The sequence below is a fragment of the Micromonospora sp. B11E3 genome, from assembly GCF_039871625.1.
GTDB lineage: Bacteria > Actinomycetota > Actinomycetes > Mycobacteriales > Micromonosporaceae > Micromonospora.
Window position 1 is genome coordinate 1 of sequence record NZ_JBDPMC010000017.1, and the last position, 56,614, is coordinate 56,614.

The window sequence follows — 56,614 nt, forward strand, 5'->3', positions numbered from 1 at the left end:
CATCTAGATGCGGAACGATCGCTTCGAACTTCGCCGCCAGCACCGCTTGCCGTTCGTCCACTGTGCTCATACCACAAAACCGAGGGCCATTCACGAAGACTACGGGTTAATTATCTGCGAGCCCTTAGGACACGACTACTGTCGGAACGCGCGCGGCGCATCCGCGCAGGTCAGCGGGGTGGATGGGCGCCTCCGAAGATCTCGTCGGCAACATCGAGCAGGAACTGGGGAATTGATGGGGACCGCCAGCGACTACGTACTCAACGAACTTCGGCTGCTCCGGGCGTCGCTCGGGTCGAGTCAGGAGGAGTTCGGCCGGACCATCGGGTACTCCGGCTCCCACGTCAGCTCCGTGGAGACGGGCGGACGCCCGCCGACGAAGGAGTACATGGAGGCCGTCGACCGCGCGCACGACCCCGCGTATCAGCCGGGCGGGGAGAGCCGGTTCATGCGGATGCTGCGCGACCTGGGCAAGCTGGACGTGACACCGACCTGGCTGCGCGAGTGGATCCAGTTCGAACGCGACGCGACCACCCTGCGGTGGTTCGAGCTGGCCTACGTCCCCGGCCTGCTCCAGACCGAACGGTACGCCCGCGCCACCCTCGCCGGAGGACGGTTCGACGCCGACGAGGTCGAGCGGATCGTGGCGTCCCGGCTGGAGCGCCAGGCGATCCTGGCCCGGGAGAGGCCCCCGCAGCTCATCGCCGTGCTGGACGAGGGCATCCTGCGCCGGCCGGTGCTCGACCAGCCGGGGCTCATGGCGGAGCAGTGCGAGCACCTGCTCGCGCTGGCCGCCAGGGAACACATCCAGGTGCACGTCGTGCCGGTCGACGCGGGAATGTACCTCGGGCTGGGCGGCCAGTTCATCATCGCCGACCTCCCCGACGGCGCACGGGTGACCTATTCCGACAACCAGCTCGATGCACAGATCGTCGATGCCCCGGTGGATGTCGCTAAGCTGGCGAGGACGTGGGAGATCGTGCGGAACGAGGCCCTCCCCCGCCGGCAGTCAATCGATCTGATCAAGGAAGTGACGAAGTCATGGACATGCTGATCCCGCGGTGGCGGAAGTCGACGAAGTCCGGCGGCAACGGCGGGGCCTGCGTCGAGGTGGCCGACAACGTGCCCGGCGTGGTGCTGGTGCGCGACACCAAGGACCGCGACGGCGGCACCCTCCACTTCGGTCCGCGCTCGTGGCGGGCGTTCGTCGATCTGGCCAAGGAGATCGGCCCGGTAGGCTGACCTGCCCGGAATGCGGGAAGCCCCCAGCGTGAAGCTGAGAGGCTTTCCTCGTGTCGACAAGATTCTCGGCCAACCATCTTCCCCGGTCTATGTCCACGGGTTAGTGTCCCGTCACCGCGCAGCGACGGCGGAAGCGGCCACAGGGTGCGCGGCGGCGTGCCCCGGACGGGTCGTGCCACTGGTTCCGTGACCTGATCGGAGACTGGCCGTGAGCACTACTGGCGCCGCCCCGGTCGACCCCGTCCCGGACATGGCGCCCGGCGCCGCGCCGGTCGGCCCGGCCGCCCTGGCGGATCCGGTACGGCCGGTGCGGGCGGGCTGGGTCGCTCTGCTCGCCGCGGCCAACCTGGGCGTCTGGATGGCGTTCTTCGCGCCCGTCCAGATCCTCCTGCCCCGGCAGGTCGAGTTGATCGACGCCGCGTACAAGGAGGCCCTGCTCGGCTGGGTGACCGGGCTGGGCGCGCTCGTCGCGATCGTGGCGAACCCGCTCGCCGGCGCGCTGTCCGACCGGACCGTGGCCCGACGCGGGCGGCTGCGGGTCCTCACCGGCCGCCGGCACGTGTGGACGTTGGGCGGCGCCGTACTCGCGGCGTTCTCGCTGGTCCTGCTCGGCCGGCAGCAGGGCATCCTGGGTGTGGCGATCGGCTGGGTGTGTGTCCAGGTCTGCCTCAACGCCATGCTGGCGTCGCTGACCGCAGCCGTGCCCGACCGGGTCCCCGTGGCGCAGCGGGGCGCGGTCTCCGGCTGGATCGGGCTGCCGCAGGCGGTCGCCGGCGTGGCCGGTGCCTCGCTGGTCATCGGGCTGGCGCAGGACGACAACGCCGGCGGCTACCTCGTGCTGGCGGTGGCCCTGGTGCTGCTCGCGCTGCCGTTCACCACACTGACCGAGGACCACCCACTACCGGTGGAACACCGGCCGCCGAGCGCCCGGCTGCTGCGCGGGGTGTGGCGGACCTTCCGCGACCACCCGGACTTCACGTGGGCCTTCATCACCCGTTTCCTGGTCCAGTTGGGCACCGCCCTGGCCACCCTCTACCTGCTGTACTTCCTTGAGGACCAGGTGCACCGGCCCCACCCGGAGCGGGACATCGTGGTCCTGCTCCTGCTGAACATGCTCAGTGTCGGGCTGTCGGCGGTGCTCGTCGGCCGGTTGTCCGACCGCACCGGCCGCCGCAAGATCTTCGTCATCGGGGCCGGGGTGCTGCTCGGCACGGCCGCGCTGCTGCTGGCCGCCCTGCCGACCTGGCCCGTGGTGGTGACCGCGGCGGTCGTGCTGGGCATCGGTTACGGCGCCTACATGGCCGTCGACGCGGCGTTGATCACCCAGGTGCTGCCGCGCGCCACCGACCGCGCCAAGGATCTCGGCGTGATCAACATCGCCAACGCCGCGCCCCAGGTCCTCGGCCCGGCGCTCGCCGCACCGATCGTGGTCTCCCCCGGCGGATACCCGCTGCTCTTCTCGGTGACCGGCGCGGTGACCCTGCTCAGCGGCCTGCTGGTGACCCGGATCCGACAGGTGCCCTGACGACTCGCACCGGCCGGTCGCCCGGCCGACTCCGATCCACGCGGGGCGAAGCTCGGGCAGCGAGCTGCCGCAGAGGTCGCGGGTGAAGTCGTCGTCCCGCACGATGTTGCTCGGTCAGCGGGAGGAGTCGCGGGCGGTGTCCGGTGGTGCGGCGGTTCCGTCATGCAGGGCCAGCACCTCCGCCTCGCCGTAGCTGCCGCCCTCCCAGACCGGGCCGACGGTGTGGATGATGTGCCGTACCGGCGGGTGGAGGTCGAAGGCCGGAGTCGCCTTGGCGTCGCCAGGATCGCACGGTGCGATCGCCGACCCGGCTTGCGCCAGTCGGGGCCCGGCCGCCCGGTGGATCGCGCCGTCGACCCCGCCGCCGCCGAGCAGTGATTCGTTCGCGGCGGTCACGATGGCGTCGACGTGCTCACGGGTGATGTCGCCGAGTACGACTTCGATGGGGGCCATGGCTGATCGTCGCATCGGCACCCGGAGCGACAACAGCCAGGGCTGGTCAGTTCCCTCTCACGCAGAACTCGTTGCCGTCGGGATCGGCCAGCACGACGGTGCCGTCCGCATCGACCTCGAGCCGAGTGGCCCCGAGGGAGATCAGCCGGTCGACCTCCGCCTGCTGGTCGCCGCCGGTCGGGGCGAGGTCGAAGCGCTGCCGGTTCCGCCCCTGTTTCGGGGCCACGGGCGGGCCTCCCCACGCGACCTTCGTGCCGCCGTGCGGTGACTGGACCGCGGTCTCCTGGTCCTGGTCCCACACCAGCGGCCAGCCCAGCGCCTCGCTCCAGAAGAGGCCGACCTCCCGGGTGCCGTCGCAGGCGATCTCTCCGAGGAAGCCGCACCCGGCGAGGAAGCCGTTGCCCGCCTCGATCACGCAGAACTCGTTGCCCTCCGGGTCGGCCAGGACGACGTGCCCCTCCTCGGGGCGCTGCCCGACGTCGAGGTGGTTGGCGCCGAGCCCGAGCGCCTTCGCCACCGTCTGCTGCTGGTCGCCGGGGCGGGCGCTGGTCAGGTGCAGGTGCATGCGGTTCAGCCCCACCTTCTCCGCGCGGCTCGGGACGAACCGGAGGCCGAGCTGGGTGTCGTCGCCGGGCACGAGAGCACCATCGGCGTCCTCGACGACCTCCCGGCCGAGCACGCCGGCCCAGAACCGCGCCAGGCGCGCCGCGTCGTGCGCATCGAAGGTCACCGTCAGTCGTCGCGAGAGCATCACCACACCGTAGGCACGGGCCAGCACGACAACAACGCAATTAGCCGGGCCGGACGCGTCGCGGGCGGCGCGGGAGGCGTGCCGACAGCTGACCCCTGGCCTGCGCCTGCCGATGCACCCGGCCGAGCTATAACATCATGATGGGAAGGATGCCGGCCCTTGTCGTCGTCGCCGGACCATCAGGGGCTGGCAAGACGACGCTCGCCCACCTGCTGGCCCGACGGATCGGCTGCCCGGCGATCTGCCGGGACGAGATCAAGGAGGGCATGGTCCACGCGGCCGGCGACTTCACCGCCGCACCGAGCGACGAGCTGACCCTTCGGACCCTGCCCACGTTCTTCACAGTGCTGCAGTTGCTCCTGACCGCAGGCGTCACCACGGTCGCCGAGGCGGCTTTCCAGGACCGCCTCTGGCGCCCCTGCCTACAGCCATTCATCCGGATCGCCGACATTCGGGTTGTGCACTGCCGGGTCGCCGCACAGACGGCCTTCGACCGCATCCAGCGGCGGCAGGGCGAGACCGCGACCCGGCGCGCCCACGCCGACGCGTACCTCGGCGACCGCAAGACCCATGCCGTCGGCCACCACGGCTTCCAGCCCGTCCGGCTCGACGTCCCCGAGATCGAGGTGGACACCAGCGACGGCTACCGACCCGGACTCGACGAGATCGTCACGTTCGTGAAGGCCGGACGATGAACCGCTCCCACATCGTCTCAGGGCGGCCGTACGTGGAGTCGTGGATGGTCAGGCGGTTGCGTGGAACGCCGGGGTTCGCGGAAACAGGCTGGTCCCGGTGCTCGGCGCGGAACCGGGACAACGCGGGCGCGGTGACAGCGGTGTCGACCAGGTCGAGACGATCGAGGTCGTACCGCGCGAGTACGGGCACGATCGCATCGCTGACCGGTGTACCGCGCAGGCTCAGTGAGCTGAGCTGGGCCACCTCGTCGCGCATCCCCGCGACCTGCTGATCAGTGCCGTCGGCGAGATGGATGCTCAGGCGGTCGAGGTGGGCCGGCATCCTCGCCGGGCCGGTGACGGTCGGGGCGACGAGGCTCACGTCGCGCACGGACGGACCGAAGGCACCGTCCAACCACAGCGTTTCGCGGGCACGCGCCGGCGGACGCGCTCGCGCTGTGCGGCGTGGACGTCGACACCGATCTCGCCGCGCTGCTCGCCGGTTATCCGATCAGGTACCAGTACTCCCGTTACACGGGCAAGTGGGTCGGCAGGTTGTACGAGCAGTTGCAGAACTGCGCGCCGTGGCGGCTGGCGACCGCGTACCAGGTTTGGCAGGACGAGCGGCGCGCGGCGCGACGGCCGGCGGACGAACCGATCGCGCTGTTCGGCCTGACGGGGTTGAACCAGCAGGCCAGGCCCATGGTGGCGATCGAGTCCCGCGAGGGTACGCCTCGCCTGAGGATGATCTGGAGCGCGAGCAACGCCCGCCTCACCCGGGCGCTCTGGGAATGCCCGGCCGACCTGAACGCCGCCCTGCTGGCCACCGGGGCGAGCTGACCCAGGCCGGCACCGATCGCGGTGTGAGCGGGCGCCTACCCGCGTGGGAGCATGCGTCCATGAGCGACGACGCGGCCGTCGACGTGAGCGCCCTGGCGATCAACGTCACCATCCCGGAAGGGCTCCGCTGGACCGACACCCGGCGCGGTGAGGAGTTCACGCTGACCACGCTCAACGTCCGGCTCCTCCCGGACGGGCGCCTCGCGGCGAAGGCCTACGGCCGGCCGACCGGCGGGGGCCGTGGCGCGTACGTCTCGTTCCCCGTGCCGGACAGGCCCGAGCTGGTGGCCCTGGTCGACACGGCCGCCAGCCGCGCCGGCGCGCTGTGGGCCGCCCACCGCGGTCTCGGCTGAAGGCCCGACGTGGTACGGCACGATGGTCCGGTGGACCGCAACAGACCCCGGCGAATCGTTCTGATAGACGACCTACGCTCCTTCGTCGACGGTCGTGGTGCCGAGGTGGCCCGGAGCAGCGCCGCCGGGGTGGCCCTCCTCGAACGCCACCGCGACGAGCGGCTGGACGAGCTGTGGCTCGACCACGACCTCGGTGGGGCCGACACGATCTGGCCGGTCGTGGAGGTGTTGGAGCGAGCGGCCTTCGAAGGGCGCCCGCTCGACATCGGCGTCGTTCTCGTCCACTCCGCGAACCCGGCCGGCGCGGGCAAGATGGCTCAGGCTCTGCAACGCTGGGGATACCGCGTCCGGATCGTGTCCGGATCGGCGGCCGTCGGCTACCTGACCGAGCCACAGAATTGACCCGACCACCGCCCATGGGCGGTGCCGGCTGGGCGCGGAAGGATCCGGATGATCGACTGGCTTGCGGATGTCTGGTCACGGACGCACGTCGTGCAGGTCGTCGAAGGCGGCGAGGACAACGCCGACTATCGCTGGCCGGCACAAGTCCGTCATCCACTACGGCGCGAAGGGCGACGGCCGCGGGGCTACAACGTGATCCAGTAGCGGCGAGCAGGGCCGAGCTTGGTATCCCGGATGCCCTCGAGGACGCCGCCGTGGTGCTCGATCGTCTTGGCCGAGGCGATGTTGTCGGCCGCGCACATGATCAGCACCTGTTCCAGGCCGAGCCCCCGCGCCTCGTCGAGCATCCGGCCCAGCGCCCACGTGGCCAACCTGCGCCGACGCGCGGACGGTCGGATGCCGTACCCGAGGTGGCCCATCGGCGGCGCGGCACCGTCGAACCCGTACCGGAGCGCGATGCCGCCGAGCACGCCATCGCCCTCGACGATCCATCGATACACGTGGCCGGCATCGTTCGGCTTCGTGGGATCCGCCTGATCGGCCAGCCGGGCCACCCAGGCCGCGAACCCGGCTGGCGAGTTCACCTCGTCGGACGGCCGCAGCCCGAAACCGTCCTCGTGAAGCCCGGGCCCCCACTCCTGATGCGCCTCGACCCATGCGTCGTACAGGCGGACGGTCGGTGCGATCAACTCAGGCATGCCACGACCATAGCCAGACCCGCACATCTGCGCCGGAGTGGACATCGCCCTGGCCTCCGCGCTGTTCTCGCACGTTCAGTCGCCGGCGGCACCTGCCCTGCATGGCCGCGTACCGTACCCCGCCGTGGGCACCGCAAAGGGATCCGCGGGAAGGAAACAACCGTAGTCCCGCAGCGGCTGCGGGTCGTCGAGTACCACCTGTTGCAGCCAACCGGCCGGTGACAGGCCGTCCGGCCGGTCGCTGACCCACACGCCGGGCAGAGATCCACCGACATTCGCCTCGCCGTCCACGGCGTCGGCGGCGAGCGTTCCGTCCCGGTCGAGCAGTGCGTGTACGGCGTCGTGGACGTCGACCACCGCCTCGGCCGCCTCGGCGTCGGTCAGACCTGGGTTGCGGTCGCGCAGCGCCTGCCGTGCCGCAGCCAGGAACCGGTCCGGGTCCACCACGACGACGTCGCGTCGGGTCCGAATGCTGATCGTCATGCCCGCCTTCGGTGCCTCGGCACCCGCCATATCAGGAGCGTAGACCCGAGGCTCCGCGCCGGCGGCCGTCGCCGCCGCGGTTCGGGCGAACGGCCGGGAGGAGCGATCGCGGGCGCGCTGCACGCGCGGTTCGGGATCTCCCGGCCGGCCGCTCCGCAGCGCCTGCGGGGCCGCGCCCCATCAGTGGCGGATGAGCGCGCCGGTCACCCGGTTGTGCAGAGTCCCGTATGGTCTGTTTGGCACCAGCGGCCGGAGGTAGGGCGGGGAGGTTCGAATGGCCGAGGGCAGGGTTGTGTCGTTCGATCCCGAGGAGGGGTACGGATACATCGCCCCCGATCACGGCGGTCCAGACCTGTTCGTGCATCACTCCAGCATCGAGACGAACGGCCGTCGGACCCTGGAGGAGGGGCAGCGGGTGTCGTTCGCGGTCGAGTCGGGTGCGGATGGTCCATGCGCGGTCAGAGTGACTCCGGTCGGCGGGGACCCGCAGGAGCCTTCGGTGGATGACAGCCGGCGGGTCCGCCGCGCCCGGTTGACGGTCGTGGCCGTCGCGTTCGCGCTGGTGTTGCTCGTACTTGTTGTGGCGTACACGTTCCTTGCCGCATCGGCCGGCTGGTGGCTGCCTGGCTGGTGGCCATGGGCGGTCGGCGGGCTGATAGGGGCCGCCTACGGCGCGGGGAAACTCAACAGGTGAGCGATCGGCGCGACTCCTGCCATCGGTGTCCGGTACCGGCTGGCGGCGGGGCCGGCCGCAACCCGAAACCGTCCTCGTGAGGCCCTGGGCCCCACTCCTGATGCGCCTCGACCCATGCGTCGTACAGGCGGACGATCGGTGCGATCAGCTCGGGCGATGCGGGGTTGAGGGCCCAACCGTCGGGGGTGTGGGTGAGGCCGAGGGTGGCGAGGCGGGCGAGGTTTACCGCGGCGGCGAGGCGGGCTTCATGCCGGCCGATGGTGATGCTGCGGCCGGTTTTGGAGTCGGTGCACTGCCCGCGTAGGGGGCAGGTGACGCAGGCGGTGCCGAAGTCGGCTTTGCCGGCGTGGCGGGCGTGGCCTTTGACCGGCCGGATCGGGATGGTGGTGCCGGCCGGGCAGGTCACCGTGGCGTCGCGGAGGTTGATGTCGAAGCGGTGCTTGGTGAACTTCCCGGTGGGCGCATCCGGTGGCTGGACCTTGGTCTTGGCGTCGATCCCGGCGCTGTCGAGCCGCTGGAGGACCTCGCCGTCGCCGTAGGCCGCGTCGCCGTAGACGGCGGCGGTGGCGGCGGTGGTGGCGGTCGGGTCGGTGAGGTCGGCGATCAGCCCGGCGGCCGGTTCGGCTAGAGCTCTACTATCACAGCACACTGTCGAATGCCCTACGGAAGGGGCGTCCATGTCTCCTCGGCGAAGAGTGCAGGTCGCATGGCTCATTTCGGTCGTCGCAGCGCTGTCGCTGGCCGCGGTCGGTGTCGCGGTAATCCCGGACGCGGTCGCCGTGCCGGCTCCGTGCCACCCCGACGTCGACGGGTGGCCGGCCTGCGCGGCCTCGGAGAAGCAGCTCTCCGCAGCGGCAGGCACCGAGCGCGACCTTGCGTTGAGCAAGCTGGACATCCGCCTGATGCCGCTCGGCGACTCGATCACCTACGGCGTGGAGAGTTCCGACCGCAACGGCTACCGCGACGAGTTGTACGACTACCTCAAGGGCAACGCGCGGAACGTCGACTTCGTCGGATCGGCGAAGACCGGGTCGATGAGCGACAACGACCACGAGGGCCACCCCGGCGACCGGATCGACGAGATCACGGCAATCGCCGACTGCAGCGTGCCGCGCTATCAGCCGAACGTCATCACGCTGCACGCCGGCACCAACGACATCGGCCAGAACTTCGCGCTGTCGTCCGCGCCCACCCGGCTCAAGGAGCTGATCAACCAGACGCTGGCCGATTCACCACGGGCCACGGTGCTGGTCGCCCAGCTCATCCCGGTCGGCAAGACCGGGTTGCAGTCGCGCATCGACGCGTACAACGCGGCGCTGCCCGCCGTGGTGCGGGACCTGCAGGACAAGGGCAAGCGCGTGCTCCTGGTGGACATGAGCAGGGTGCTGATCACCGATGGTCTGCAGAACGACGTCCACCCGAACGACGAGGGCTACGCCAAGATGGCCGCCGCCTGGTACGAAAGCGTGCTCGATGCGAACCATCGGGGCTGGATCCAGGCGCCGCTGCCGGAGAACGCCCCCACCGCCTGCTCCCCGGGAGACTCCGACGACACGGCACTCGGTACGGGGTGGCGCAAGCTGGGCGAGATCGCCTCCGGATACGGCGGCACCCCCGGCCGTACGATCATCGCCGAGCTGAACGGCGACAAGCGGGCCGACTACCTGCAGGTCTATTCGGACGGCCGCTTCCGGGCCTCGGTGAACACGGTCGGCACGCCCGGGCAGCCCCACTGGGTCAACGTGGGCAGGTACGCCCCCGCAGGGCAGACGGCGGTCCACGGCGACGAGGTGCGGTTCGCCGACCTCAACGGGGACGGGCGCGACGACTACCTCGTGGTCAGTTCCACCAGCGAGGTGCGGGCGTACCTCAACGTCAAGCGTTCGGGTGACACGCTCGCGTTCGTCCCCTGGGGGATCGTCTTCCGCGTCGATTCATTCAACCGGAACAACCTGCGCTTCGCGGACGTCACCGGAGACGGGCGTGACGACCTGCTGCGGGTCGGCGCGAAGGGCGCGGTGCACGTGTACCGGAACATGTGGGACCCCGCCACCGAACGCCAGGCTGGCAAGCCACAGCCGCCGGCCTGGCGGCTGTGGCTCAACTGGGCCGGCGGCACCCGGGGCTCGTCGCTGGAAGCGGTCCGGTTCGCCGACGCCGACGGTGACGGGCGGGCCGACTACCTCCAGGTCAGCGTCGAGGGCGCGGTGCACGCCTTTCTCAACCGTGGCGGCGGGGGCAACGGCGGCTTCCAGGCCCGCTACGACTGGGCCAACGAATCCGGCTACCCCCGCCCGTACATCCAGTTCGCCGACATCAGCGGCGACGGCAAGGCCGACTACCTGGTGGTCTACCAGGGCGGCGCGGTCCGCGCCTGGCTGAACCGCGGCGGCAACTAGCTGGTGTTGAACGATGGCCGCCGCCGGCGCGGCGGCCATCGTTCTATATCTATTTCAGGTAGTTCGTTGGTGTGGCGTTGAGTGTTGCTTCACAGCAGTTGGACCTGCTGGATCCGGTGAGCCGGTTCTGCGGCGAGACGTTACCGGCGAACTCGATCTTCACTCTCAACGGCCCGCACCGCCGCCTCAGCAACGGCTTCAGCACCTGAAACCCTCGAACCAGCACACCGAACCGACACCACACGAGATAACGGCGGCCGACCGGGGACCCGGTCAACCGCCGTTCAACACCAGCTACCTAGTCATGGTCCGACTGGCCTGCGGTGCTGTCGTCCGAAGCGGTACGGCTGGCGCATGACGGGCAGCCGCGTCACGAGATTTCCCGCGGAAGATGGTGCACAGTCTGTCGAGAACGGCCTGGCGGCTCCGTCTCAGGAGTGGCCACGGCCACCGTGGCCGTACAGGTCTGAGGAGACCCTGCATGACGATCCAGCGGATGGACAACGTCCTCATCGTTGTCGACGATCTCGACGCTGTTGTTGCGTTCTTCGTCGAACTTGGCATGGAGCTGGAGGGCAAGGGGCCAATCGAGGGACGTTGGGTCGAGCGTGTCATCGGAATCGACGACGTCCGACAGGACGTCGCGATGCTGCGGACCCCGGACGGCCACGGCCGGATCGAGCTGGCGATGTTCCACACGCCGAAGGCGATCAGCGCCGAGCCGAAGGATGCACCAGCCAACACGCTGGGCATTCGTCGCATCATGTTCGCCGTCGACGACATCGACGACGTCGTTGCCCGCCTGCGTACCCACGGCGCCGAACTCGTCGGCGAGCTGGCGCAGTACGAGGACAGCTATCGACTCTGCTACGTCCGCGGCCCGGAGGGCATCGTCGTCGGACTGGCCGAACAGCTCAGCTGAAGTCTGCCGAAGGGACCGTGCAGCCGACCGCCCGACCGCCGGTCGGCCAAGGCCACCACCTGAGGAACCCTCGACGGCGAAGCACCTTTGGCGATGAGACCGCGCAGGCACTGCGGGCCGTGGGCCGGGCCGCTCGCGGCGCCGATCCGGCTGCCCGGTCAGGCAACGACGATCCGGGGAAAACGGGCTCTTGTGATGTTCTCGTGGGTGGGTTGACGCCCTGATCGACAGGGCACGCCGTGTCCCGTCTAGGTTTCTGGCTTGTCGAAGGTCAGAAACTGAAGATCGGGAAACGGCGTGCGTTTGACCAGGGTATTGCATCGACAGGCAGGGCTGGAACGGGCCGTCGTCGAGGGTGTGCGCCTCGATGACGACACCGACGGTGAGGTCTTGGTGATCTCTGCGCGGCCGCGCAAGGGCGCGGCGCGCCGCTGCGGGCGCTGCCGGGCTCGCGCGCCGTGGTACGACCGCGGCTGGGGCAGGCGGCGGTGGCGGCACCTGGACTTCGGCACGCTGCGGGTGGTCATCGAGGCCGCCGTGCCTCGGGTCGCCGTGGCCGGAATCCGTGGGACCGGTCGGAGAACGCCGGTTCGTAGTACGCCTCCAACAGCAGGCAGACCACCTCGCCGACGAGTTTGTCCGACCAGGTTGGCAGTCCCAACGGGCGGGTCTTCCTGTTCTTCTTCGGGATGTGCACCCGCCGGACGGGGGCGAACCGGTAGCGCTCGTGACGCATAGCCGCGATGATGCGACCGATCTTCGCCTGGGACATGCCGTCCACGGTCTCCTGCGTGACCCCGGGCGTCATCGCGCCGTGGTTGGCGTAGATGCGCCCGTACGCCAGCAGATACAGTTCTGGGTTGAACAGTTGTCGATACAGTTCGTCCAGCGGCAGGCTACGCCTGCCGCGCTCACGCAGGACACCCAGCACCGTTGCGGCGCTCTGCATTACGCATACCTCCCGATCTGGTGGTGTCCCATCACCTGGCCTCCTTCGCCCGTTGTAGACGGCTTTCCCGTCCTCCCTGGCCGGGCGTTACTCCGGCGACTACTACGAGGCCTCCGTCGCCATAGGACTCGCGTCCGGTAGGCGATCCCGCGTTCGTCCCTGTCGTACGTAGCAGCGTGACGTAGGCGCCCCACTCATCTCCCTCAACACCCTCGCTGGGCGTCGCCCCGCGCTCTGGAGGTTGCGTCAGCCGACACTTCGATTCCGACGCAGAGCACGGCACCGGTTTCAGAGGTCTTTCCGGTGGATGGGAACTTGCATCGACTGGAGATTAGGATTCAGGCAATCCAGCTTTCGCCATATCACGCGGGTCCCCCGGCGCACCGTCCCTGACCACTGGACCCGGTCGCCGGGTTAGCTGGCATGCTCTTGTCCCCTCAGCAACCTTTCAGCATCAGGTAAGCCATTCGACCCAGGAACCTCCCTCCAAGTCCCTCCCGGCTGAACCGGGGATACAACAGGGCGCCTCGCGGCGCACAGCGTCCTCTCTACCACCCACCTGCGTGGGAGGACCTGGAAGCCCTTGACGTCGTCGGTGCGCTTGACGATCTCCAGCAGGATGCCGAGCTTGTCTTTCGCCCAGCTCACCAAGCCGGCTCACGACCGGCCGCGATCCGCACCTGCCGGCGAAGCTCGTCGTGGATCGCGTCCCACGTTCCGTTCTTCCGCCACGTCGTGAACCAGCGATGCGCCGCGTCCGGTGGCGCCAGATCCCGCGGCATCATCCGCCACGGACAGCCCGACCGCAGCACATAGAAGATCGAATCCAGGATCAACCGATCTCCCCACTTGCGCGGCCGGCCGCCTTTACGCAGGTCACGCACCGGCATCAAGGGCGCGAGGACCGCCCACATCGCATCGGTCAAGCTCGACGGATAGCATGAACGGGCGTCATCCCCGCAACAGTTGCAGTTGGTCACACAACGCGATCATGGCGGGGATGATCTATTTGTCGAGCACCCGGCATCGACGCGTCTCGCCGTAGCAGAAAGCTCCGAGCTGGTTACCCGACGGTCTCTCACCCGATCGGGAGAGGTCCACGCCTGATACGCGCGCGGCCGTGCCTCGGCGGTCACTGGCAGCCGGTGGATGCGCAGCAACTGGTGGGCCAGCAGTTCGGCACGCCGGTCGGCCCCCTCATCGCCCAGGCGCACGGCCCCGGGCAACAGGGACATCAGCAAGGACGGATGGTCGCAGTACTGCGCTGTCGCGTCCACGGCCACCAGCCTGGCCGCAGGCACATCCGTGCCGCCGAGCAGGCGCAGAACGGCTGCCTCGCGAGTCAGCAGGCCCTGCGCGTGCCGAACGTAGAAGGGCTTGACGAAAGACCGCAGGACCAGCGACCGTCGACCGGCCCGCCCGCAGATGTTTAGCCGGCGCATTTCTGACGTCCAGCCGCCACGCAACCGCGCGACGTCCTCGATGCGTTCTGCCTCGGACAGCCCCTTCTCCACCCAGGCACGCGTCGCACCCCAACCTTGGTCCTCAAGATTGGTACCGATGTGATCGGCCCCCTCCTCCGCAACCATGGCGGCAGGCTATCGATCTCATCGACGGAGGCACTTGGCCCCACCCAACCGGATGACCCCCTGCGTCCTCACTGTCGGTCGTGCGGGGTGACGGTGACGGTGTCACCGGGCGAGAGCAGCAACGACCTGCCCCAGACGGCGACCGGCACGGCCTGGTCGGCGCCCCCGGCGGCGGAGATGCGTACCCGTTCGCGGTCGACGTCGAGGGTGATCACCAGGTTGCGGTACCGGAGGACGCAGCCGAGGCGGTCGAGCGCCTCCGGCAGCAGCGGGCAGAGCCGCAGCACGTTGTCGCGGACCTCCAGGCCGGTGTAGCAGCGTTGCAGGATGTCCAGCGTCCCGGCGCTGGCGCCGAGGTGGATGCCCTCCCGCGTCGAGCTGTGCTCGGGGCGGGCGAGGTCGGTGCCGAGCGCGGTCTGCAGCATCTCCAGGGACCGCCGCCGGTCGGTGCGGGCCAGCACCCAGGCGTGGGCGATGCGGCTGAGGGTGGAGCCGTGGGTCGTGCGGGACAGGTAGTGGTCGACGGTGGCGGGGATCCGGGCGGGGTCGAAGTCGTAGCCGAGGCGGCGCACGAGGCCGGTGAGTTCGTCCGCGCTGAACAGGTACAGCAGCATCAGCACGTCGGCCTGCTTCGAGATCTTGTACCGGTTCGGGTCGTCGCCCTCGGCCTGCAGCAGCGACCCCAGCAGCCGCAGGTCGCCGTACCGGCGCCGGTACCGCTGCCAGTCCAGCTCCGCCAGGTCGCCGTACCGCTCGAACTGGGCGAGGATGCCGTCGTCGAGGAAGGTCAGCCGCAGCCGTCGGCTGATGTGCGCCCACCGGCCGCGCTCGTCGTCGGCGACGGTCACCTCCCGCCAGGCGGCCGCGCCGGGATGCCGGCACCGGATCGCGTACGCCTCCTCGGCGCGGGCCAGCACCCAGGAGACCATGACGTTGACGTACGCGCAGTTGTCCAGCCCCTGTCCGGGACTGCCCGGGTAGCCGTCGTGGTACTCGTCGGGCCCCAGCACTCCCCTGACGTCGTAGCGGTCGTCGGCCGGGTCGTACGTGGCCAGGCCGGCCCAGAACCGCGCCGTCTCCACCAGTAGATCTACGCCGGTGGTGGCGAGGAAGGCCAGGTCCGCCGTCGTCTCCCAGTACCGCCACACGCAGTAGGCCACCGCCAGGCTGACGTGCTGCTGGCGCCCCGTCCGGTCGTCCACCCACTCCCCGGTGACCGGGGAGCGGCTTCGGCTGGGGCTCTCGTCCCGGCCGCTGCTGCCGCTCTGCCAGGGGAACAGGGCGCCGGCCATCCCGGCGGCGCTCGCCTGCCGGCGGGCCGCCGTCAGCCTCCGGTGCCGGTATTCAAGCAGCGCCCGGGTCAGCTCCGGCAGCCGCAGGTTCAGGTACGGGTAGACGAACAGTTCGTCCCAGAAGATGTGCCCGTGGTAGCCCTCGCCGTGCAGCCCGCGCGCCGGCACGCCCCCGTCCAGGTCGATCGTGTACGGCGACAGCGTCTGCAGCAGGTGGAAAGTGTGCACCCGCACGGGCAGCTGCCACGGGTGCTCCTCGCCGATGTCGAGCCGGAACCGCTCCCACAGCCGGGCCCACGCGGCGGCGTGCTCGGCGAGCAGCCCCTCGAACTCCGGGGCGGACCCCAGTTCCTCCCGCGCCGCGGCCAGCGGTTCGTAGACCGCCCGGTCGCGGTCGGCGTAGACCGCGACGGTCTTCGCCGCCGACACCCGGTCCCCGGGCGCCACGTCGATCCCGAACACCTGCGCCACGTCGTCCGGCCCGGTCTCCGTTCTCTGCGCGGCAGGCGGCCGCGGCGCGCCGGCCAGGCCGATCGTGGTACGGGCGACCAGGGCGACCCGCTGCCGCGAGCCGGTCGTCGCCGCGGTCAACCAGAGGGTGTACGGGTCGTCCGCCCCGCCGGCGACGTCGGTGAGGTGTCGACCGCAGGTCCCGGCCTCCGGCGGCGCGTTCGCGTTGAGCACTCCGCCGTCGATGGCCGACCTGATCTCCAGCCGGCCCGACCAGTTCTCGGGGACGATGATCGTCTCCAGGGCGGCCAGGTGGGGGTTCGCCATCGACACCAGGCGTCGCTGCCGGATCCTGGTCCTGCGCCGCTGGCGGTCGACCACCAGCAGTTCCCGCAGGTACACCCCGCGGCGCAGGTCCAACACGCGGTGCTCGTGTTCCCGCCGCGCCCGGTCCGGCGCCAACCAGTCTCCGCCGGCCGGGCGGAACGTCAACGGCAGCCAGTTCGGCAGGTTGACGATGCTGTCCTCGCCGTCCGGGCGGTGCGGGTCGGTGAGCCGGTTGTGGAAGCCGGCCAGGTAGGTGCCCGGGTAGTGGACCCCGTCGGACCATGCCTCCGGGGGCGCTCCCCGGGTCGCCAGGTACCCGTTGCCGAGGGTCAGTGTCGTCTCGCGCGTCGCCTCACCCGCCGGGTCGCCGTCGGCGTACGTCAACGCCCAGCCGCCCGGCAGCTTCCCGGCGCACAGCTCGCAGCCCGGGTCCACGCCCACCGGCACTCCACGCTCCCCTCCGCCGTCCCGGGAGAGGCGTTTTGCCCGTTCTGGGCACGCCAAACCCGGGGCCGGAGCTGGAGGCTTCGGCCCCGGGAACGGTGACGGGCCTACGCCGGGTACTGCGCGACGTACACCGGCGCCCCGATCCTGGTCGTGTCGGCCGGCTCGCCCACACCGTTGACGACGTGGTCGATGGTGCCGGCGCTGAGGTTGACCGTCATGACGTGGTGCAGCCTGACGCCGGGGGCCTCGGGGACCTCGAAGCCGTTCTCGGTGTGGATGGTCGGGTTGTTCTGGTTGAAGACGTACACGCCGCCGCCGTGCAGGGTGTGCCTGCGCACGTGGTCGCCGACCTTGTAACCGGCGTAGCCCTCGACGTCGCCGTTCATCCAGTCCGCCTGGGTCGGCGGGTCGTAGGGCAGTTCGTTCTGGTAAAGGATCGTCGTGCCGTCGTCGCCGTTCCAGACGGTGTTGTACCGCTGGAAGTGCTCGACGAACAGGCCGGTCGCCGTCACGTGGTCGCCGTTGATCACGACGCCGTAGCGGCCGGTGTTGGTGTTCCAGCGTTCGGTGTCGGTGAAGCCCTCGACGCCGTGGTCGCCGCGCCAGACCCAGGTGTGGTCGATGAGCACGTTGTCGCTGTTGACCTCGAGCGCGGTGTCGGTCCGGCCGACGTGCGGCCCGCCGACGCGGAAGTACACGTCGGACAGGGTGGTCGGGTTGTCCGCGGAGCTGTGCCGCTCGCCGTGCCGCTTGCCCACCCGCAGCAGCACCGGCGACTCGTCGAGGCCCGCGTCGATCGTGACGCCGGCGACGACGACGCCCGGGACGTCCGCGACGTCGAGCGGGACCGACCCGTCGACGGCGGTGAGCGTGGCGTGCCCGAGGCCGAGGACGACCGTGTCGGGGCGCTTGACCTCGATGCTGCGGGCGATGTCGTACACGCCGGGGGTGAGCAGCAGGTGTCGGCCGCGCGCGAGCTGCGCGTTGATGGCCCGTACGGAGTCCGACGGCTTCGCGACGAAGAAGTCGCTGATCGGCAGGGTACGGCCGGGCGTCATGCCGTCGGCCCACGAGACGCCGCGGGTGTCCGTCCGCGCGGCGGGCACGCGCACCTGGTACCTGCCCCGCTCGTCGACGTACAGGTACGGCTTCTCCCGGCTGACGGGAGTGGTGTCGATCGTGGTGTAGGGCGGGCTCGGGAAGCCGGCGCCGTCCGGGGCGCCGACGACCCCGGAGAAGACCTGGTTCCACACCCCGTTGGACCAGCCGGCGATCTGACTGTCGCGGGTCAGCCACTGCTGCTGCGATCCGTTGACGACGAACGGCAGCCGCGAGTCGGCGATGAAGCCGCCGCTGGCGTACTGCGGGCCGGCGGTGCAGTAGTCCATCAGCGACAGGTTGCCGCCACTGACGTCGAGGCGGCGCATGGAGACCGCCTGGGAGACAGCCCAGAAGTTCGCCGAGGCGCGACAGCCGTCCTGGCCGGCCGCGTCGATGTTGATGGACAGGTTGGACAGGGTGCGCCAGAAGTTGACGAGCGCGAGGCAGTTGCTCGTGCCGCCGCCGGTCAGGCAGCGGTTGTAGACCTCGACCTTGCCGTTGACGACGACGTCGGTGGGCGCGGCGCCCAGGCCCGCGATCTCGGTGTAGTAACCGACCCTGAGCTGGAGCGGCTGTTCGGCCGAGCCGTACGTCCCGGGCTTGAAGAGGTAGGCGTGGCGTCGCGTACCCATCTCGTTGTCGACCTGCGCGGCGTGTGCCGCGTCGAGGGTCGCCTGGATCTCGCCGATGGGCATCGCGGGATCGAAGACGGTGACGTTCGGCCCGAGGTCCACGATCCCGCCGTCGGGCGGGGACGCGGCCGCGGACGGTCCTGGTGCCGCGAGGGCGGTCGTCAGCGCGAGACCGAGCGCGAACGCCCGCCCGAGTCGCCGGTGAGCGGGGCGCCCGGACTCGGGCCGCCCGCTGTCAGGGGTCGGGGTCGTCATGCGGATCGTCCTTTCCGCCAGGTGAGGGGTGGGCGGGCCGGACGCCGCGAACCGGGCCGCGGAGAGTGCCAGAGAGCGCTCTCACGCCGCCCGACACGCATCCGGCCGGTGGGAAAGTGGCTTGGGACGTTTCTACCGTGCGAACCGGTCCTGCGCCATGCGCACCGTCCTGAATTTCCGACCCGAGCGTCAGGCCGCGATGCCGACGCCCCTCCGCCTGCGGCGATGACAGCATGCGTATCGCTGCCGCGCAGGCCCGGTGCCTGGTACTTCGCCGCCAGCAGGCGCCGGGCCAGCGAGTCCTCGGCGGGGTCGACCACGAACCGGGCCGCCACGCCGACCGCCCCCGGCAGGTCGGCGCGCAGTTCGCGGGGCCCGCCGAGGCGCAACCGGGCGCTCGGCTCCCGGCGCAGGTTTCGCACCCAGTCCGCGGCGTCACCGTGCCCGGAGAGCCAGATACCGGACGCCCTGGTGTTCCGCGTACCAGATCTCGATGGTGTGCGGGCGACCGCTGCGCCGGCCGGTGGTGGTCAGGTAGGCGAAGTCGTCGGGAGGCACGGGGCGAGCCTATCGGCCGGCGGTCGCATGCCGTCCGCCTCGGCTGCCAGTGTCGGCGCGCGTCAGGCCGTCGCGGCGGCGGCCGACCGGTCGCCGTCGGGCGCGGGTGCCACGGTGGCGAGTGCGGTGCGTACCGCGTCGCGCAGCGGGCCCTCGGGGTGGTCGGTCCAGTGCTGGAGGGCGACGCGGAACGTGGTCAGGAAGGCCGCCGCCAGGACCCGCGACCGCAGGGCCGCGTCGGGGCCGGTGAGCCGGTGCGCGATCTCGGCGGCCAGTTCGCGCTCGATGGTGGCGTACGCGGCGATCTGGTGGGCGACGAGGCTGGGATGGGCGCGCAGCCTGCGGCGTCGGGCGAACCAGGACGGGTCGGGGTCGGCGTAGGTCTCGGCGACGAGGTCCTCGGCGGCGCGGGTGAGCACGGCCCACGGCGGTTGGTCGGCGCGCTGGTCGCGGATGAGTTCGAGGAGTCGGCGCAGTCGGACCGCGTCGCCGTAGACGATGGCCTCCTCCTTGCCCGAGAAGTAGTTCGAGAAGGTACGGCGGGAGACGTTGGCGGCGTCGGCGATCGCCTCGACGGTCACCCGGTCGGGCCCGTGCTCCGCGGCGAGGCGCAGTGCCGCCTCGTGCAGCGCCAGCCGGGTGGCCGCCTTCTTGCGCTCGCGCAGCCCCATCGTCTCGTCCACGGAACCGAGGCTACCCAACCGTGATCTACTTCTCAACGGGAAAACTTGCCCAACGCGCAAGATTCTTGGATTCTTGCTTGAGGCAACCATTCGGTGGACAGGGAGGCACGCGTGGAACCCGCTCACGAACTCGGCGCCCGGCTGCACGAACTGACCACGACCGTGCGACTGATCAAGCAGCGGTACGCCGACGCCCGGTCCGGCATGCCGCTGAGCATGGTGAGCCTGCTCCGGCGCATCGACGGCCTGGGCGACGGATGCCACGCCCGCGAACTGGCCCTGCGCGCCGGGCTCGACCCGTCGACGGTCAGCCGGGTCGTGGCCGGCCTCGTGGCACACGGCCTGGTCGAACGCCGGACCGACCCGACCGACAAGCGCGCCAGCGTCCTGGCGGTCACCCCGGCCGGCCGGGCCGTCCTGGCCGACACCGACGACTGGTACGGCCAGGTCCTCGATCGCGCGCTGGCCCGCTGGACCCCGGCGGAGGTGACGGCGCTGGCGGCCGCGCTCGGCCGGTTCACCCACGACATCAAAGACGCACTCGGACACCACGACACCTTGGAGGCGGCGCGATGAGCGCACCCACCACCACGACCGGCGCGGAGCCGATGACCCATCGGCAGACCCTGGAGGCGCTCAGCGGTCTGCTGCTGGTGCTCTTCGTCGCGATGCTGAGCAGCACGGTCGTCTCGATCGCCCTGCCGAAGATCATCGGAGCGCTCAACGGTTCGCAGACCCAGTACACCTGGGTGGTCACCGCGACCCTGCTCACCGCCACCGCGACCACCCCGATCTGGGGCAAGCTCGCCGACCTGTTCAACAAGAAGATCCTGATCCAGGCCGCCATCGTGGTGTTCCTGGTCGGCTCGATCGTCTCCGGCTTCGCCCAGAGCGCCGGGCAGCTCATCGCCGCGCGCGCGTTCCAGGGCATCGGCGTCGGCGGCCTGCAGGCCCTGGTCCAGGTCGCCATCGCGGCGATGATCCCGCCGCGCGAGCGCGGCCGGTACAACGGCTACCTCGGCGGGGTCATGGCCCTCGCCACCGTCGGCGGCCCACTGCTCGGCGGCCTCATCGTCGACACCTCGTGGCTCGGCTGGCGCTGGTGCTTCTTCGTCGGCGTGCCCGTCGCCGTGGTCGCGCTGATCCTGCTCCAGGTCACCCTGCACCTGCCCACCGCGCGTCGCGAGAACGTGAGGATCGACTACTGGGGGGCGAGCCTGATCGCCGCCGGCGTCAGCCTGCTGCTGATCTGGATCTCCTTCGTCGACGACTCCTTCGCGTGGCTGTCCTGGCAGAGCGCGGCGATGGTGGGCGGCTCCCTCGCGCTGCTGGCGCTGGCCGTCACGGTCGAGGCGCGGCACGCCGAGCCGATCGTTCCGCTCGGCATCATCCGCGAGCGCACCACCGCCCTGGCCATCCTGGCCAGCCTCGCCGTCGGCATGGCCATGTTCGGCGGTTCCGTCTTCCTCGGCGAGTACTTCCAGGTCGGGCGCGGCTACACCCCCACCGAGGCCGGGCTGCTCACCATCCCGATGATGGCCGGCGTCCTCGTCTCCTCCATCGTCTCCGGCCGGCTCATCACCAGGACCGGCAGGATCAAGCCCTACATCGTCGCGGGCACGGTCGTCCTGGTCGCCGGCTTCGCCGTCCTCGGCACCATCGACCACGAGACCCCGCTGTGGTTCCTCGGCGTGGCCATGTTCCTCGTCGGCGCCGGCGTCGGCATGTCCATGCAGAACCTCGTCCTCGCCGTGCAGAACACCGTCGCGCTCAAGGACATCGGCGCCGCCAGCTCCAGCGTCGCGTTCTTCCGCTCGCTGGGCGGCACCATCGGCGTCTCGGTGCTCGGCGCCGTCCTCGCCCGGCGGGTCACCGACCAGATCACCCACGACCTGACCGCCGCCGGCATCCCCGCCGCCGGGGGCGGGGGCAACAGCACCCTGAACCTGGCCGCGCTGCCCGAGCCGATCCGGGAGATCGTCCGCGCCGCCTACGGCGACGCCACCGGCCACATCTTCCTCATCTCGGCCGCCATCGGCGTGGTCGGCGTGCTCGCCGCCCTCCTGCTGCGCCCGGTGACGCTGCGGTCCAGCCTCGACCTGGCCGACACCGCCCGCTCGGTGGCGGTCGCCGCCGACGCCATCGACGGCGCGCCCGCCTTCGACGAGGTGCCCGCCGACGCCGGTCGCCACCGGGCGTCGACCCGACACTGAGGTTCGGGTACGCCCCGGGCCGTCGTTGGCGTACCGGCCTGTTGCGCTTCGGCCGCCGGCAGCGATGTCCATACAAGCCCCGCGGCCACAGGCGGGTGCAGGAACACCACCGGAAGTGGCCGGCGGCGGGGCGGTCCCCCAAGTGCCCCGCCGCCGGGCCACGCAACCGTGACGGCGGGTGCGAGGCGCAGCAGCCACGGCGGCACCGACCACCGGGGCAGGCGGGAGCGGCAGGTCAGGGCGGCGGCGGGCACAGTCCGCGGGTCCTCTGGAGCTGCCCGCAGGAACGGGGCAGCCGCGCCGATACGCGGCCAGGCGCCGGGGCACACGGACGGCCTCCGCGCGGACGCACAGACGGGGCAGCTCCACAGCACCGCTGTCGGAGTCCCCGCGGCCGGGCCGTCGCGCCCGAGCGCGCCCGCTCACGCGCCGGCGGCGTCCCGGAGCAGCATCGTTGTGTACGTTCGTACATACAGCGTACGATCGTACGCATGACGGCGTTCGATCTTGCCGAGGGCGACCTTCGGACCATGCGGGAGCGCATGCTCGCCGGCGATCTCTACCGGGGCGCCGACCCGGAACTGGAAGCGGAGATGCGCCAGGCGGCGGTGCTGACGAAGGCGTTCAACGACAGCGATCCGCGCGACTCCGCGGGACGGCGGGCGCTGCTCGAGCAACTGCTGGGCTCGGTGGGCGCCGAGGTGGAGATCCGCCCGCCCATCCACGTCGACTACGGCAGCCACATCCACGTCGGCGCCCGGACGTTCATCAACTTCGGGCTGACGGCGCTGGACGTCGCGCAGATCGTCATCGGCGAGGACGTGCTGTTCGGCCCGAACGTGCAGTTGCTGACACCGACGCATCCGGTCGACCCGGAACCGCGCCGGGCCAAGTGGGAGGCGGCCCTGCCGATCACGATCGGCGACAACGTGTGGATCGGCGGCATGGCGGTGATCTGCCCCGGTGTCACCATCGGCGACAACTCGGTGGTCGGCGCCGGCGCGGTCGTCACCAGGGACGTACCCGCGGATGTCGTCGTCGCCGGCAACCCCGCGCGCGTCCTCCGGCCGGTCCACGGCGGATGACCGCCGGAGAGCCCGCCGCCGGGAAGCGCCGCCGCCGCTACGAACCGGACCGGCGCCAGCGGCTCGTGGAGGTCACGCTGGACGTGATCGCCGAGCACGGCGTCGCCGGCACGACGCACCGGCGGGTGGCCGCCGCCGCCGACGTGCCGCTGGGCTCGGTGTCCTACCACTTCGCCAGCCTCCAGGATCTGCTGGTATCGGCCTTCACGCACCTGGCGGAGACGGCGGCGGCCGCCTTCGACGCCCAGATGGCGGCGATCCGGCCGGGAGTCGACGCGCGCGAGAGAGTCGTCGAGGCGATGCTGGCGGACCTGGCCGACAACCAGCGCAGTGCCGTCCTGGCCTACGAGCTCTACGCCGCGGCGGCACGTGACCCGCGATTCCGCGTGATCACGCAGAGGTGGATGGACAGCACACGGCGCTCGCTGCGGCGACATTTCGATGCCGAGACGGCGGAGGCGCTCGACGCGCTGATGGAAGGACTGATCCTGCACGCGACGCTGTCCACCCGGCCGGTCGACCCGCGAAAGATCATGGACGCTGTCCGCCGCTTCGTGCCCGGGGCGCACCCGGGGTGACCGGCAACAGCACCACCGGACGGGCAGGGTCGCCGCCCTCGACCGCGGCGGTTGCCGTCGCGTGTGCGCCCACGCGGGTGGCCACCGCTGCCGTGTACGTCGCGTTCGTCACCAGCGGCTTCACCTTTGCGACCTGGGCCGCCCGCATCCCGAGCGTCAAGTCGCAGCTCCAGTTGGACGCGCGGCAACTGGGACTGCTGTTGCTCGCCATTCCCGTCGGGTCGATCGTGTCGCTGCTGCTCGCCGGAGCGTGCGTGGCGCGTACCGGCCCGCGCCTCGCCGTGGCGGCGGCCAGCCTGACCAGCGCGGGCGCGCTCTGCCTCGCCGGATTCGGCGCCCACGGCGGGGTCGCCGTCACGGCCGCGGGACTCGGGCTCCTCGGGCTGAGCACCGGCGTCTGGGACGTGGCGATGAACGCCGAGGCCGCCGCCGTGGAGCAGAGGGCCGGCAGGTCGATGGTGCCCCGGTTCCACGCCTCCCTGAGCGGAGGGACGGTCCTCGGCGCGGGTGTCGCGGCGGCCTGCGCGGGTCTGCACGTCCCCGTCGCCGCCCACCTGGCCGCCGTCGCGGTCCTCGTCGCCGTGGCGGTGCCGCTGTCGACCCGCGGATACCTGACCACAGGCCCTCGGGCAGCCGGCCACGTCCCGGTACGTGACGCCCTACGGCCGTGGGCCGAGCCCCGCACCGTCGCGCTCGGCGTGTTCGTGCTGAGCATGGCCTTCTCCGAGGGCACCGGCAACGACTGGCTCGCCACCGCCGTGGTCGAAGGGCATCACACGTCGGTGGCCGCCGGCTCGCTGAGCTTCGCCGTCTTCGTCGCCGCGATGACCGTCGGTCGGTGGTTCGGGCCCTCCCTCGTCGACCGGCACGGCCCCCGACGCGTCGTCCGCGCCAGCGTGCTCCTCGCCGTGGTCGGACTCGCCACCACGATCACCGGCCCGCATTTGCTTCTGGCTCTGGTCGGTGTCGTCGCGTGGGGGCTCGGCACCGCGTTGGGTTTTCCGCTCGGCATCAGCGCGGCGGCCGAGGATCCGGCCCGCGCGGCCGTCCGCGTCGGCGTGGTGTCCTCCATCGGTTACACCGCCTTCCTGGCCGGGCCTCCGCTTCTCGGCCTCCTCGCCGACCACGTCGGCGTGCTGCGTTCGTTGTCCGTCACCCTGGCCGTGACCGCCGGTGGCCTGCTGTTCACCGGTGGCTTCCGAGCGGACCGCGTGGACACCGGCCCGGCCGACTCCCCCGCTCGAGCCGCGGCCACGAACACGTGACACCGGGTCTTCCGGCGCCGCTCGGGCAGCACCGGGTCGCGTGAGCGGTCGCGGCGGTGCGGCGGCCGACCGTCCCCGGTCGCCGCCGCCTGGCTGCCCGCGGCGGCCGACATCGGCGGTTCCGTGAGCAGCGAAGGAATCGGCGGTCCGGTCGCCGGCCCGACCCGCAGGGTCGATCCGCGGCCCGACACCGCCGGCGCCCCGCGCGTGGCAGCCCAGGTGATGCCGCCGCGCGCCGCCCACCGGCAGCTGGGCGTATTCCGGGTGCTGGTCGCCGGCACCCTCGATCTCGGCGTTCGGCAGCTACCTGAACATGGTGGCGCTCAACGTCTTCGTCTACCAGGTCACCGGCAGCGCGTTGCAGACCGGTGTCTTCATGGCGCTGCGCCTGGGCTCGGGATTCGTCGCCGGCATGTTCGGCGGCACCGTGGCCGCCCGGCTGCCCCGCCGGCCCGTGATGGTGGGCGGCGACCTGACGCAGGCCGGCGTGCTCGTCGCGTTCGCGTTCGCCGGAGGGCAGGCGCAGGTCGATCTGCTGCCCGTCGTCGCCGTGGTCACCGGTCTGCTCGGCACCACGTCGTCGGTGCTGCTGCGCAGCAGCGTGCCCGACCTGGTCGGCGACCGGCAGCGGCTGGCCGCGAACGCGCTGCTGGTGACGGGCCGCGCCGTCGCGAGGCGCTGCGCCGGCAGCCGGGGCGCGCGTTCGACCTCCGGCACGTACGCGGCCTGGTGAACGCGGGCGAGCAGTGCACCGAACCGGTCATCCGTGACTTCCTGTCCGCCACGGCCGGTTTCGGCGTCGAGCCGCCACGCTGCTGCTGGCCTGGGGCATGGCCGAGACGTGCACCGCGATCAGCTACCAGCCGTTCGGCCCGGACGCCGTGCAGCACGCCGAGCTGCGCGACGGCGCGACCCGGGTACGCCTGCACCCGGCGGCGGCGCCCGGCACCACCACGTTCCTGAGCATGGGGCCCCCTGCCCCGGGCGCGCGTTTCCGCATCGCCGCACCGGACGGGACGACGGCGCTGCCGGAGCGGCACGTCGGCCGGTTGCAGGTGCGCTCCGACCGGGTCACCCCGGGCTACCTGCACAACGACGAGGCCAACCGGGCGGCCTTCCCCGACGGGGACTGGTTCGACACCGGGGACCTCGCGTTCCTCGCCGACGGCCGGGTCACCATCACCGGCCGCGGCAAGGAGGTCATCATCGTCAACGGGGTCCACTACTTCTGCCACGAGATCGAGGACGTGGTGGGTGGGGTGGACGGCGTGGCCCCCAGCTTCGTCGCCGCCGTCGGCGCGCCGGGCCCGGACGGCACCGAGCGGATGGTGGTGCTCTTCGTCGCCGACGGCCCGGTCGACGCGGAGCTGCTGGCCCGCATCCGGCGGCGGCTGCCGGAACGGTTGCAGATCAGCGGCGCGCAGCTGGTGCCCGTCGAGCGGGACCGGTTCGAGAAGACCACCAGCGGCAAGATCCAGCGCACCAGCATGCGCGGCCGGCTGCTGGCCGGCGGGTACGAGGCGGCCCTGCGCCGGGTGGAGCTTCTGGACGCCGCCCCCGGCACCTACCCCGACTGTCTCTACCGTCCGGCGTGGAGCCCCCGACTGCTGCCCCGGGAGCCGGTGGACGGCCCCGACACTCGTGGTCGCCGACCGTACGGGGCTCGCCGAGGCGCTGCGGCGGGCCGCCCCCGACTGGATGCTGGTCGACGTGGCCGCCGAGCCGCCGGACGGCGACGCGGCCGGGGCGGGACCGGCCGACGCCGCCGAGCCGCCGGGCGGGAACGCGGCCGGACGGGACGCGGACGGGGGCACCGCCGGGCCGGCCGGCGCGGCGCGGTGGACGACGCCGCAGCGGCCGAGGAGGCGGCCCGGATCTGCGGACCCGGGCTGCTGGGGTTGCAGCGGGCGCTGGCCGAGGCCGGCTGGACCGGGACGTTGATCACGCTCAGCCGTGGGTTGCACCGCATCCGCGGGGACGAGGCGGGCTGCTATCCGGCCGCGCTGGCCGCAGCGCTCGGTGAGACGTTCGGCGTCGAGCGCCCGCAGGTGCGGGCCTGGCATCTCGACCTGCCCGGCGACGACGTGTCCGACGACGCCGAGACGGTCGTCGCGGCGGCCGGCTGGTCGCACGGCGAGCCGGTGGTGGCCTGGCGCGGCCGACCGCTCGTCCGTGTCCTCGAGCGGGCCGAGCCGGTCGCCGGGCCCCCGGCGCTGCCCTGCGGGTCCCGCTGGCTGGTCACCGGTGGCCTGGGCGGCATCGGACGGCTGGTGCTCGGCGACCTCGCCGCGGCGTTCGACCTGCGGCTGCTCGTCGTCGGCCGCACCGCCGCGCGGGACCTCGCCGGGGCGCTGGCCGAGATCGCCGACGGCGGCCGAATGCGGTACGCCCGGGCCGACGTCACCGACGACACCGCGCTGGAGGACGCCGTGGCGGCGGCGGAGCGGGCCTGGGGCGCGCCGCTCGACGGCGTGCTGCACCTGGCCGGCGAGTACGAGCTGTGCCCGCTCGCGGAACTCGACGCGGACCGGTGGCGGGCCGGGACGGCGGCGAAGGTCGACGGTTCGCTGCGGCTGGCCCGGCTGCTGCTGCGGCGGCCGGGCAGCAGGTTCGTGGCGTTCTCGTCGCTGCTGTCGCTGATCCCGCTGGTCGGCACGGGCGCGTACGCGGCCGCCAACCGGTTCCTCGAGGCGTTGTGCGAGCACCTGGACCCGCAGGTGAGCATCACCTGCCTGACGTGGACCGGGTGGCGTGGCGTCGGCATGAACGCGGAGACGGCGGCCACGGGCGCACGTTCCGCACCGGCGACGTGGTGGGCTGGCGCCCCGACGGGCACCTGGAGTTCCTGCACCGCAACGACGCGCAGGTGCAGATCCGGGGCCTCCGGGTGGAGCCCGGGGAGGCCGAGCACCACCTGCGACGGCTCGACGGGGTCCGGGACGCCGCCGTACGCGCCTGGCGCGACGAGCGCGACGAGCCGTACCTCGCCGCGTACGTGGTGCCGGCGCGCGACGACCTCGACGCCGACGCGCTGCTGCGGGCCCTGGCCGGACGCCTTCCGGCCCACCTGGTGCCCACGGTGTGCGCGCTCATGCCGGCGCTGCCGGTGCTCGCCAGCGGCAAGCTGGACCGCGCGGCGCTGCCGGAGCCGGACCGGGCCGCCCGCGCCGGCCACGGCCCGGCCGCGCCTCCGCGGACCCCGCTCGAGCGCCGGCTGCACGACATCTGGCGCGCGGAGCTGGGCGGGGACGGGTTCGGCGTCGAGACCACGTTCTTCCAGCTCGGCGGCACGTCCCTGACGGCGCTGCGGCTGCTGCACCGGGTCGCCGCCGAGCTGGGCGAGACGATCGGGGTGCTCGAGTTCCTCCAGGAACCCACCATCCGGGCGATGGCCCGCCACCTGGAGCCCGCCGCCGACCACCGGTGGGGCGCCGGGCCCGCCGCCGGGCACGACCGGCCGGGCAACGGGTCCGCCGCCGGCGACGGCGCGGGCGCGGGGCAGGCCCAACGGGTACGGGGAACCCTGTGACCGGCGCGCCCGCCGACGTCGACGGCCTGCTCCGGCTGCTGCGCGCCCGCGGGGTCGTCCTGGCCGCCCGCGGTACGGCGCTCGACTTCGACGCGCCCGCGGGTGCGCTGACCGACGACCTGATCGACGCCATGCGCCGGCTCAAGCCGGACATCCTCCGGCGGCTGGCCGGCGACGCCGGCGAGGTGGCGTGCACCGCGCCGGCCGTCCCGCCGCACCGGCTGGACGCCGCGGTCGAGGACTTCTGCGCCGCGCCGTTCGGGTTGGAGGCTGAGCCGGCGTTCCGGGCCCTGCTCGCCCGGGTCGACGACCCCGCCGACCCGGGACGCCGGCACGAACTCGCGCTGGCCGTGCACCACGGCATCGTCGACGGGTGGTCGGTCGAGGTGCTGGTCCGCGACCTGGGCGAGCTGTACCGGGCGGCGCAGACCGGGCAACCCGCCGACCTGCCACCGCTGGCCGCCGACTTCGTCGACTTCTGCCGGTGGGAGCGCGACCTCCTGGCCGCGCCGTCCACCCGTGACATGGTGCGCGCGTGGGCGGATCGGGTCCGCCCGCACGTCACGCCGATCCGGCTGCCCACCGACCGGCCCCGCGGGGCCAGCCGGTCGACCGCGGGCGCGTACGTCACCGAGGTTGTCCCGACCGACCTGCTGGACGCGGCGACCGGCTACGCCCTGCGCCGGAACGTGACGCCGTTCGTCGTGTTCGCCGCCGCGTTCGCCGTCCTGGTGCGGGAGGTCACCGGGGCGTCCACCGTCCCGCTGACCTCCGCGGTGGCCAACCGGGCCGATCCGCGCTTCGCGGACGTGGTGGGCGTGTTCACCCAGTCCCCGTGGCTCGTGGTCGAGCTGCGCGGGGCGCGTACGTTCGACGACGCCGTCGCACGCACCGCCGCCGCCACGTGGGAGATGCTGGCCATGCAGTCCGTGCCCGGGCAGGTGCAGACCGAGGCGCTCGGCGAGGCCTTCGCCGGCAGTCCTCCCCGGGTGTACCTGGCGATGCTCGACATGCCCGACCCGGTGCTGCGGCTGCCCGGGCTGGCGCCGGCGCCGGCCCGGGACGTGCCGCTGGCCGGCGCCCGCGCCGACCAACTGTGGTACCTGCGCGGGACGGACGACGGCGGGCTGTCGCTGACGGTCGAGTACGCCACGGCGCTGTTCGACGCCGCCACCGTCACCCGCTCGGTGGCCCGGTACCGTGCGCTGCTGCGCCGCGCCCTGGCCGAGCCGGACGCCTGGCCCGGGCCGGACCCGGCCTGACCGACCGGCGCAAACAGTCTCAGGACGCCCGTGACAGATCGGTCTCGGGGCGCGGGTGACACGTCCGGCTAGACGATCTTGCGCGCGCGATTTCACCTGATCACGAGCCGGCACTGCCGTACCAGTACCTCTGGATCCGGTTGCATTACGAGCTTGTTGAAGTCTTGGAGAGGCAGCGAGGCCGCCCCGCGTCGCCACCGAAAGTAAGAATATTGACAACAATAATCGATCTTGCCGCATCGCATTTATTTCTCCCTATGCCGTCTGGCAGATTTGGATGACGACGCACCGTCCGTGCGTGAAGCTCGACATGGGGAGTTCATGTGAAGACAGGCCGATCCATCGGCGCGGTCCTCCTCGCGGCCGCAGGCACCATCGTTGTCGCCCTCACCTCCACCGCCCAAGCCGTCGGCGCTCCGCCAACGCCGGGCCGGGACGCGATGGTGGTCTCGGTGCAGAAAAACCCGGACGGCACGATCACCGAAACCGCCTACACGCCTGCACCAGGGGTTACTCCCGAGGATCTGGCTGCGCGACTCACGGCACGGGGGGTGCCGGACGTCACCATCGCCGACGAATCAGACATGGGTGTGCTCGTCGAGGCATGCTCGTCCGGGACCGCCCGGACCTGGCCGTCATCGGCGACGTGCTTCGTCCGCTGGGCGTACAACGGCTACCTGCGGCCGCAGGTCTACTTCATCGACCACTCCAGCTCGGAGTGGCCTGTCGGTCGCTCGGTGACCAAGTGGAACGAGACCTCCGGCATCGACTCGGTATACCGCATCCCGAGCTCCGGCTGCCCGGGCGGTGGGATCCACTGCGTCCATGTCTACAGCGGAAACTACAGTTCCGGCTGGACGGGTGAGACGAGCCGGACCCTCAACGCCGCAGGAACCTACTACACTGGCGCGACGGTCCGGCTGAACACCTACTACAGCGGCACTGAGTACGAGCGCTGGAACACCGCCTGCCACGAACTCGGGCACGTGCTCGGCCTGGGTCACAACACGTCAACCAGTAGCTGCGTGTACACGTACCGCAGCTCGCAACGGTACCCGAACACCGACGACTTCAACCTGTTGGAGCGCTACTACTGAGTTCAGTGAACGAAATATGGCGGCATCCGCCATAGATTTCGTTTGATTTGAAGATCGATGCATCTATAGGGCTACGCTACTCCCGCAAGCCGCAATTCGCTGAACCCCAACATCCAGTGTGACCACTTATGCAACTTTGGGACGTGTGGCATACCGAGATCAAACGCCCTCTAACTCACCGGCCAGTCACCGGACTCTCGGATCGCGAGACAGACGGCGCGGGAACGCATCTCACCACGCGAGAACGCATCGCCTCGACTTGCCCCAGTGTACTGAAAGAAGAGAACTATGACCGAATCCCTCCGGCGTCAAGTCCCCTTCTCCGGGCGGCGTTCCGTCACCGCGCCGGCCACCTGCGCGCAGCGGGACATGTGGCGGCTGATCCAGCGCGCTATGCCGGATTCGACGTTCTACGACCAGGTCTACCCGGTCGAACTGCTGAAACCGGGCGGGGTGGACGATGTGATTGCCGTGCTCGCGGAACTGGTGAACCGCTATGAGTCGCTACGCACGGCCTTCCACCGGGACGAGACGGGAGCGCTGATGCAACGGGTGCTGCGGACCGGCTCTTTCGAGACCGACATCCGGCGGGCAGGCTCCGGGGAGGACCCGAAGACCGTGGCCGCCACCTGGCAGCAGAGCCTGCGGCACCGCAGCTTCAACCTGCAGACGGGTCCGCTGTTCCGGTCCCTGGTCATCCTGTCCGACGACGTCCCGGTGCTGGCCTCCCTGGGCATCTCGCACCTCGTCGCGGACCTGATGTCGCTGCGCTTCCTGGCCAGCGAACTGACCCGGCTGCTGTCTGCGCGTGTATCGGGACAGCCAGCGCCTGCGCCCCCTGCCTGCCGACAGCCCGTCGAACAGGCTGCGTACGAGCGCTCACCGCGGGGGCAGCAGGCCCTGGCCAGGTCGCACGCGTACTGGCGGCGGCAGCTCGCGCAGGCGCCGACCACGATGTTCCCCTACCGCCGCGACGAGCCGTCCGCACCGCGGTTCTACAGCGCAGCCATGGAATCCAAGGCGGTGGCGATGGCAATTCCCGTGCTCGCCGACCGGTACCGGACCAGTACCTCCGCGGTCCTGCTGTCCGCGGTGGCCCTGCTGCTCGGCCATCTCGCCGGTCTGCCCGCATGTGCGATCCGGCTGCTGGTCGCCAACCGTTTCGCTCCCGAACTGCGCGGTGCGGTTGCCAATCTGCAGCAGGAGATCCTGGTCACGCTCGACCTGACGGGGGAGACCTTCGGCGAGGTGGTGCGCGCCGCGCTGGCCGCATCCATGACTGCCTACAGCAACGGTGTGTACGACCCCGACCAGGTCGGGGAGCTGATCCGGTCCGCCGGGAGGGAACGGGGCGCCGAGCTCTCGCTGTCCTGCTATTTCAACGACATACGGCGGGCACGGGAGGTGCCGGGACGCGCCACGGCCGTGGACGCCGGCTTTGTCCGTGCCGCCATGGCCGACACCGTCGTCGCCGCAGACTCCTTTAGGGATGCGGAGGACTTCTTCATAGTCATCGAGGACAAGGTGCCGGGCTGGATCCGAATGGTGCTCTGCACGGACACCCAGGTGCTACTGCCGGAGGAGATTCATCAGTTTCTGCTCGGCGTGGAGCGGCTTCTGGTAGCGCTCGTCGACCGGGAGCTGCGGCCGGAGGAGGTGGGCGCGGTCTGCGGTGTGACGTCGATGGTGCACAGGTAGGCCCGAAACCTCTACCGGTGGGACACCCGGCCACAGGTCCGCCGCCTGAAGTAGCGCCTATCCTCGGTCGCTCTCAACAAACCACCGACTAGGCGGTGGCGGTGGGGAGCTGACCTGGCTGGCTCCCCACCGCCCTCCGAGGCGCTCCCCTGGCAGTTTTTGTTGTGAGGGCGGTCGCGGGTCCGGCGCCGTGGAAATCGTGTGTTGCCGACGCGGGTTGCGTCAGTGGGTGTGAGGGGGGCGGGAATGTCCGCCGACCTTGCCTTTGGTGATGTGTTCGAGCTGTTCGTCGGCGGCTCGTCCGGCGAGCAGGGGCTGCGTGCGGTCCCAAGTCGTGCCGTCGCGTGCGTCCTTGCGGCGCCGGGCGATGGCGGAGAGGGCTTCGAGGACGATGCGGTTGGCGAGCAGGGCGGTGATGTCGGACTGGTCGTAGGGCGGGGAGACTTCGACGACATCCATGCCGACGACGGGGAGTTCGTAGCAGATACGGCGGACGGCGTCCAGGAGTTGGCGGGAGGAGAGTCCTCCGGGCTCTGGGGTGCCGGTGCCAGGGGCGGAGCCCGGGTCGACGACGTCGACGTCGACGGAGAGGAAGACGCCCTCGCACTCGTCGACGGCGGTGGCGAACGCCTCCGTGAGGCACTCCTCGAACCCTCGCTCGACGATCTCCGTCATTTCGTAGGAGCGGAGCCTGTTACGCGCCATCCAGTTCAAGATCGGCTCGTCGGGCCAGTAGCCGCGCAGGCCGAGCTGGAGAAAGCGGTCGCCGCGCAGGCTTCCGGATTCGATGAGGCGGCGCATCGGGGTGCCGTGGGCCACGAGTGAGCCGAACTGGATGTCGCCGGTGTCGGCATGGGCGTCGAAGTGGATCATCGACACCTTGCCGAAGCCATGGTGGCGGGCGACGCCTGTGTGGTCGGGCCAGGCGATCGTGTGATCGCCGCCGAGTGTGATAGGGATCGCGCCGGAGGCAGCGATCTTGAAGACGGCTTCCTCGATTCGTGTGACGGAGTCCTCGATGTTGCCGTTGAACATCTCGACGTCGCCCGCGTCGTACACCTTCAGGCTCGTGAGGCCGTCGACGCGGAGTGCGAGGCTCGGGCGGGAGCCGTCCTGCGGGAGGTAGCAGGCCTGGCGGATCGCGGACGGCCCGAAGCGGGCTCCGGAGCGGTAGGTAGCGCCGGCGTCGAGGGGGGCGCCGACGATCACGATGTCGGCGTTCGCGTAGCTATCGGGGTCGTCGAGGTCACAGGCTTCGACTCCGAGGAAGGTGATGTTGGGGCCGAACATGGTACGGGAGGTGCGCACGGTGATCCTTCGCTGGGCGTTGTCAACTTGTCGAAGGTCGAGTGTTGGGGCGTGCTGGGGTCTGGTGGGGCTGTGTCCGGTGTGGTGCTCAGGCCGCTGTGGACAGGCCTGTGACTGGTTCCCGGTGGTGAAGCGGTCGGTTGTCTCGGCTCGGTACTCGGGTGCGGTGATGCGGTGGTGTCGGGGGCGGAAGTGCGGTGAGATCGCGCTGAACACTGCCAGGAACTGCTGGGCGCGGCTGGGTGAGGGAAGCCTTCATGACGCGTTCGCGCTGGCGGTGGGTTGGTGCGAGTTCTCGGCTCGGTTGTTCAGGTACTTCGACCGGCGGTGTTCCACCGAGGGCATGACCTGCCGGTGGGCCGCGCCGTAGTTGCCGAGCTTGTCGGTGACCAGCACCCGTGGCACAGCGCACTGCTTCTTCAGCAGTTTCCGGAAGAACCACCTCGCGGCCTTGGTGTTGCGTCGGGAGTGCACCAGGATGTCCAGGACGTTCCCGCTGGTCCACCGCCCGCCACAGGTACTGCCGCTCCCCATTGATCTTCGCGAATATCTTGTCCAGATGCCACGTGTTCCCGGGCCGGGCCTTGCGGCGGCGCAGGCCACGTGCGCATGCGGGCCCGAATTTCGCACACCACTGCGGCACGGTCTCGTGCGAGACGACCACGTCACGGGAGAGCACGAGCTCGTCCACCTCACGGAAGCTGAGCGGGAAGCGGTGATACAGCCACACGCAGTGCGCAATCACCTCACCCGGGAACCGGTACCCCTTGTACGACGGGACCTCAGCTTCCACAACCAGCCTCTCCCCAAAGATCAACAACCTCGAAGGTCAATCCCACCCACCCACCCCACCACTCAAGTTGACAACGCCACTTTGAATCAGCCCTGCCCTTCACCCGGCCGCTGGACCTTTTCGGCATTACCTGACCAGCACTGATCAATGATCACCAGGACTTTGAATTATCCCTGAACTGTCCACTTCTCTGAGAGTAAACTCTCGATCTATGAACTTGTACTCAATCCGCCTCGGCCGGAACTCGTCAAGAAATTTCAAAACCGTTGGCACAGTGATTTCAGAGCAGGTGTACAAATCAAACTGGACCAGCCGAGGGGATGCCGAGTCCCAGACGTGGATCGCACAGTGGCTAGTTTCGAGGATCGCCACCCCGGTCAATCCCTGGTTGCCGGGAATTTCGCAGTAGTATGCGATCGGGTTCGCCTCGGGACCAACCGCCAATTTCATGCCAATCCCCCTAATGATATTCGTGAGCCAGACCTTGATGTAGTCCGGGTCCGAAGGAGCCGACTCCACCTCAGCTCGAACGATCAGGTGCTGGTGCGGCAGGGCAGCGGCCGGATGACTGTGGTTCACCGCATCTTCCGAACTGTAGATCATCGAACGTCTCTCTTTCAACGCTCCTCGGGGCGATTTTCACGGTTGAGCCTTCAGGCCGGGTCGCATAGAGCGATGATTCACGCGCCATAGGAGGGTCGGGAGCCAAGGCGCACGCCACACGAGCCTCTACTGCCTGTCGCACACCGGCGATGCCAAGACTCTTTCCGTCGAGGGGGACAGTTACCTCCGCCGTCTTGGCCTTCACTTAAGTCACATTCATTACCTCCATGTCAAGATTTATGCGAGAGGATGATTCAATTCTCTGAAAGAGTGATGAAGGTTCTGCTGTGATCCCAGGGTGAGTCCTGGTTTCCTTCGGAGCCACGGGCTTCAGTCATTGGTTCTCTTCTCTGCCGCTGCCACGATCTCCAGCAGCCTGCAGAGGTCAACCTTGCCCATACCGGTGCGGGGCAGGGAGGGGAGGGCATGAACGTGGTGCGGGACTTCATACCGCATTAGGCGGGTCCTGCAGAACTCCATGACATCGCCGGTTCCGGCATCCGGGCCAAGCACCAGGGCGGCGTGGATCTCCTCTTCGCCAGCGCGGGCGGTCCCGCCGTAGACAAAAACCTCGCGGACGCCGGGGTGTTCCGCGACGACCCGCTCCACTCGCCGCGGGTTGACCTTTCTGCCACCGACATTGACGAAGGTGTCCTTGCGGGCCAGGACGGTGACATGGCCGACCGCGTCCACCTCGACCAAGTCCCCGGATTCGAAGAAACCGTCGTCACGGAACGGGGAGCCGCGGTCCCCCTCGTGCCCGAGGAACATCGTGGTGGTGCGCACCAGCAGCTGTCCTCTCCCCTGCAAGGCGTAGCGGCCTTCGTGGCTGCGCACGCGCCATTCCACGCCGGGTGCCATCGTGCCAACGCAGTTCTCGGGCCATGGTTCGGGCCGGTCGTACTGACAGGCGAGCAAACCGGTCTCGGTGCTGCCGTAGACCTGGTGGACAGGCACGCCGAGTCGTTCGCCGACGGCCTCGCCGACTCGTGGTGCCAGCGGACCGCCGGACGACAGCGCGAACCGTGCCCGGGCGTCGGCTGTACGCCGGGGCAGGACCGGCGAGATCAGTTCGTAGACCAGCGGGGTGCCCAGCAGCCCGGTGGCTCCGGCGTCGAGGCCCTCCAGGACGGCGCCGGGGGTGAACCGGCTCATCGTCATCAGGCCGGCACCGCTGACCAGGGCTGTCGCCAGTGCACCCACCAGGCCGAAGGAGTGGGCCAGGGGCACCATGGCGAAGAGCGTGTCCGCCTCGGTGACCCGGTGCAGGTCCCGGTGGAGGGCGCCGCCGGTGAGGATGTTCCCGAGAGTCTGCCGGACGATCTTCGGCTCTCCGGTGGAGCCCGAGGTGAGCTGGAGAATCGCCGATCCGGGGTGTTCCGCCCGAGGCGGGTCGGTGGCCGGCGGGCCGGCGATGAGACCATTGAAGGTGCGCTGCGCCAGTCCCGCCCTCGGCAGCTGCACGTCGGATGGGCAGATCAGGTCGGTCGCGGGGAGGCGGTTGACCACCGACCGCTCGTCATGCAGATAGGAATTCTCACGCTCCATGAGGAGCATGTCCACCCCGGCCATGGCCAGTCCGAGCAGGGAGGCCACTGAGGCGGGGGTGTTGTCCACCAGAACGATGGCCGGGCCGCGCGGCCGGGCCGGGCCGGTGACGTTCGCCACCGCGGACAGGGCCGCGTCCCGCAGCTCGGCCCAGGTCATTGCGGACCAACCGGTGGTGGACCGGGTGCGTACGGCGATCCGGCCACCCGCACGCCGGGCGTGCGAACGCAGCCGGTCCGCCACCATGCCGGTCGGTACGATACTGGTCATCGGCGGTGTCAACTTCTCTCGATGGTCTGTTTGGCTATGGCCTCGGCGATAGCGGCCGGACTCGCGTTGTCGAACATGGCAAGGGTCAGTGCGGCATGCAGCTGGTCGGTGGCCTCGGCGTCACCCAGGGCGCACCGTTCGACCAGCCGCGTGATCAGCTCGACAGCGCGCGAGGAATCACCGCCGGCCAGGAAGAAGTCGTCCATCAGGCCGAGCGGCTGACGAACGAGAATGTTCCCCATTTCCCTGGCGATGGCCGTGGCGAGCGCGTCCGGTACATGGTCCATGGCAGGCTGCTGTTCCTTTCGTGATACTTCGGTGTCACCGTGGTACAGCTGCTGGGACGACATTCCTGCCGCCCCTTCCGATGGTTCCTAAAAGTCAAGCTGAGAGAGTTGGCAGGTACGGTGCGGCTGCAGCGGTCACGGCACCATCGCGGATGAGGGCGCGGACGGCGGCGATGTCGCGGTCCAGGCGCCGGTCCTGGTCAAGAAACGCGACATGCTCGCGCACCAGGTCGAAGACGGCCCGGGTGCCGGGGGCCAGGCGGTCCGCTCCGCGCAGCTCCACGGCCTGGCACAGCGCGGCAAGGACGATGGCGGCGATGTTCTGCACCAGGTCCACCACGGTTCGGGCGTCACGGGCGGCGATGGTGCCCATGCTGACCTTGTCCTGGTTGTGGGCTTCGGTGGAGCGGGAGAACGCCGAGGCGGGGTTGCCCAGTTTGAGGGCCTCGGCGGCCAGCGCGGAGCAGGCGAGTTGCGTACCCTTGAAGCCGTGGTGCAGCCCGGTCTGGTCGGGGTCAGTGATCTGGGGGATGAGGTTCGGGGTCAGGTCGTTGTTGAACTTGTCGTCCACCACCAGCGCCAGCTGCCGGTCGAGCAGGTCGCCCACGCTGGCGACGGCGACCTTGAGGGCGTCCATCGCCTGGGCGATGTGGCCGCCGTAGAAGTTGCCCCCATTGCGCACGGTGTCCGCGTCCAGGTCGAACAGGGGGTTGTCGTTGGTGGAGTTGATCTCGATGTCGACCCAGCTGTTCACCCAGGCCAAGGTGTCGTGCAGGACTCCGGTCACATGCGGGGCACAGCGCAGGGAGTAGCGGTTTTGGATGGGGTGCTCCAGCTCCAGGAACCGGTTGTCACCCAGTTCGGGGTTGGCCTGGAGCACCTGCTGGTCGTCCCGGGTCAGTTCGGACCCAGTCAGCAGACGGTGGATGCGGGCGGCGCTGAGCATCTGCCCCGGGTGCGGCTTCTGCGCATGGATAAACGGTTCGAAGTGCCCTCGGTTGCCCAGCAGCGCCTCCATGCCGAGCGCGGTGCAGATGTCGGCCACGACGGCCAACTCCGCGGCGTCCGAGGCGGCCAGCACGGCGAAACCGGACATGAACGACGTGCCGTTGATCAGGCCCAACCCCTCCTTGGCCTGGAGCACGACCGGTTCCAGCCCGCACTGCGCCATGGCCTGGGCGGCGGGGACCACGCGTCCGGCGAAGGAGACCTCACCGGCCCCGGTCAGCACGTTGGCCAGGTAGCACAGCGGCACCAGGTCGCCGCTGGCCCCGACAGACCCGCGCTCGGGAATGAGGGGAAGGATGTCGTGGCGTAGGCAGTCGACCAGCAGCTGTATGACCTCGCGGCGCACGCCGGAGTAGCCGCGCGCCAGGCAGTTGGCCCGCACCAGCATCGTGGCGCGCACCACGTCCGGTGCGGCCAGGTCGCCGCTGCCGTTGAGGTGGTACTGGATGAGGTTGCGCTGCAGCGCAATAATCTTGTCCGGGCTGATCTGCCGAAAGCAGCTGTCGCCGAACCCGGTGGTAATCCCGTACATCGGCCGACCGGTCGCGATGAGCTTATGCATGAGCGACACGGACCGGTCAATCCGGCATTCTGCCTCGCTGTCCAAGCGGACATCCGTGCCGAGCGGCTGCCGCGCGAATTCAGCCACACCCCGCACGGTAAGACCGTCCGAGCCGAGGATAAGCCCCTTGTCTTCGGGTACGGCTTCGTCGGCCTGCAACTGCAACCCCTTGTTCATCAAATACCCTCCAGGTGGAATTCACTCAGGTTGAACGGGCAGAGCCCGGCCGCAGGCGCGCACTCCATACGTCAGCGGCCGGGTTACCACTCGGCACGTAGAATACACGAGTTTAATCTGAGTCAATTGCGCAGAACCCAACACTACATCGACTTGTAAGTGGTCAGACCCGGAAAATAAGACTGATCCTGGATCCACGATCTGATTTCAGCTGATAGTTTTTCGGCCCAGCGTTGTCAACTTGTCGAAGGTCGAGTGTTGGGGTGTGCTGGTATATGTACCGGTGTGCTGCTCAGGCCGCAACCAGCCTCTCCCGGAAGATCAACAAAATCGAAGATTATTCCACCCACCCAGCCCGCCAATTAAGTTGACAACGCCCAGTGGCGGGTCTCACATGCCGACTCTGGTGACGATGCCGTGGCGGTTGGCGAGATCTTCCGTGGCCGCCAGGTATTCGTGGACCAGGTCCATGGTGATGTCGGGGCAGCAGCCTCGAACGAAGTCCTCGATCATCTCGTCCTCGTCGAAGTCGTCGTTGGAGCGGTAGAAGTCCTTGCGGGACTCCAGGAACTCCCGGTCGACCCGTAGCCCATGTTCGGCGGCGCGTTGTTCGGCATGCTCGGGGTGGGTGAGGTAGCGGAACGACTGGGAGCCGGGGATCGGACACAGCGGTCCGAAGTCGAGTGCGGCGAACGTCTTGGGGTAGTTGTCGACGAGCTCGGTGAGCATCGCGTGGTTCTCGGCCATGAGCTGCGGGGTGATTCCCAGGTGGGTCAGGATGAGCCCTGCGGTGATCATCCCGCCCCGGTCCACCACTCCGGCGAGGGCTTCCAGGTTGTGTGCCATGGGCAGATCGTGGCGGCCTCGCCCGCCCACCGACTGCTTGTTCATCACCCGGAGCGAGACGTCGGAGAATCCGTCGAAGCCGATGAAGAAGTGGTCGAGCCCCAGCACGTTCACCAACTCGTCGATCCGGTCGGGTACGGTGGCGAATGCCTCTGCCCGGGCGTACCCGAACATGCCCGGCCTCTGTGACTGCGGCAGCTGACGGAACCACTCCGGCTGGTTGGCGGCCATGCCGCGCAACAGCCGCCACATGGTGAGCGGCAGCTCGTCCGCGGTCACGTAGAAGTAGTTGTAGCCCTGGCGGTAGGCGTTCTCCAGGATGGCCCACGCCTTGTCGACCTCGGGCCAGACGATTTCCTTCGAGCCGGGGATGATGCCGCAGAAGTCACAGGCGTTGAGGGGGACGTCGTCCAACCGCGGCCCGGCGAACTTGATGCAGCCGCGCCCGATGTCGACCACCGTGCTGCGCAGCACCCGGTCGCGCATGAAGAAGTAAATGGACTGCTGCCCCTGCAGGTAGCGCTCCTGGTGCGGCAGGAGGCTGTCCGCGAGCGAGTAGTCGACCAGCGGCAGAGTGGCGTACTCGCCCGCGTCTTCGGGCACTTTGGTCGCCGTGCCGTCCGTCGCCCGGTAGACGAGCCCCGGATAGGCGTCGGGGCTCTTGATGCGCCCGCGCAGGGAGTCGGCCATGAAGTTAGCGAATCCGGTGACGACATCGTTGCCGTAGAACCCGAAATCGATGTCGCGCTGCCGTCGCATAATTCGCTCGTACAGGGCGGAGAAGTGGTCGTTGCCGAGGATCACCAGCGCGTTCGGATTCAGCCGCTTCACGCGCTGGGCCATGGCTATGGAGGCGCTGTAGTTGCCTGTCAGTACACTGAGGCACACCGCGTGTAAGCGGTGGGCATGGGCGTCGATGAACTCCTCGATCGTCTCGTTGCTGTAGAGGACGCCGTCGAGATATCCAAGCTGGGTGTCATGGGAACCGAGCTTGTCGCGGAGGGCACTCATCAGAGTGAGCAGGCCCAGGTTCGGATAGACCGTGGTGTTGGCGCTGGCTATGTGGCGTGAGGTGTGGTTGGCGTTGATGAACAGCACGAGTTCCTGCTGAGTACGCATGGTGTCTCCTGCTCACACAAAGCGAAAGGGTCCGGTGTGTGACGAGTACGAGCAGTGACGGCAGGGCCCGGTCAGATGCCTACGGCAGCGGCCTCACCCCCCGCCAGGGCAACACCCTCGACTGGAAGCGCGCCATGAACCACTTCATGCTCGCCTTCCCCGACCGACTGCCCCTCTGACCCCAGCAAGATCACCGAAAGTAACCAACTCGGGCCCGACCAGCAAGCCTCTACATGCACAAAGGAATTGACAACCTCGGCATGGGGGCCGACGAGCATTTCCCCGCCGTGCACGATGAGGTTCTCCAGTACACCCTCGCCATGCGAGTCCGACTCGTATGTACCCTCGGCCAGGCGCAAGTCGAATATCTCGTATAGGGCACGTTCCCCCCCGGGCGGCACTGTGGACGAGTCGCAGCGCAGGGCCCTCATCCCCGGACCATCATGCCTTTGTCGGCCGGGTGACCTGGGGCTGCGGGGCACTGTCCGCCGAGGACAGCTCCGGTTCGGCAGCGGGATGCCGAGGTGCGTTGCCAAGGACGTCAACGTAACGTCTCCAGCACCGAATTTCGCTGGCCGCGTTCCAACCGGGCCAGCGTCGCTTTCGCTACACAAGCCAGCCTGGAGAGCTCCTTCAAGGACAGCCCCCGGGCCAACCGGTCAAAATGGACCTTCCCGCCGACCCGAGCCGTCACGCTCGCACTCGTCACAGCGGTGAAGCCTAGTGATCACTCCGAGGGATGACAAGACGACCGATCGGCCGCTATAACGACCGCCCTTCAGCTTGACTTTCAACCCCGCCAAGATCGTTCCTTGGTAGGGTTGAAGGTAAAGCTCAGACCCGCCCGGCTCGAATGTGTCCGCTCAGACCTCGCCCGCGTCGTGCGCGAGCAGCGCGATCTGCACTCGGTTGTTCAAGGCGAGCTTGGCCAGGATGCGCGAGACATGCGTCTTGACGGTGGGCAGGCCCATGTACGGCTCCGCCGCGATTTGGGCGTTGGACTTTCCCTGTCCGATGGCGACGGTCACCTCACGCTCCCGCTCGCCGAGCTGCTCTCGTGCCCTGGCGGTCCGCAGATCGTGCCCCGGCTCTGCGACACCTGCGCGATGAACTGCTGCGTGACGGCCGGGGACAAGACCGGCTCCCCCGCATGGACCCGGCGCACCGCCTCGACGATCTGCGTGGGCGGAGTGTCCTTGAGGACGAACCCAGCGGCGCCCGCCCGGAGGGCACGCAGCACGTGCTCATCGGTATTGAACGTGGTCAGCACGATGACCTCGGGCGGCCGGGGCCGCGCACGCAGCGCCTCGGTGGCCGCCAAGCCGTCGACCACGGGCATCCGGATGTCCATCAGCACGACGTCGGGGTGTGCGCGTCGGTGAGCCGCCTTGCTACCTGCGGTGATGGGCTTGTATGGGGTTCAACACCGCACGAGTAGCAAGGCACCTGTCAAGTGGATTCCTCTCATGCTGCATCGCATGTGTCCGCCAGGTTCGATGAGCCGAATCTGATCGCTGACAGCGGGCTGTTGCCACTGGTCCGCCTTGCCGAGCGCGCCGGGCTGCCGGACCTGGCGGCCTCGGTTCGGATCGAGGGCGCGGGCAACAGTGGCGGTGCTCACCCGGCGGCCAAGGTGATGTCGTTGCTGGGGGCGATGTGCGCGGGGACGGATAGCCTCGACGATGCCGACCGGCTGCGGCACGGTGCCATGGCCCGGGCCTTCACCGGGGTGCGTGCCTCGTCCACGCTGGGCACCTTCCTGCGTTCGTTCACCCACGGCCACAATCGTCAACTGCACCGCAGAACCGGACCGGCTGGTCGCACACCGTCGCCGTGCGGCAGGGCACGATGTACGACCACCGCTGGACGCTGCAGCCGAAGGACTACGTCTTCCCCGCGGGGCACCGCATCGGGGTGGTCGTCTTCTCCAGCGACCAGGAGTACACGCTGCTGCCGCTCGGCGGCACCCGACTGGCCGTCCAGCCCGGCTCCAGCCGCCTCACGCTGCCGGTCGTCGGCGGCCGCGAGGCGCTCGGCTTCTGACGCACGCCGCCGGCTCGGACAGGCGGGCCGGATCAGATGATGAAGTGGCTCCAGTAGGCCAGCCAGGCCACGAAGAGCACGCCCTGCAGGAGGGCCAGACCGCCGATCAGCCACCGCTCGGCCCGGGGGGACCGCGCCCAGCCGGCGAGCACGAGCGCCACCGGGAAGACGGCGAGCAGGTAGCGCAGCAGACTCCTGTACACCGGTGGACCCATCGACAGCGGCACCAGCACCATGATCAGGCCGTACACGACGTAGGGCAGGCCGATCCGGCGCAGGCCCGCGGCCACGACCACCATCGCGAGAACGGCGACTGCGACGCGGAGGGCGTCGAGGGTCGAACCCTCGGTCAGACCGTGCCACAGCACGCCCAGCGGGTTCTGCACGGTGACGCCCCAGCCGCTGCGCTGAGCGTGCTGGTAGGCGAACCAGTCGCCGCCCTGCCACCGGCAGAACGCCATGAAGGCCAGCCACCCGGCCGGGACCAGCAGCAGCGGGCAGCCCGTGCGGACGTAGCCCCACAACGCGCGTCGGCCGAGTCGGTAGTCGTGCTGCCGCAGCAGCACCAGGGCGAGCGGCACGACGGCGAAGAACCCGACCGAACGGCTCAGCGCCAGGAAGAATCCCAGCACGCCGACGACCAGCCAGCGCCGCCGCTCGGCGTAGTGGAAGGCGGCGAGCGTCAGACACAGGAACAGCGACTCGGTCAGCGCCGCCTGGAACAGGAACGCGGTGGGCAGCAGCACGAGATACCCGACGAAACGGCGGGTCCCGGGGGCGCCGAGCAACTGCCCCCCGAGCCGGTGGGCGTAGTAGAGCAGCAACAGGAACGCCGCGTTGGCCACCAGCAACAGCGCGAGCGCGGTATGCCCACCCAGCAGCGGGGCCAGCGCCCGGCCCAGAAACGGATAGAGCAGCGGAAAACCGAAATCCTGCCAGGGCCGGTCCAGTGGCACCTGGGCCAGCTTGTCGTAGAGGAACGAGTCCCAGGCGAACCAGAGCGAGACCCAGCGATGCGGAGAGACGGCCCGCTGCTGGTCGCGCATCGTCCACCCGTCCGCGGGCGGAGCCAGAGACAGGTGGTCGAAGGCGGCCAGCGCGAGCACCCCGACCAGGGTCAGCGCGATCTTCGTACCGAGGAAGACCGTGACGGCGAAGCGCCACGGCGCCGGAATCCGGTCGGTGGCCCGTGCCACCCGGTCCCGCACGGCGCCGGCGCGCGCGCCGAGCCCGCCTCGGCGCGCGGCCCCCACGGCCCGCCCCCTGTCCCCCACGACTTCTCCCGATCCCGCGCGGACGAGCCGGTCACCCGGCCCCGGATGCTGCCGCTGCCACATCCCCCTTCCACCGCCCCTGACACGTGGGCGACGGCCGGCACGCCGCGCGAAGCCACGAGTGAGTTCCCACTCACGGTGGGTAAGCGGGGGCCGCGACCGGAACGGGACACAGGGAGCGCGGCATGGACGAACAGCGGGACACCGTGGTCATCGGCGCGGGACCGGCCGGCCTGACCGCCGCGTACGAGTTGCTCCGGCGGAATGTGCCCGTACGGGTGTTCGAGGCCGACGATGTGGTGGGGGGCATCAGCCGCACCGTCGAACGGGACGGCTGGCGCTTCGACATCGGCGGACACCGGTTCTTCACCAAGGTCTCGCGAGTCGAGGAGTTCTGGCACGAGATCCTGCCCGGCGAGGACTTCCTGCTGCGGCCCCGGATGAGCCGGATCTACTACCGGGGCGCGCTCTTCGACTACCCGCTCAACGCGTCCAACGCCCTACGCAACCTGGGCCTGCGGGAGGCTGCGCTCTGCCTGGGCTCGTACGCCCGCGCCCGGCTGCGCCCGCCGAAGGACCAGTCCCACTTCGAGGGGTGGGTGTCCGCCCGCTTCGGTTGGCGGCTCTACTCCATGTTCTTCAAGACCTACACCGAGAAGGTCTGGGGCATGCCGGCCGACCAACTCCAGGCCGACTGGGCCGCGCAGCGGATCAAGAACCTGTCGTTGGCCAAGGCGGTCCGCAACGCCCTGCTGCCCCGTCGCAACCGCGGCGACGTCACCAGCCTGATCGAGGAGTTCCAGTACCCGAAGCTCGGGCCCGGCATGATGTGGGAGCGCTGCGCGCAGGAGGTACGCCGCCGCGGCGGCCGGGTCGAGCTGCGGAGCTGGGTGACCGCCGTGCACCGCGATCCGCAGCGCCGCCGGGCGGTCGCCGTCTCGGTGGACGGCGTGGGCGGGCAGCGCACCGCGACCGCCGCGCACGTGGTCTCGTCGATGCCGATCTCCGAGCTGGTGGCCGTGCTGTCTCCGCCCGCGCCGCCGGAGGTACGGGCCGCCGCCGCCGACCTACGCTACCGGGACTTCCTGACCGTGGCGCTGGTGGTGCCGGCCGAGTTCTCCTTCCCGGACAACTGGATCTACGTGCACGACCCGGGTGTCCGGGTGGGCCGGATCCAGAACTTCGGCTCCTGGTCGCCGCACCTGGTCAAGGACGGGCACACCTGCCTGGGGCTGGAGTACTTCGTCTTCGAGGACGACGAGACCTGGCGTACCCCCGACGCCGAGCTGGTCGCCACCGCCACCGCGGAGCTGGAACGACTCGGCCTGGTCCGGTCCGGGGTCGTCGAAGGGGGATACGTGGTGCGCATGCCCAAGGCGTACCCGGTCTACGACGAGCATTACCAGCGCAACGTGGACGTCGTCCGGCACTGGCTGGCCCGCGAGGTGCCGAACGTGCATCCGGTCGGCCGCAACGGCATGCACCGCTACAACAACCAGGACCACTCGATGCTGACAGCCATGTTGACCGCGGAGAACATCGCCTGCGGCGCGCGCCATGACGTCTGGTCGGTGAACGTGGAGCAGGACTACCACGAGGAGTCGAGCGGACGCGACGGCGACAACCGCCAGGGTACGGGCCGGGACGCGCCGATCGTGCCGGCGAAGCTCGCGGCCGCCGGAGCGGTGCCCGACGACGGTACGCGGCCGGGGCGGCCGGTGCAGACGCACCTCGGCTGACGGTCACCGTCGGCGGTCGGCCCGCGGCGCCCGAGGTTGTCGAGCCCCCGCCGGTCAGCTCTGGCGCAGCGCCGGCATCGGCACCGGGACGGACAGGGCGCTGGCCCCGGCGCCGGTCCCCGCCTCGCAGGTGTTCGGCGGCACGGTGCCGATGCCGCGGGTGGAGGGGCGTTCGGCCGCCCAGAACATGAAGCCCAGCATGCCGGCCGTGACGCCCGCGCCGTTCGGCGCGACACTCTGCACGTAGGGCGCGGCGGCCCGCTGCACGGACGTCGCGTAGTCGACGCACTCCGGCAGCGGCCGGCCGCCGTAGGCGATGTAGACGCCGCCGGTGAACTTGGCCGGGGCGAGCGGCGGCACGGGCGGGCTGTACTGCGGCTTGCCGTCGACGTGCTCCTGCCAGCTCTCCTGGGCGGTGCCGGCCGAGACGGGTCGGGCGGCCACCATGGCGTTGGCGTAGTCGAGCACCGGGGTGTCGGTCCGCAGCCAGTCCGCGGTCGCCTTGCGGTTGAGGTCGATCAGCCACCGGTCGCCGGCCGCGACGTCGATGGTGAGCCGAGCCTGGGGCCGGGCGCCAGTGGCGTCGTACGGGTGCACGGCCCGGTAGGCGTCGATGAACGACTGCAGGCCCGCGAGGTTCGGGTCGGTGTTCTGCTCGTAGTCGATCTCGATGCCGACGCCGAGCCGGGTGGCGACGGCGGCGGCCCGCTGACCGAGCAGGGTGGGGTTCTCGGCGAGCGCGGCGTCCCAGTCGTCGGTGTACGTGATGCCGCCGATGGAGAGCATCACCCGGACGCCGCGGGTGGTGAAGTACTGGACGATCTCCGAGGTCATGCCCCGCGGCACGCCGTCGAGGGTGGCGGCGTCGGTGGTCTGGCGCAGCAGCGCGAGCGGGTTGACGAAGCTGAGCACCACCAGGTTCACCGACGGCCGGCCGTCGCCGCGGTCGACGAGCCAGTGGTTCTGGCTGTCGAACTCGGCCACCGGGCGGACGCTGCCCCAGGTGCAGTAGTCGTTGCCGCAGTGCCAGGCGCCGTAGACCTGGACGGGTGTGGCGGCGGGAACGGCGCCGGCCGGGCGGGGTGGCGCCGCGGTGGCCGGGGTGGTCGCGGCGAAGGCGAGCAGGGTCGTGACCAGGAGCACCGAGCGTCGCATGGAGACCTCCCCGACATCATCAGTACGCCTTGTTTACAGTAGAGTCCTTTCGGCCGTCAACGCTCTTCTCCGGCCGTCACCTCGCACATCGCGCACTGTCGCGACAGGTGAGCCGGGCGGCCCTGCCGTCGCGGCGACCACCCGGCAGGTCACGGGTGGTGTCGCCGGGCGAGCGACCACGCGCGGCGGTACGGTCGCGGAATGACCACCGGGACCCCCACGCGGCGGGCGAGCACCACCACCCTCGACTACTACGTGCTGCACTCCGAGGCGGACGACGGCCAGCCGGCGGGGCTGCTGGTCGAGGAATTCCTCCTGGGCGACGACCTGTCGGCGACGCGGCTGCGCAGTGCCGGCTGGACGCCGGCTGACGGGGGCTGGTGGAGTTCCGCCGCGTTCGCCCGGGCACTGCGCACCGATCCACGACTGCGCGCCCGCCTGGCGGCCACCGACCGTCCCACCGCCGAAGCCGTCCACCGTCGACTCGGCGGCGGCCCACTGCCCGACGAGGAGACGCTGCGCGGCCACTTCCGGGACGACGTCCCGCTGGCGTCCGCGGCGCCGCTGCGGCTCGGCGCCGGTCCGGTCGTCCACCGGGTGCTCTTCGCCGGCGAACTGGACAGCCGCCAGGTGGAACTGCTGGGCGCGGCGCTGCGGCTGGGCGCCGCCCGGAACCCGGACGTGACACGACCCGGCGTCGTCAGCACCGGACGGCTGCGGGTCAACGACACGAACTTCCGCTGGGACCTGCGGCGCGTCGGCGGCGGCGTCGCCTGGTGCGTCGACGTGACGTCCGAGCCGGCCGGCGACGACGCGTTGCGCTGGCTGCTGCGCCAACTCGTGGGCCTCGCCCGCCGCCACGGCCTCGTCCCCGCCACGATCGACCGCCTCTCCTGACCGGCGACGTCAGGAAGCGCGTAAGCCCCCGTTCGCCCGAGCGCCCCGGACCTGCGCGGTCCGGGCTGGCCGTGCGCTCGGGGCGTCAGCCGATCTCGGCCAGCCGCGGTACGACCCGCTCGGCCAGCTGCTGCGTGAACTCCACCGGGTGCCGGTCGGGCATCGTCTGCACCTCGGTCACGCCGAGCGCGGCGTACTCGGCCACCTCGGCCAGGAACGCGTCGGGGTCGGCGAGGGGCGGGCGCATGACCAGCACCGTCTTCTCGATACGGTCGTAGTCCCGGCCCTCGGCGGCGCAGTGCCCGCGCAGCACCTCCAGCTTGTGCGCGACCTCCGCCGGGCTGGTGCCGAACAGGTTGCACGCGTCGGCGTAGCGGGCCACGAGCCAGAGCGTCTTCTTCTCGCCGCCGCCGCCGATCATGATCGGGGGGTGCGGCCGGCTGATCGGCGCGGGCACGTTGAGCGTCTCCGCGAGCTGGTAGTGCCTGCCGTCGAACCGGCCGTTGTCGTCGCCCCACATCTGCAGGCAGATGCGCAGCGTCTCCTCCAGTCGTTCGAAGCGCTCGGCGACCGGGACGACCGGTACGCCCAGCCCGCGCTGCTCGCGTTCGTACCACGACGCGCCGATGCCGAGCCGGGCGCGACCGCCGGAGAGCACGTCCAGGGTGGTGACGATCTTGGCGAGGAGCCCCGGGTGGCGGTACATCACGCCGGTCACCAGCACCCCGAGCGTCATCCGCTCGGTCTGCGCGGCCACGAAGCCGAGCGTCGTGTACGCCTCCAGCATCGGCTCCTCGGCCGACGTCGTGCGCTCCATCTGGAAGTAGTGGTCCATCACGGTGAACGCGGAGACGCCGGCCTGCTCCGCGATCCGGGCGGTCTCGGCCAGTGTCGCGGCCGTCCGCGCCGGATCGGCGGGCGTGGAGAAGTTCCAGTAGTGCAGGCCAAGCCTCATCGCTCATCCTCCGGTCCCGTAGGGCGGCTACCCGCCCAGTATCTGACGTCAGCGACGGCAGGGCGCGGGGACATCCGACACGACGTCCCCGCGCGACGGCGAGCCGCCCGGGCAAACCCGGGCGTACGGGATTCTCTCGAGACCACTCCGGCCGGAATGGCGCGGCCGTACGGTCGATTCCGTGGACGTGGTGTTGCGCGGCGGCCCCGGTGACGGGCAGGTCGTGCCGGGCGGCCCGGAGAGCGTCGTCTGGGGCGCCTGCCTGTACGAGCGCACCACCGATGTCAGCCGGGCTCACGGCCGCGACCTGCGGGTGTACCGGCACCGCCCGGACTGCTGCGAGCCCTTCGGCCGTGGCTCCGAGGACCGCTGCGAGTAGTAGAGGCGCCGGGCCGCCGCAAAGGCGGTCCCGCGGCTGTCCTCGTCCGCGGGTGCGGCCCGCCGAGGGCGCCCCGTCGGGTCGCCCGATCCGGTGAGTGCCGTGGTCACCTGTCGGCGATAACCGGCGCAACGGGTTAGACCAGGGTGACGGGTCTGGAGACGGAGGTCGAGCCGATGATCGCGCACTGCCCGAGCACCGGTTTCGGCGGCGCCGAGGCGGTCGCGGAGGCCATCCTCTACGCCGGTTACCCGCTGCATGCCCGCCACCGGTCACGGAGCCGGGCCCGCCGGTGGTCCGGTGTCCTCGTACCACCGGACTGGGCGGCGACGCGCGGCCCGGTCGACGGCGCTGGGGCGGGCCCGGCCGAGTCGTCGTGGCAGCTGACCCAGTGCCTGACGGACGCCCCGGACGGCGCGGTCGTCCGGATCGGGCTGCGGTTCCTGCACCTGCAACGCGGGTCGGTGGAGACACGCGACGCCGACGGGGCCTGCCGGCCGGTCGGCGGATTCGACGCCGGGGGCCGTACGCAGTTCGGCTTCGACGAGGCGGTGCCGCGTGGGTTCGAGATCGAGGCGTCGGTCGCGGACCTGCGGCGCGGGCGCCGCCTCGACGTACGGGTACCGGGCGGCGAGGACGTCGAGCCGCTGGTGGACGGCCGGCGCGGGGCGGTGGGGCGGGTGGTGCGCCGACGGTGGCCGCTGTCCGCGTCGGTGAGCGTCTGGGTCGTCCCGTGTCGGACGCCGTGGCGGCTGCTGCGGCTCGCCGTCCGGGTCGTGAACACCAGCCGGACGACGCCGGCGGACGGCCCAGGCGGGGCGCCCTTACGGTGTTGCCTGCTCGCGACGCACACCCTGATCGCCGTGGACCGGGGGCGATTCCTGTCGCTGCTCGATCCGCCACCGTGGGCGGCGTCCGCCGCGTGGGAGTGCCGCAACGTGCACACCTTTCCGGTGCTCGCCGGCGAGCCGGGCAGATCCGACGTTCTACTCTCGTCGCCGACAGTCCTCACCGACCACCCTCGTCCCCGCGCCGCCGCCACCGTCGACCGCGGCGACGCCCGTGCGCCGAAGGGGGTCGAGCGGTCGCGCGGCGCCGCCCGGGCGCCGGAGCCCGTACGTCGGGAGGGCGGCGCCGCCTGGTGGGGGCCGGAGGCCGACACGACGCCCTGGTGGGAGCGGGGCGCCGACGCGACCGTCGCGCCGGAGACCGAGCGGGTCCTCGTCGCGGGCATCCCGCTGTCCCGGGGCAGCCGGGTCCGGCTGCGTCCGCGCCGGCGGGACAGCGACGCGTACGACCTGTTCCTGGACGGGCGTACCGGCCGGGTGGAGCAGGTGCTGCTCGGTGCGGACGGGTCACGGTTCCTGGCCGTGCGCCTGGACGACGACCCGGGCGTGGACCCGCACCACTGGTACGGCCACCCGCGTCACTTCCGCCCCGAGGAGGTCGAGCCACTGGGCGGGGAGGTCGGGGCGCGGTGATGCTGTGCCGCTCTACCAGCACGCCCCTTGGTTGGGCCCGAGGCCGGTACGACGGCCTTCCGATACGGCGCTGCCCGGCCGGCGCGCGGACGCACCGACCGGGCAGCGTTGCGACCCCTGGTCAGTTGGCCGTGGGCAGGCCCTTCAGGCCCTCCAGCAGCTCGGCGAAGTCCGCGGTCTCCGCGGGAGGCGGCGTCTCGATGTTCACCGCCTTGCCGTAGTCGGTGTAGTCGACCGTCATGTCAACCATGTCGCCCATGACGATGCCCGCCCGGCGCGGCCGGTACTCCTCGTCGACCCAGAGGTCGATCTTGACCTCCTTGACGCCCTCCTTGGCCAGTTGCTGCTCGACGCCCGAGCGCGCCCCGGCGTCGAGCTGCCCGAGGTAGGTCGCCACCGGCATGGTGACGGCGTAGTGGACCGTGCGCGCCCCGTTCACCGTCTCCTCGCCGACGACCGTGACGCCCTCGGTAGCGAGCAGCGTCTTGACCTGCTTGGTCGGGTCGACGTCCTCAAGTTGCTTGGCGAAGTCCATCCCCGCCTGCTCGCCGACCGTGGCCAGGTCAAGCTTCATCCAGCGCTTGCCGCCCGTGCTCGCGCGGTCCTCCGCCGGGATCTCGACGTAGATCGCGGTGCCGATCATCCGGACGGTGGTCGGGGTGCCGTCCGGGCCCGCCGTCGTCATCTCGGCCTTGACCGGGTCGCCCAGGTCCACGACGCCCTGCACCGAGATCTTCTGGCCACCCGCGGTGCCCTGCATCGTCACGGTCACCGAGTCACTCTTGTCGGTGACCTCGATCGTCTTCTGCAGCGAACCCTTGAGATCACTGACGAGCAACTCCAGCACGCTGGGCTGCTCCGGCGCGTCGGAGCCGGGCGTCGAGCCGCAGGCAGTCATCGCGAGTGCCGTAAGCGCGGAGACCGCCAGAACAGTGGTCCTCTTCCAAAGTGACACGTGACAGCTTCTTTCCCCGAAGGATTCTGAGGATCCCCCCAGATAGACCGACACCACGCTATCCCACGCGGTCAACCTCAAAAACGACGCCTCCCCACCGCGCGGGTGGCCGGCATGGGGACGCCGGTTCCTCATGCGCCGCCTCGCTGCGCCACATCGCCCGTGACGTGTTCCGCCCGGTCAGGGGCGGTAGCGGTAGCCCATGCCGGGCTCGGTGATCAGGTGCCGGGGGCGGGCGGGATTGTCCTCGAGCTTGCGGCGGAGCTGGGCCATGTACTGGCGCAGGTAGCCCGTCTCGTCCTGGTATCCCGGCCCCCACACGTCGTGCAGCAGCTGACGTTGGGTGATCAGCTTGCCGGGGTGGCGCAGAAGCTTTTCGAGTACGCCCCACTGGGTGGGGGTGAGCCGGACCTCGACACCGTCGTCCCGCGTCACGACCCGGTCGGCGAGGTCGACCGTGTGGCGCCCCACGCGGACGAGGCTGCTTGCCGGCCCAGCGGTGGCGTCGGCGGTGTTGAGGCGACGGGTGACGGCGCGGATGCGGGCGAGGAGTTCGTCGATGCCGAAGGGTTTGGTGACGTAGTCGTCGGCGCCGGCGTCGAGGGCGGTGACCTTGTCGTCGCTGCCGGCGCGGCCCGAGAGCACGATGATGGGGACGGTGGTCCAGCCACGGAGCCCCCGGATGACGTCGACGCCGTCGAGGTCGGGCAGGCCGAGGTCGAGCACGACGAGGTCGGGTGGGTGGCCGGCGGCGGCCTTGAGCGCGGCGGCGCCGGTGGCGGCGACGTCGACGTCGTAGCCGCGGGCACGCAGGTTGATGCGCAGGGCCCGCAGGATCTGGGGTTCGTCGTCGACGACGAGGATGCGGCTCATGCCTGCGGGCCCTCCGTGGGTTCGGTCGGTGTGGCGGCGGGCAGCCGCAGCACCATGGTCAGGCCTCCGCCGGGGGTGGTTTCGGGGGTGATGCTGCCGCCCATGGCTTCGGCGAGACCGCGGGACAGGGCGAGGCCGAGACCGACGCCGGTGGTGTTGTCGCGGTCGCCGAGGCGCTGGAAGGGCAGGAAGACGTGTTCCCACTGGTCCTCGGCGATGCCGGGGCCGGTGTCGATGACCCGTAGTTCGACCTGGCCGGAGTGTGCGCTGGCGGTGATGGTGGGTGGCTGCCCGGGTGGGCTGTGGCGCAGGGCGTTGGCGACGATGTTGACCAGGACCCGTTCCAGCAGGCCGGGATCGGCGGTGGCGGCGGGCAGGTCGGCGGGGATGTCGGTGCGCACGTCGGCCGCGGGCGGGCCGAGTTCGTCAAGGGCCCGGGGTACGGCGTCCTCCAGGCCGATGGGGATGGGGTGGACGCCCAGCGCCCCGGCCTGGAGGCGGCTCATGTCGAGCAGGTTGGCGACGAGGCGGCCGAGCCGGTCGAGGGACTCGTCGGCGGTGGCGAGCAGCTCGGCCTGGTCCTCGGGGTCGAAATCGACGTCGTGGCTGCGCAGGCTGGACACGGCGGCTTTCGCCGAGGCGAGGGGGGTGCGCAGGTCGTGGCTGACCGCGGCGAGCAGCGCGGTGCGCATCCGGTCCGCTTCGGCGAGCGGGCGGGCGGCGGCGGCCTGCGCGGCGAGGCGTTCCTGACGTAGCGCGACGGCGGCCTGCGCGGCGAACGCCTCGACGATGCGCCGGTCGGCGGCCTCCAGCCGCCGGCCGCAGAGCACGACGGTGAGCCGGTCGTCGACGGGTACGGCGGTCTCCCCGGCGCCGGGGTTCGGTGCCGGGGCTTCGCCGACGCTGGCGACGACCCGCCACGCGGCCTCCTCGCGGGCCCGGTCCGGGCGCCTGCCCGCGGTCTCGACCGACTCGAGCACGCTGACCGCGCGCAGCGCGAAGGTTTCCCGGAGCCGCTCGAGCAGGGCCGGCAGCGGGCGCTCGCCGCGCAGCACGCTGCCGGCGACGGTGGCGAGGGTCTGCGCGTCGGCGGACGCGCGGGCGGCCTCCCTGGTACGCCGGGCTGCCACGTCGACGACCCCGCTCACGGCGATGGCGACGCCGACGAAGACGCCGAGGGCGAGCAGGTTGTCGGCCTCGGCGATGGTCAGCGTGTGGAAGGGCGGGGTGAAGAACCAGTTGAGCAGCAGGGAGCCGCCGAGGGCGGCGAGCAGCGCCGGCCAGAGCCCGCCGACCAGGGCGACGCCGACGACGGCGGTGAGGAAGATCAGGATGTCGTTGGTCAGGGTGAGGTCGGGCAACGCCGCCAGCAGCAGGGTGAGCAGCGGCATACCGAGCAGGGCGAGGGCGTACCCGAGCAACCGGCGGCGGCGGGACAGCGCGGCCGGCGCCTCGGCCGCCCGCCGGCCGCGCCCGGCCTCGGGGTGGGTGACCAGATGGACGTCGATCGGCCCGGACAGCGCGGTGGTGGTGACGCCGACACCCCGGGAGAGGATCTGCGCGAACCGGCCGCGGCGGCTGGCGCCGAGCACGAGCTGGGTGGCGTTGACGCCGCGGGCGAAGTCGAGCAGTGCGGCGGGGATGTCCGTGCCGAGGACCTGATGGTAGGTGCCGCCGAGGCTCTCCACGAGCACCCGCTGCCGGGCGAGTTGGGCCGGGTCGGCGCCGGCGAGCCCGTCGCTGCGGGCGACGTGCACGGCGAGCAGGTCGGCGCCCTTGCTGCGCGCGGCGATGCGGGCGGCCCGGCGGATCAGCGTCTCCCCCTCGGGTCCGCCGGTGAGCGCGACGACGACGCGTTCGCGGGCCTCCCAGGTGGCGGAGATGCCCTGCTGGGCGCGGTAGGCGCCGAGTTGCTCGTCGACCTTGTCGGCGAGCCAGAGCAGAGCCAGTTCGCGCAGGGCGGTGAGGTTGCCGACGCGGAAGTAGTTGCCGAGCGCGGCGTCGATCCTGTCGGGGCGGTAGATGTTGCCGTGGGCCATCCGGCGGCGCAGCGCCTCCGGGGTCATGTCGACCAGTTCGACCTGCTCGGCGGCGCGGACGGTCCGGTCGGGGACGGTCTCCCGTTGGGTGGTGCCGGTGATCTGGGCGACGACGTCGTTGAGGGACTCCAGGTGCTGGATGTTGACCGTGGTGAGCACGGTGATCCCGGCGTCGAGGAGTTCCTGGACGTCCTGCCAGCGCTTCTCGTTTCGGGTGCCGGGGACGTTGGTGTGGGCGAGTTCGTCGACCACGGCGACCTCGGGGCGGCGGGCCAGGACCGCGTCGAGGTCCAGCTCCGTGAAGGTGGCGCCCCGGTAGGTGATCGTGCGGCGGGGGACGATCTCCAGATCGCCGATCATCGCGGCGGTGTGGGGGCGGCCGTGGGTCTCGACCAGGCCGATCACGAGGTCGGTGCCGCGTTCGGCGCGCCGCCGGGCCTCCTCGAGCATGGCGTAGGTCTTGCCGACGCCCGGTGCGGCACCGAGGTAGATGCGTAGTTCCCCTCGTGGCACGGCAGGAGTCCTCTCCACAGCGCGACCGGTGGGCGGGGGGCCAGGCACCGGGCCGGGACGATCTCGATCGTCCCAGCCCGGCCCCGTGGTGTCAGCGTGCCGGGAACTGCTCGTCGAGGGCGAGGTTGAGCTCCAACACGTTCACGCCGGGTTCGCCCATGAAGCCGAGCGACCGGCCGGTGGTGTGTTCCTGAACGAGGCGACGGACCGCGGCCGGGTCCGCGCCGCGCTCGCGCGCCACCCGGGCCACCTGGATCTGCGCGTACGCCGGGGAGATGTGCGGGTCGAGGCCGCTGCCGCTGGCGGTGACGGCGTCGGCGGGCACCGCGGGCTCGGCGGGGGCGTCGCCCCGGACGGGGACGATTGTCGCCCCCGCGGCCCGGTAGTCCTCGCCGGGCTTCGCCAGTTCCACCGGCACCCCTTGATAGCGGGCGAGGAAGGGAGTGGCGGGCGCCGTCTGGTTGACGCTGACCACACGGGTGACCGGGCCGGTCAGCCCGTCGCGGTGGAACACCGCCAGCACGGCGCCGACCCCGTCCGGGGTGCAGTACGGTCGGCTCCCGTCGACGCCGTCGAGTTCGCCGACCGCCCTGCTGCGGGCGCAGACCTGGGTGAGCAGGCTCCGCGCCGAGTCGCCGGGGCTGGTGGCGACGGTGTCGACGATGTCCTCCGGGCCGAGGTTGCTGGCCGCGGTGGCGGTGGGGTCGTAGCCGCCGCCGGCGGCGGAGGGGCGGGACTGGAAGTAGCGCGGTACGGGGTTGCCGTCGGCGTCGGTGAAGGACTGGCCGATCAGCGCGCTGCCGACGGCCCTGCCGCCGGCCGTGAGGAGTGACCCGTCGGCCCTGCCGGCGAGGCCGGGAACCCGGCCGACCGCGACCAGGGCGAGGGGGTAGGCGAGGCCGAGGAGCACGGTGAAGACGAGCAGCGCGCGCAGGGCGGCCAGGTGCTGGGCGAGCCAACCGGGAAGACGCATCACGAGATTCCTGGAATGAACTGGACGAGCAGGTCGATGAGTTTGATGCCGAGGAACGGCACGATGATGCCGCCGAGGCCGTAGATCAGCAGGTTGCGGCTGAGCAGCTTCGACGCGGCGGCCGGGCGGTAGCGCACGCCGCGCAGCGCGAGCGGGATCAGCGCGACGATGATGATCGCGTTGAAGACGACCGCGGACAGGATCGCCGACTCGGGGCTGGCCAGCCGCATGATGTTCAGGCGATCCAGCGAGGGATAGATGCCGGCGAACATGGCGGGGACGATCGCGAAGTACTTCGCGATGTCGTTGGAGATCGAGAAGGTGGTCAACGCACCTCGGGTGATCAGCAACTGCTTGCCGATCTCGACGAT

53 protein-coding genes and 5 pseudogenes (1 of these 58 cut by a window edge) are annotated in these 56,614 nt (G+C 70.6%); 29 read left to right on the top strand and 29 right to left on the bottom strand.

Going from position 1 to position 56,614, the window contains the following annotated elements:
* Nucleotides 1-235: 235 nt before the first annotated feature.
* From ABGB16_RS11630 to ABGB16_RS11640, 3 genes are all read left to right on the top strand, one after another.
* On the top strand, nt 236-1,054 hold the full coding sequence (locus ABGB16_RS11630) for a helix-turn-helix transcriptional regulator (protein ID WP_347668012.1): 819 nt from the start codon (nt 236-238) through the stop codon (nt 1,052-1,054).
* Nucleotides 1,042-1,242: a DUF397 domain-containing protein gene (locus ABGB16_RS11635; RefSeq protein ID WP_347668013.1), complete on the top strand. Its 201-nt coding sequence runs from the start codon at nt 1,042-1,044 to the stop codon at nt 1,240-1,242. Before ABGB16_RS11630 ends, ABGB16_RS11635 begins: the two co-directional genes overlap by 13 nt.
* Nucleotides 1,243-1,450: 208 nt before the next feature.
* The gene (locus tag ABGB16_RS11640; protein WP_347668014.1) at nt 1,451-2,767 is read left to right on the top strand and encodes an MFS transporter; all 1,317 of its coding nucleotides are present in this window, start codon (nt 1,451-1,453) and stop codon (nt 2,765-2,767) included.
* A gap of 168 nt (nt 2,768-2,935) precedes the next feature.
* Here ABGB16_RS11640 and ABGB16_RS11645 read toward each other — a convergent pair.
* Nucleotides 2,936-3,220 (bottom strand): annotated as a pseudogene (locus ABGB16_RS11645) (macro domain-containing protein); the annotation flags it as partial.
* A 46-nt stretch (nt 3,221-3,266) separates the two neighbouring features.
* Nucleotides 3,267-3,971 (bottom strand): VOC family protein, encoded by a 705-nt coding sequence (locus ABGB16_RS11650; protein WP_347668015.1) that lies wholly within the window; start codon nt 3,969-3,971, stop codon nt 3,267-3,269.
* A 149-nt stretch (nt 3,972-4,120) separates the two neighbouring features.
* Between ABGB16_RS11650 and ABGB16_RS11655 the strand changes: the two genes are divergently transcribed.
* Nucleotides 4,121-4,666, top strand: a complete 546-nt coding sequence (locus ABGB16_RS11655; RefSeq protein ID WP_347668016.1) for an AAA family ATPase — start codon at nt 4,121-4,123, stop codon at nt 4,664-4,666.
* Here ABGB16_RS11655 and ABGB16_RS11660 read toward each other — a convergent pair.
* Nucleotides 4,641-5,036: a hypothetical protein gene (locus ABGB16_RS11660; RefSeq protein ID WP_347668017.1), complete on the bottom strand. Its 396-nt coding sequence runs from the start codon at nt 5,034-5,036 to the stop codon at nt 4,641-4,643. The genes ABGB16_RS11655 and ABGB16_RS11660 overlap by 26 nt on opposite strands.
* Before the next feature lie 74 nt (nt 5,037-5,110).
* Between ABGB16_RS11660 and ABGB16_RS11665 the strand changes: the two genes are divergently transcribed.
* From ABGB16_RS11665 to ABGB16_RS11680, 4 genes are read left to right on the top strand one after another with little or no spacing between them, the layout of a single operon-like run.
* Nucleotides 5,111-5,485 carry a hypothetical protein gene (locus tag ABGB16_RS11665; RefSeq protein ID WP_347668018.1) on the top strand — a complete coding sequence of 125 codons (375 nt, stop codon included), beginning with the start codon at nt 5,111-5,113 and terminating at the stop codon, nt 5,483-5,485.
* Between the two features lie 59 nt (nt 5,486-5,544).
* A complete protein-coding gene (locus ABGB16_RS11670) occupies nt 5,545-5,838 on the top strand; it encodes a hypothetical protein (protein ID WP_347668019.1) in 294 nt (97 codons plus the stop codon).
* Between the two features lie 30 nt (nt 5,839-5,868).
* The gene (locus ABGB16_RS11675; protein ID WP_347668020.1) at nt 5,869-6,240 is read left to right on the top strand and encodes a cyclic-phosphate processing receiver domain-containing protein; all 372 of its coding nucleotides are present in this window, start codon (nt 5,869-5,871) and stop codon (nt 6,238-6,240) included.
* 48 nt (nt 6,241-6,288) lie between these two features.
* Nucleotides 6,289-6,444 (top strand): hypothetical protein, encoded by a 156-nt coding sequence (locus ABGB16_RS11680; protein ID WP_347668021.1) that lies wholly within the window; start codon nt 6,289-6,291, stop codon nt 6,442-6,444.
* Here ABGB16_RS11680 and ABGB16_RS11685 read toward each other — a convergent pair.
* A complete protein-coding gene (locus ABGB16_RS11685; protein ID WP_347668022.1) occupies nt 6,426-6,983 on the bottom strand; it encodes a GNAT family N-acetyltransferase in 558 nt (185 codons plus the stop codon). The genes ABGB16_RS11680 and ABGB16_RS11685 overlap by 19 nt on opposite strands.
* A 30-nt stretch (nt 6,984-7,013) precedes the next feature.
* Complete coding sequence (locus ABGB16_RS11690) at nt 7,014-7,451, bottom strand: hypothetical protein (RefSeq protein ID WP_347668023.1); 438 nt, start codon at nt 7,449-7,451, stop codon at nt 7,014-7,016.
* 244 nt (nt 7,452-7,695) lie between these two features.
* Between ABGB16_RS11690 and ABGB16_RS11695 the strand changes: the two are divergent.
* Nucleotides 7,696-7,893, top strand: a pseudogene (locus tag ABGB16_RS11695) (cold shock domain-containing protein); the annotation flags it as partial.
* A 388-nt stretch (nt 7,894-8,281) separates the two neighbouring features.
* Here ABGB16_RS11695 and ABGB16_RS11700 read toward each other — a convergent pair.
* Nucleotides 8,282-9,010, bottom strand: a pseudogene (locus ABGB16_RS11700) (transposase); the annotation flags it as partial.
* Here ABGB16_RS11700 and ABGB16_RS11705 point away from each other — a divergent pair.
* From ABGB16_RS11705 to ABGB16_RS11715, 3 genes are all read left to right on the top strand, one after another.
* Entirely contained in the window at nt 8,994-10,514 is a 1,521-nt protein-coding gene (locus ABGB16_RS11705) for an FG-GAP-like repeat-containing protein (protein WP_347668024.1), read from the top strand. The pseudogene ABGB16_RS11700 and the gene ABGB16_RS11705 sit on opposite strands and share 17 nt — an antisense overlap.
* A gap of 77 nt (nt 10,515-10,591) precedes the next feature.
* Nucleotides 10,592-10,723 (top strand): hypothetical protein, encoded by a 132-nt coding sequence (locus tag ABGB16_RS11710; RefSeq protein WP_347668025.1) that lies wholly within the window; start codon nt 10,592-10,594, stop codon nt 10,721-10,723.
* A gap of 272 nt (nt 10,724-10,995) precedes the next feature.
* Nucleotides 10,996-11,436, top strand: coding sequence for a VOC family protein (locus ABGB16_RS11715; protein WP_347668026.1), 441 nt, complete (start codon nt 10,996-10,998; stop codon nt 11,434-11,436).
* A gap of 523 nt (nt 11,437-11,959) precedes the next feature.
* Here the strand turns inward: ABGB16_RS11715 and ABGB16_RS11720 are convergent.
* The 7 genes from ABGB16_RS11720 to ABGB16_RS11750 form a co-directional block, all read right to left on the bottom strand.
* Complete coding sequence (locus ABGB16_RS11720) at nt 11,960-12,385, bottom strand: hypothetical protein (protein ID WP_347668027.1); 426 nt, start codon at nt 12,383-12,385, stop codon at nt 11,960-11,962.
* Between the two features lie 644 nt (nt 12,386-13,029).
* The gene (locus ABGB16_RS11725; RefSeq protein ID WP_347668028.1) at nt 13,030-13,311 is read right to left on the bottom strand and encodes a transposase; all 282 of its coding nucleotides are present in this window, start codon (nt 13,309-13,311) and stop codon (nt 13,030-13,032) included.
* Nucleotides 13,312-13,374: 63 nt separating this feature from the next.
* Nucleotides 13,375-13,974, bottom strand: coding sequence for a phosphotransferase (locus ABGB16_RS11730; RefSeq protein WP_347668029.1), 600 nt, complete (start codon nt 13,972-13,974; stop codon nt 13,375-13,377).
* Between the two features lie 68 nt (nt 13,975-14,042).
* Nucleotides 14,043-16,484: a glycosyl hydrolase family 65 protein gene (locus ABGB16_RS11735; protein ID WP_347668030.1), complete on the bottom strand. Its 2,442-nt coding sequence runs from the start codon at nt 16,482-16,484 to the stop codon at nt 14,043-14,045.
* A 110-nt stretch (nt 16,485-16,594) separates the two neighbouring features.
* Nucleotides 16,595-18,478 (bottom strand): adenylyl cyclase, encoded by a 1,884-nt coding sequence (locus ABGB16_RS11740; RefSeq protein WP_347668031.1) that lies wholly within the window; start codon nt 18,476-18,478, stop codon nt 16,595-16,597.
* Between the two features lie 435 nt (nt 18,479-18,913).
* Nucleotides 18,914-19,036, bottom strand: coding sequence for a hypothetical protein (locus tag ABGB16_RS11745; protein ID WP_347668032.1), 123 nt, complete (start codon nt 19,034-19,036; stop codon nt 18,914-18,916).
* Between the two features lie 62 nt (nt 19,037-19,098).
* On the bottom strand, nt 19,099-19,719 hold the full coding sequence (locus ABGB16_RS11750; protein WP_347668033.1) for a TetR family transcriptional regulator: 621 nt from the start codon (nt 19,717-19,719) through the stop codon (nt 19,099-19,101).
* A gap of 111 nt (nt 19,720-19,830) precedes the next feature.
* Here ABGB16_RS11750 and ABGB16_RS11755 point away from each other — a divergent pair, with 111 nt between their 5' ends.
* The 11 genes from ABGB16_RS11755 (at nt 19,831) to ABGB16_RS11805 (ending at nt 32,446) form a co-directional block, all read left to right on the top strand.
* Complete coding sequence (locus ABGB16_RS11755) at nt 19,831-20,295, top strand: MarR family transcriptional regulator (protein WP_347668034.1); 465 nt, start codon at nt 19,831-19,833, stop codon at nt 20,293-20,295.
* Complete coding sequence (locus ABGB16_RS11760; protein ID WP_347668035.1) at nt 20,292-21,932, top strand: MDR family MFS transporter; 1,641 nt, start codon at nt 20,292-20,294, stop codon at nt 21,930-21,932. The genes ABGB16_RS11755 and ABGB16_RS11760 overlap by 4 nt, the downstream gene beginning before the upstream one ends.
* A 491-nt stretch (nt 21,933-22,423) precedes the next feature.
* A complete protein-coding gene (locus ABGB16_RS11765; RefSeq protein WP_347668036.1) occupies nt 22,424-23,017 on the top strand; it encodes a sugar O-acetyltransferase in 594 nt (197 codons plus the stop codon).
* A complete protein-coding gene (locus ABGB16_RS11770) occupies nt 23,014-23,595 on the top strand; it encodes a TetR family transcriptional regulator C-terminal domain-containing protein (protein WP_347668037.1) in 582 nt (193 codons plus the stop codon). The genes ABGB16_RS11765 and ABGB16_RS11770 overlap by 4 nt, the downstream gene beginning before the upstream one ends.
* A gap of 77 nt (nt 23,596-23,672) precedes the next feature.
* Nucleotides 23,673-24,860, top strand: a complete 1,188-nt coding sequence (locus ABGB16_RS11775; RefSeq protein ID WP_347668038.1) for an MFS transporter — start codon at nt 23,673-23,675, stop codon at nt 24,858-24,860.
* Between the two features lie 313 nt (nt 24,861-25,173).
* Nucleotides 25,174-25,593 (top strand): hypothetical protein, encoded by a 420-nt coding sequence (locus ABGB16_RS11780; protein WP_347668039.1) that lies wholly within the window; start codon nt 25,174-25,176, stop codon nt 25,591-25,593.
* Nucleotides 25,594-25,690: 97 nt separating this feature from the next.
* Nucleotides 25,691-28,159: an SDR family NAD(P)-dependent oxidoreductase gene (locus ABGB16_RS11785; RefSeq protein WP_347668040.1), complete on the top strand. Its 2,469-nt coding sequence runs from the start codon at nt 25,691-25,693 to the stop codon at nt 28,157-28,159.
* Between the two features lie 53 nt (nt 28,160-28,212).
* Nucleotides 28,213-28,389 carry a hypothetical protein gene (locus ABGB16_RS11790; RefSeq protein ID WP_347668041.1) on the top strand — a complete coding sequence of 59 codons (177 nt, stop codon included), beginning with the start codon at nt 28,213-28,215 and terminating at the stop codon, nt 28,387-28,389.
* Nucleotides 28,386-29,651, top strand: coding sequence for a condensation domain-containing protein (locus ABGB16_RS11795; RefSeq protein WP_347668042.1), 1,266 nt, complete (start codon nt 28,386-28,388; stop codon nt 29,649-29,651). The genes ABGB16_RS11790 and ABGB16_RS11795 overlap by 4 nt, the downstream gene beginning before the upstream one ends.
* 323 nt (nt 29,652-29,974) lie before the next feature.
* On the top strand, nt 29,975-30,748 hold the full coding sequence (locus tag ABGB16_RS11800) for a M12 family metallo-peptidase (RefSeq protein ID WP_347668043.1): 774 nt from the start codon (nt 29,975-29,977) through the stop codon (nt 30,746-30,748).
* Nucleotides 30,749-31,036: 288 nt separating this feature from the next.
* On the top strand, nt 31,037-32,446 hold the full coding sequence (locus ABGB16_RS11805) for a condensation domain-containing protein (protein ID WP_347668044.1): 1,410 nt from the start codon (nt 31,037-31,039) through the stop codon (nt 32,444-32,446).
* 222 nt (nt 32,447-32,668) lie between these two features.
* Here the strand turns inward: ABGB16_RS11805 and speB are convergent, their stop codons facing one another.
* From speB to ABGB16_RS11840, 7 genes are all read right to left on the bottom strand, one after another.
* Complete coding sequence (gene speB / locus ABGB16_RS11810) at nt 32,669-33,736, bottom strand: agmatinase (protein ID WP_347668110.1); 1,068 nt, start codon at nt 33,734-33,736, stop codon at nt 32,669-32,671.
* A 273-nt stretch (nt 33,737-34,009) separates the two neighbouring features.
* Complete coding sequence (locus ABGB16_RS11815) at nt 34,010-34,288, bottom strand: DDE-type integrase/transposase/recombinase (protein WP_347668045.1); 279 nt, start codon at nt 34,286-34,288, stop codon at nt 34,010-34,012.
* 403 nt (nt 34,289-34,691) lie between these two features.
* A complete protein-coding gene (locus tag ABGB16_RS11820) occupies nt 34,692-35,150 on the bottom strand; it encodes an S-adenosylmethionine decarboxylase (RefSeq protein ID WP_347668046.1) in 459 nt (152 codons plus the stop codon).
* 330 nt (nt 35,151-35,480) lie between these two features.
* Nucleotides 35,481-36,944: a class I adenylate-forming enzyme family protein gene (locus ABGB16_RS11825; protein ID WP_347668047.1), complete on the bottom strand. Its 1,464-nt coding sequence runs from the start codon at nt 36,942-36,944 to the stop codon at nt 35,481-35,483.
* 32 nt (nt 36,945-36,976) lie between these two features.
* Nucleotides 36,977-37,318 (bottom strand): hypothetical protein, encoded by a 342-nt coding sequence (locus ABGB16_RS11830; protein WP_347668048.1) that lies wholly within the window; start codon nt 37,316-37,318, stop codon nt 36,977-36,979.
* A 31-nt stretch (nt 37,319-37,349) separates the two neighbouring features.
* On the bottom strand, nt 37,350-39,002 hold the full coding sequence (locus ABGB16_RS11835; protein ID WP_347668049.1) for an aromatic amino acid ammonia-lyase: 1,653 nt from the start codon (nt 39,000-39,002) through the stop codon (nt 37,350-37,352).
* Nucleotides 39,003-39,392: 390 nt separating this feature from the next.
* Nucleotides 39,393-40,967 carry a cobalamin-dependent protein gene (locus ABGB16_RS11840; protein WP_347668050.1) on the bottom strand — a complete coding sequence of 525 codons (1,575 nt, stop codon included), beginning with the start codon at nt 40,965-40,967 and terminating at the stop codon, nt 39,393-39,395.
* A 38-nt stretch (nt 40,968-41,005) separates the two neighbouring features.
* Here ABGB16_RS11840 and ABGB16_RS11845 point away from each other — a divergent pair, with 38 nt between their 5' ends.
* A complete protein-coding gene (locus tag ABGB16_RS11845) occupies nt 41,006-41,146 on the top strand; it encodes a hypothetical protein (RefSeq protein WP_347668051.1) in 141 nt (46 codons plus the stop codon).
* A 684-nt stretch (nt 41,147-41,830) separates the two neighbouring features.
* On the opposite strand, the pseudogene ABGB16_RS11850 reads toward ABGB16_RS11845, so the two are convergent.
* Nucleotides 41,831-42,333, bottom strand: a pseudogene (locus ABGB16_RS11850) (response regulator transcription factor); the annotation flags it as partial.
* A gap of 443 nt (nt 42,334-42,776) precedes the next feature.
* Here ABGB16_RS11850 and ABGB16_RS11855 point away from each other — a divergent pair.
* A pseudogene (locus tag ABGB16_RS11855) lies at nt 42,777-43,010 on the top strand (CocE/NonD family hydrolase C-terminal non-catalytic domain-containing protein); the annotation flags it as partial.
* Between the two features lie 32 nt (nt 43,011-43,042).
* On the opposite strand, the gene ABGB16_RS11860 reads toward ABGB16_RS11855, so the two are convergent.
* On the bottom strand, nt 43,043-44,284 hold the full coding sequence (locus tag ABGB16_RS11860) for a hypothetical protein (RefSeq protein ID WP_347668052.1): 1,242 nt from the start codon (nt 44,282-44,284) through the stop codon (nt 43,043-43,045).
* Between the two features lie 185 nt (nt 44,285-44,469).
* Here ABGB16_RS11860 and ABGB16_RS11865 point away from each other — a divergent pair, with 185 nt between their 5' ends.
* Nucleotides 44,470-46,023, top strand: a complete 1,554-nt coding sequence (locus tag ABGB16_RS11865) for an NAD(P)/FAD-dependent oxidoreductase (protein WP_347668053.1) — start codon at nt 44,470-44,472, stop codon at nt 46,021-46,023.
* Between the two features lie 54 nt (nt 46,024-46,077).
* On the opposite strand, the gene ABGB16_RS11870 is transcribed toward ABGB16_RS11865, so the two are convergent.
* Complete coding sequence (locus ABGB16_RS11870; protein ID WP_347668054.1) at nt 46,078-47,178, bottom strand: hypothetical protein; 1,101 nt, start codon at nt 47,176-47,178, stop codon at nt 46,078-46,080.
* A gap of 201 nt (nt 47,179-47,379) precedes the next feature.
* Between ABGB16_RS11870 and ABGB16_RS11875 the strand changes: the two genes are divergently transcribed.
* On the top strand, nt 47,380-48,075 hold the full coding sequence (locus tag ABGB16_RS11875) for a hypothetical protein (protein ID WP_347668055.1): 696 nt from the start codon (nt 47,380-47,382) through the stop codon (nt 48,073-48,075).
* Between the two features lie 85 nt (nt 48,076-48,160).
* On the opposite strand, the gene ABGB16_RS11880 is transcribed toward ABGB16_RS11875, so the two are convergent.
* A complete protein-coding gene (locus tag ABGB16_RS11880; protein ID WP_347668056.1) occupies nt 48,161-49,030 on the bottom strand; it encodes an LLM class F420-dependent oxidoreductase in 870 nt (289 codons plus the stop codon).
* Between the two features lie 181 nt (nt 49,031-49,211).
* Between ABGB16_RS11880 and ABGB16_RS11885 the strand changes: the two genes are divergently transcribed.
* Nucleotides 49,212-49,409, top strand: coding sequence for a hypothetical protein (locus tag ABGB16_RS11885; RefSeq protein ID WP_347668057.1), 198 nt, complete (start codon nt 49,212-49,214; stop codon nt 49,407-49,409).
* A gap of 146 nt (nt 49,410-49,555) precedes the next feature.
* A complete protein-coding gene (locus ABGB16_RS11890; RefSeq protein WP_347668058.1) occupies nt 49,556-50,890 on the top strand; it encodes a hypothetical protein in 1,335 nt (444 codons plus the stop codon).
* A 121-nt stretch (nt 50,891-51,011) separates the two neighbouring features.
* Here ABGB16_RS11890 and ABGB16_RS11895 read toward each other — a convergent pair whose 3' ends face one another.
* From ABGB16_RS11895 to kdpB, 5 genes are all read right to left on the bottom strand, one after another.
* A complete protein-coding gene (locus ABGB16_RS11895) occupies nt 51,012-51,845 on the bottom strand; it encodes a hypothetical protein (RefSeq protein WP_347668059.1) in 834 nt (277 codons plus the stop codon).
* 180 nt (nt 51,846-52,025) lie between these two features.
* Entirely contained in the window at nt 52,026-52,718 is a 693-nt protein-coding gene (locus ABGB16_RS11900; RefSeq protein ID WP_347668060.1) for a response regulator, read from the bottom strand.
* Nucleotides 52,715-55,270, bottom strand: coding sequence for a DUF4118 domain-containing protein (locus tag ABGB16_RS11905; protein WP_347668061.1), 2,556 nt, complete (start codon nt 55,268-55,270; stop codon nt 52,715-52,717). The genes ABGB16_RS11900 and ABGB16_RS11905 overlap by 4 nt, the downstream gene beginning before the upstream one ends.
* 91 nt (nt 55,271-55,361) lie before the next feature.
* A complete protein-coding gene (locus tag ABGB16_RS11910; protein WP_347668062.1) occupies nt 55,362-56,243 on the bottom strand; it encodes a potassium-transporting ATPase subunit C in 882 nt (293 codons plus the stop codon).
* A protein-coding gene (gene kdpB / locus ABGB16_RS11915; RefSeq protein ID WP_347668063.1) for a potassium-transporting ATPase subunit KdpB crosses the window boundary here: on the bottom strand, nt 56,243-56,614 show its 3' end. Its footprint extends 1,836 nt past the window's final position; only the last 372 of its 2,208 coding nucleotides appear in the window; the start codon falls outside the window, past its right edge; it ends in the stop codon at nt 56,243-56,245. The genes ABGB16_RS11910 and kdpB overlap by 1 nt, the downstream gene beginning before the upstream one ends.

What these genes read in the sequence shown, in the direction of transcription:
- ABGB16_RS11630 (WP_347668012.1), top strand. Translation starts at nt 236, where the DNA reads ATGGGGACCGCCAGCGACTACGTACTCAACGAACTTCGGCTGCTCCGG.
- ABGB16_RS11635 (WP_347668013.1), top strand. Translation starts at nt 1,042, where the DNA reads ATGGACATGCTGATCCCGCGGTGGCGGAAGTCGACGAAGTCCGGCGGC.
- ABGB16_RS11650 (WP_347668015.1), bottom strand. Translation starts at nt 3,971, where the DNA reads ATGCTCTCGCGACGACTGACGGTGACCTTCGATGCGCACGACGCGGCG.
- ABGB16_RS11655 (WP_347668016.1), top strand. Translation starts at nt 4,121, where the DNA reads ATGCCGGCCCTTGTCGTCGTCGCCGGACCATCAGGGGCTGGCAAGACG.
- ABGB16_RS11670 (WP_347668019.1), top strand. Translation starts at nt 5,545, where the DNA reads ATGAGCGACGACGCGGCCGTCGACGTGAGCGCCCTGGCGATCAACGTC.
- ABGB16_RS11680 (WP_347668021.1), top strand. Translation starts at nt 6,289, where the DNA reads ATGATCGACTGGCTTGCGGATGTCTGGTCACGGACGCACGTCGTGCAG.
- ABGB16_RS11685 (WP_347668022.1), bottom strand. Translation starts at nt 6,983, where the DNA reads ATGTCCACTCCGGCGCAGATGTGCGGGTCTGGCTATGGTCGTGGCATG.
- ABGB16_RS11690 (WP_347668023.1), bottom strand. Translation starts at nt 7,451, where the DNA reads ATGGCGGGTGCCGAGGCACCGAAGGCGGGCATGACGATCAGCATTCGG.
- ABGB16_RS11715 (WP_347668026.1), top strand. Translation starts at nt 10,996, where the DNA reads ATGACGATCCAGCGGATGGACAACGTCCTCATCGTTGTCGACGATCTC.
- ABGB16_RS11720 (WP_347668027.1), bottom strand. Translation starts at nt 12,385, where the DNA reads ATGCAGAGCGCCGCAACGGTGCTGGGTGTCCTGCGTGAGCGCGGCAGG.
- ABGB16_RS11730 (WP_347668029.1), bottom strand. Translation starts at nt 13,974, where the DNA reads ATGGTTGCGGAGGAGGGGGCCGATCACATCGGTACCAATCTTGAGGAC.
- ABGB16_RS11740 (WP_347668031.1), bottom strand. Translation starts at nt 18,478, where the DNA reads ATGACGACCCCGACCCCTGACAGCGGGCGGCCCGAGTCCGGGCGCCCC.
- ABGB16_RS11760 (WP_347668035.1), top strand. Translation starts at nt 20,292, where the DNA reads ATGAGCGCACCCACCACCACGACCGGCGCGGAGCCGATGACCCATCGG.
- ABGB16_RS11765 (WP_347668036.1), top strand. Translation starts at nt 22,424, where the DNA reads ATGACGGCGTTCGATCTTGCCGAGGGCGACCTTCGGACCATGCGGGAG.
- ABGB16_RS11770 (WP_347668037.1), top strand. Translation starts at nt 23,014, where the DNA reads ATGACCGCCGGAGAGCCCGCCGCCGGGAAGCGCCGCCGCCGCTACGAA.
- ABGB16_RS11780 (WP_347668039.1), top strand. Translation starts at nt 25,174, where the DNA reads ATGGTGGCGCTCAACGTCTTCGTCTACCAGGTCACCGGCAGCGCGTTG.
- ABGB16_RS11785 (WP_347668040.1), top strand. Translation starts at nt 25,691, where the DNA reads ATGGCCGAGACGTGCACCGCGATCAGCTACCAGCCGTTCGGCCCGGAC.
- ABGB16_RS11805 (WP_347668044.1), top strand. Translation starts at nt 31,037, where the DNA reads ATGACCGAATCCCTCCGGCGTCAAGTCCCCTTCTCCGGGCGGCGTTCC.
- speB (WP_347668110.1), bottom strand. Translation starts at nt 33,736, where the DNA reads ATGTTCGGCCCCAACATCACCTTCCTCGGAGTCGAAGCCTGTGACCTC.
- ABGB16_RS11815 (WP_347668045.1), bottom strand. Translation starts at nt 34,288, where the DNA reads ATGGGGAGCGGCAGTACCTGTGGCGGGCGGTGGACCAGCGGGAACGTC.
- ABGB16_RS11820 (WP_347668046.1), bottom strand. Translation starts at nt 35,150, where the DNA reads ATGATCTACAGTTCGGAAGATGCGGTGAACCACAGTCATCCGGCCGCT.
- ABGB16_RS11825 (WP_347668047.1), bottom strand. Translation starts at nt 36,944, where the DNA reads ATGGTGGCGGACCGGCTGCGTTCGCACGCCCGGCGTGCGGGTGGCCGG.
- ABGB16_RS11830 (WP_347668048.1), bottom strand. Translation starts at nt 37,318, where the DNA reads ATGTCGTCCCAGCAGCTGTACCACGGTGACACCGAAGTATCACGAAAG.
- ABGB16_RS11835 (WP_347668049.1), bottom strand. Translation starts at nt 39,002, where the DNA reads ATGAACAAGGGGTTGCAGTTGCAGGCCGACGAAGCCGTACCCGAAGAC.
- ABGB16_RS11840 (WP_347668050.1), bottom strand. Translation starts at nt 40,967, where the DNA reads ATGCGTACTCAGCAGGAACTCGTGCTGTTCATCAACGCCAACCACACC.
- ABGB16_RS11865 (WP_347668053.1), top strand. Translation starts at nt 44,470, where the DNA reads ATGGACGAACAGCGGGACACCGTGGTCATCGGCGCGGGACCGGCCGGC.
- ABGB16_RS11870 (WP_347668054.1), bottom strand. Translation starts at nt 47,178, where the DNA reads ATGCGACGCTCGGTGCTCCTGGTCACGACCCTGCTCGCCTTCGCCGCG.
- ABGB16_RS11875 (WP_347668055.1), top strand. Translation starts at nt 47,380, where the DNA reads ATGACCACCGGGACCCCCACGCGGCGGGCGAGCACCACCACCCTCGAC.
- ABGB16_RS11880 (WP_347668056.1), bottom strand. Translation starts at nt 49,030, where the DNA reads ATGAGGCTTGGCCTGCACTACTGGAACTTCTCCACGCCCGCCGATCCG.
- ABGB16_RS11900 (WP_347668060.1), bottom strand. Translation starts at nt 52,718, where the DNA reads ATGAGCCGCATCCTCGTCGTCGACGACGAACCCCAGATCCTGCGGGCC.
- ABGB16_RS11910 (WP_347668062.1), bottom strand. Translation starts at nt 56,243, where the DNA reads ATGCGTCTTCCCGGTTGGCTCGCCCAGCACCTGGCCGCCCTGCGCGCG.